The 57,671-nt window shown below is 44.2% G+C and carries 55 protein-coding genes and 1 pseudogene (2 of these 56 only partly in view); 27 read left to right on the top strand and 29 right to left on the bottom strand.

Annotated elements, in window-relative coordinates; genetic code table 11:
* Window positions 1-361: the 5' end (the start) of a M24 family metallopeptidase gene (locus ABXT60_RS06255; protein ID WP_443631880.1), read on the bottom strand. The gene continues 860 nt to the left of window position 1, outside the view; the window shows 361 of its 1,221 coding nt (coding positions 1-361); the start codon lies at window positions 359-361; its stop codon lies off the left edge, out of view.
* Window positions 362-642: 281 nt separating this feature from the next.
* On the opposite strand from ABXT60_RS06255, the gene speB reads away from it, so the two are divergent.
* Window positions 643-1,581, top strand: a complete 939-nt coding sequence (speB, locus tag ABXT60_RS06250; protein WP_443631879.1) for an agmatinase — start codon at window positions 643-645, stop codon at window positions 1,579-1,581.
* A 15-nt stretch (window positions 1,582-1,596) separates the two neighbouring features.
* On the opposite strand, the gene ABXT60_RS06245 is transcribed toward speB, so the two are convergent.
* Window positions 1,597-2,232 carry an immunity 22 family protein gene (locus ABXT60_RS06245; RefSeq protein WP_443631878.1) on the bottom strand — a complete coding sequence of 212 codons (636 nt, stop codon included), beginning with the start codon at window positions 2,230-2,232 and terminating at the stop codon, window positions 1,597-1,599.
* Window positions 2,233-2,328: 96 nt separating this feature from the next.
* On the opposite strand from ABXT60_RS06245, the gene ABXT60_RS06240 reads away from it, so the two are divergent.
* Entirely contained in the window at window positions 2,329-3,738 is a 1,410-nt protein-coding gene (locus ABXT60_RS06240; RefSeq protein WP_443631877.1) for a pyridoxal phosphate-dependent decarboxylase family protein, read from the top strand.
* Here the strand turns inward: ABXT60_RS06240 and ABXT60_RS06235 are convergent.
* On the bottom strand, window positions 3,735-4,067 hold the full coding sequence (locus ABXT60_RS06235; RefSeq protein WP_443631876.1) for a VF530 family DNA-binding protein: 333 nt from the start codon (window positions 4,065-4,067) through the stop codon (window positions 3,735-3,737). The genes ABXT60_RS06240 and ABXT60_RS06235 overlap by 4 nt on opposite strands.
* A gap of 71 nt (window positions 4,068-4,138) precedes the next feature.
* On the opposite strand from ABXT60_RS06235, the gene ABXT60_RS06230 reads away from it, so the two are divergent.
* The 5 genes from ABXT60_RS06230 to ABXT60_RS06210 all read left to right on the top strand — a co-directional run bounded on the left by ABXT60_RS06230 (window position 4,139) and on the right by ABXT60_RS06210 (window position 9,005).
* Window positions 4,139-4,882 (top strand): class II aldolase and adducin N-terminal domain-containing protein, encoded by a 744-nt coding sequence (locus tag ABXT60_RS06230; RefSeq protein WP_443631875.1) that lies wholly within the window; start codon window positions 4,139-4,141, stop codon window positions 4,880-4,882.
* 228 nt (window positions 4,883-5,110) lie between these two features.
* Window positions 5,111-5,893, top strand: coding sequence for an ABC transporter ATP-binding protein (locus ABXT60_RS06225; RefSeq protein WP_443631874.1), 783 nt, complete (start codon window positions 5,111-5,113; stop codon window positions 5,891-5,893).
* Window positions 5,890-6,594 carry an ABC transporter ATP-binding protein gene (locus tag ABXT60_RS06220; protein WP_046483279.1) on the top strand — a complete coding sequence of 235 codons (705 nt, stop codon included), beginning with the start codon at window positions 5,890-5,892 and terminating at the stop codon, window positions 6,592-6,594. Before ABXT60_RS06225 ends, ABXT60_RS06220 begins: the two co-directional genes overlap by 4 nt.
* A 3-nt stretch (window positions 6,595-6,597) precedes the next feature.
* A complete protein-coding gene (locus tag ABXT60_RS06215) occupies window positions 6,598-7,620 on the top strand; it encodes a branched-chain amino acid ABC transporter permease (protein ID WP_443632074.1) in 1,023 nt (340 codons plus the stop codon).
* Window positions 7,620-9,005, top strand: coding sequence for a branched-chain amino acid ABC transporter permease (locus ABXT60_RS06210; protein ID WP_443631873.1), 1,386 nt, complete (start codon window positions 7,620-7,622; stop codon window positions 9,003-9,005). Before ABXT60_RS06215 ends, ABXT60_RS06210 begins: the two co-directional genes overlap by 1 nt.
* A 61-nt stretch (window positions 9,006-9,066) precedes the next feature.
* Here ABXT60_RS06210 and ABXT60_RS06205 read toward each other — a convergent pair whose 3' ends face one another.
* The 3 genes from ABXT60_RS06205 to ABXT60_RS06195 form a co-directional block, all read right to left on the bottom strand.
* Window positions 9,067-9,792 (bottom strand): pseudouridine synthase, encoded by a 726-nt coding sequence (locus ABXT60_RS06205; RefSeq protein ID WP_443631872.1) that lies wholly within the window; start codon window positions 9,790-9,792, stop codon window positions 9,067-9,069.
* Window positions 9,793-9,872: 80 nt separating this feature from the next.
* Window positions 9,873-11,111, bottom strand: a complete 1,239-nt coding sequence (locus ABXT60_RS06200) for a hypothetical protein (RefSeq protein ID WP_443631871.1) — start codon at window positions 11,109-11,111, stop codon at window positions 9,873-9,875.
* A gap of 100 nt (window positions 11,112-11,211) precedes the next feature.
* Window positions 11,212-12,411 (bottom strand): ABC transporter substrate-binding protein, encoded by a 1,200-nt coding sequence (locus ABXT60_RS06195; RefSeq protein WP_443631870.1) that lies wholly within the window; start codon window positions 12,409-12,411, stop codon window positions 11,212-11,214.
* A gap of 336 nt (window positions 12,412-12,747) precedes the next feature.
* On the opposite strand from ABXT60_RS06195, the gene metA reads away from it, so the two are divergent.
* Window positions 12,748-13,677: a homoserine O-succinyltransferase MetA gene (metA, locus tag ABXT60_RS06190; protein WP_443631869.1), complete on the top strand. Its 930-nt coding sequence runs from the start codon at window positions 12,748-12,750 to the stop codon at window positions 13,675-13,677.
* Here the strand turns inward: metA and ABXT60_RS06185 are convergent.
* Both ABXT60_RS06185 and ABXT60_RS06180 read right to left on the bottom strand, forming a co-directional pair.
* Entirely contained in the window at window positions 13,669-14,760 is a 1,092-nt protein-coding gene (locus ABXT60_RS06185; RefSeq protein WP_443631868.1) for a PLP-dependent cysteine synthase family protein, read from the bottom strand. The genes metA and ABXT60_RS06185 overlap by 9 nt on opposite strands.
* 30 nt (window positions 14,761-14,790) lie before the next feature.
* Window positions 14,791-15,699, bottom strand: coding sequence for a DMT family transporter (locus ABXT60_RS06180; protein WP_443631867.1), 909 nt, complete (start codon window positions 15,697-15,699; stop codon window positions 14,791-14,793).
* A 124-nt stretch (window positions 15,700-15,823) separates the two neighbouring features.
* Here ABXT60_RS06180 and ABXT60_RS06175 point away from each other — a divergent pair, with 124 nt between their 5' ends.
* Window positions 15,824-16,021 (top strand): 2-hydroxymuconate tautomerase family protein, encoded by a 198-nt coding sequence (locus tag ABXT60_RS06175; protein ID WP_046483259.1) that lies wholly within the window; start codon window positions 15,824-15,826, stop codon window positions 16,019-16,021.
* A 4-nt stretch (window positions 16,022-16,025) separates the two neighbouring features.
* A complete protein-coding gene (locus ABXT60_RS06170) occupies window positions 16,026-17,099 on the top strand; it encodes a polysaccharide deacetylase family protein (protein ID WP_443631866.1) in 1,074 nt (357 codons plus the stop codon).
* A gap of 173 nt (window positions 17,100-17,272) precedes the next feature.
* On the opposite strand, the gene ABXT60_RS06165 is transcribed toward ABXT60_RS06170, so the two are convergent.
* The 3 genes from ABXT60_RS06165 to ABXT60_RS06155 form a co-directional block, all read right to left on the bottom strand.
* On the bottom strand, window positions 17,273-18,547 hold the full coding sequence (locus tag ABXT60_RS06165; protein WP_443631865.1) for an MFS transporter: 1,275 nt from the start codon (window positions 18,545-18,547) through the stop codon (window positions 17,273-17,275).
* A gap of 161 nt (window positions 18,548-18,708) precedes the next feature.
* Window positions 18,709-19,653, bottom strand: coding sequence for an HpcH/HpaI aldolase/citrate lyase family protein (locus ABXT60_RS06160; protein ID WP_046483256.1), 945 nt, complete (start codon window positions 19,651-19,653; stop codon window positions 18,709-18,711).
* Window positions 19,654-20,114: 461 nt separating this feature from the next.
* Window positions 20,115-20,990, bottom strand: a complete 876-nt coding sequence (locus tag ABXT60_RS06155; RefSeq protein ID WP_443631864.1) for an NAD(P)-dependent oxidoreductase — start codon at window positions 20,988-20,990, stop codon at window positions 20,115-20,117.
* A gap of 213 nt (window positions 20,991-21,203) precedes the next feature.
* Here ABXT60_RS06155 and ABXT60_RS06150 point away from each other — a divergent pair, with 213 nt between their 5' ends.
* On the top strand, window positions 21,204-23,225 hold the full coding sequence (locus ABXT60_RS06150) for a hydantoinase/oxoprolinase N-terminal domain-containing protein (RefSeq protein ID WP_443631863.1): 2,022 nt from the start codon (window positions 21,204-21,206) through the stop codon (window positions 23,223-23,225).
* Window positions 23,226-23,346: 121 nt separating this feature from the next.
* Here the strand turns inward: ABXT60_RS06150 and ABXT60_RS06145 are convergent, their stop codons facing one another.
* The 3 genes from ABXT60_RS06145 to ABXT60_RS06135 form a co-directional block, all read right to left on the bottom strand.
* The gene (locus ABXT60_RS06145; RefSeq protein WP_443631862.1) at window positions 23,347-23,637 is read right to left on the bottom strand and encodes an HlyU family transcriptional regulator; all 291 of its coding nucleotides are present in this window, start codon (window positions 23,635-23,637) and stop codon (window positions 23,347-23,349) included.
* Between the two features lie 160 nt (window positions 23,638-23,797).
* Window positions 23,798-25,288: a CoA-acylating methylmalonate-semialdehyde dehydrogenase gene (locus tag ABXT60_RS06140; RefSeq protein WP_443631861.1), complete on the bottom strand. Its 1,491-nt coding sequence runs from the start codon at window positions 25,286-25,288 to the stop codon at window positions 23,798-23,800.
* A 101-nt stretch (window positions 25,289-25,389) separates the two neighbouring features.
* Window positions 25,390-26,727 (bottom strand): aspartate aminotransferase family protein, encoded by a 1,338-nt coding sequence (locus ABXT60_RS06135; protein WP_443631860.1) that lies wholly within the window; start codon window positions 26,725-26,727, stop codon window positions 25,390-25,392.
* A 104-nt stretch (window positions 26,728-26,831) separates the two neighbouring features.
* Here ABXT60_RS06135 and ABXT60_RS06130 point away from each other — a divergent pair, with 104 nt between their 5' ends.
* Window positions 26,832-27,743: a LysR family transcriptional regulator gene (locus ABXT60_RS06130; RefSeq protein WP_443631859.1), complete on the top strand. Its 912-nt coding sequence runs from the start codon at window positions 26,832-26,834 to the stop codon at window positions 27,741-27,743.
* On the opposite strand, the gene ABXT60_RS06125 is transcribed toward ABXT60_RS06130, so the two are convergent.
* From ABXT60_RS06125 to ABXT60_RS06115, 3 genes are read right to left on the bottom strand one after another with little or no spacing between them, the layout of a single operon-like run.
* On the bottom strand, window positions 27,740-28,933 hold the full coding sequence (locus tag ABXT60_RS06125) for a M24 family metallopeptidase (RefSeq protein WP_443631858.1): 1,194 nt from the start codon (window positions 28,931-28,933) through the stop codon (window positions 27,740-27,742). The genes ABXT60_RS06130 and ABXT60_RS06125 overlap by 4 nt on opposite strands.
* Before the next feature lie 29 nt (window positions 28,934-28,962).
* The gene (locus tag ABXT60_RS06120) at window positions 28,963-30,162 is read right to left on the bottom strand and encodes a diaminopropionate ammonia-lyase (RefSeq protein WP_443631857.1); all 1,200 of its coding nucleotides are present in this window, start codon (window positions 30,160-30,162) and stop codon (window positions 28,963-28,965) included.
* Window positions 30,163-30,189: 27 nt separating this feature from the next.
* Window positions 30,190-31,098: a DMT family transporter gene (locus tag ABXT60_RS06115; RefSeq protein ID WP_443631856.1), complete on the bottom strand. Its 909-nt coding sequence runs from the start codon at window positions 31,096-31,098 to the stop codon at window positions 30,190-30,192.
* Window positions 31,099-31,451: 353 nt separating this feature from the next.
* On the opposite strand from ABXT60_RS06115, the gene ABXT60_RS06110 reads away from it, so the two are divergent.
* From ABXT60_RS06110 to ABXT60_RS06100, 3 genes are all read left to right on the top strand, one after another.
* Window positions 31,452-31,940 carry an Lrp/AsnC family transcriptional regulator gene (locus ABXT60_RS06110; protein WP_443631855.1) on the top strand — a complete coding sequence of 163 codons (489 nt, stop codon included), beginning with the start codon at window positions 31,452-31,454 and terminating at the stop codon, window positions 31,938-31,940.
* Window positions 31,941-32,185: 245 nt separating this feature from the next.
* Complete coding sequence (gene ushA, locus ABXT60_RS06105) at window positions 32,186-33,775, top strand: bifunctional UDP-sugar hydrolase/5'-nucleotidase UshA (RefSeq protein WP_443631854.1); 1,590 nt, start codon at window positions 32,186-32,188, stop codon at window positions 33,773-33,775.
* Window positions 33,776-33,872: 97 nt separating this feature from the next.
* Complete coding sequence (locus tag ABXT60_RS06100) at window positions 33,873-34,451, top strand: gamma-glutamylcyclotransferase (RefSeq protein ID WP_443631853.1); 579 nt, start codon at window positions 33,873-33,875, stop codon at window positions 34,449-34,451.
* A gap of 60 nt (window positions 34,452-34,511) precedes the next feature.
* On the opposite strand, the pseudogene ABXT60_RS06095 reads toward ABXT60_RS06100, so the two are convergent.
* Window positions 34,512-34,637 (bottom strand): annotated as a pseudogene (locus ABXT60_RS06095) (DUF2164 family protein); the annotation flags it as partial.
* A gap of 49 nt (window positions 34,638-34,686) precedes the next feature.
* Window positions 34,687-35,163: a MarR family winged helix-turn-helix transcriptional regulator gene (locus ABXT60_RS06090; RefSeq protein ID WP_443631852.1), complete on the bottom strand. Its 477-nt coding sequence runs from the start codon at window positions 35,161-35,163 to the stop codon at window positions 34,687-34,689.
* A gap of 64 nt (window positions 35,164-35,227) precedes the next feature.
* Between ABXT60_RS06090 and maiA the strand changes: the two genes are divergently transcribed.
* Window positions 35,228-35,854, top strand: a complete 627-nt coding sequence (gene maiA, locus ABXT60_RS06085; RefSeq protein ID WP_443631851.1) for a maleylacetoacetate isomerase — start codon at window positions 35,228-35,230, stop codon at window positions 35,852-35,854.
* Here the strand turns inward: maiA and ABXT60_RS06080 are convergent.
* Window positions 35,851-36,990 carry an MFS transporter gene (locus ABXT60_RS06080; RefSeq protein WP_443631850.1) on the bottom strand — a complete coding sequence of 380 codons (1,140 nt, stop codon included), beginning with the start codon at window positions 36,988-36,990 and terminating at the stop codon, window positions 35,851-35,853. The genes maiA and ABXT60_RS06080 overlap by 4 nt on opposite strands.
* A 222-nt stretch (window positions 36,991-37,212) precedes the next feature.
* On the opposite strand from ABXT60_RS06080, the gene ABXT60_RS06075 reads away from it, so the two are divergent.
* Window positions 37,213-38,985, top strand: coding sequence for an ABC transporter transmembrane domain-containing protein (locus ABXT60_RS06075; protein WP_443631849.1), 1,773 nt, complete (start codon window positions 37,213-37,215; stop codon window positions 38,983-38,985).
* Between the two features lie 8 nt (window positions 38,986-38,993).
* Window positions 38,994-40,058 carry a hypothetical protein gene (locus tag ABXT60_RS06070; RefSeq protein WP_443631848.1) on the top strand — a complete coding sequence of 355 codons (1,065 nt, stop codon included), beginning with the start codon at window positions 38,994-38,996 and terminating at the stop codon, window positions 40,056-40,058.
* Here ABXT60_RS06070 and ABXT60_RS06065 read toward each other — a convergent pair.
* From ABXT60_RS06065 to ABXT60_RS06050, 4 genes are all read right to left on the bottom strand, one after another.
* On the bottom strand, window positions 40,024-40,920 hold the full coding sequence (locus ABXT60_RS06065; protein WP_443631847.1) for a DUF808 domain-containing protein: 897 nt from the start codon (window positions 40,918-40,920) through the stop codon (window positions 40,024-40,026). The genes ABXT60_RS06070 and ABXT60_RS06065 overlap by 35 nt on opposite strands.
* 37 nt (window positions 40,921-40,957) lie before the next feature.
* Window positions 40,958-41,806, bottom strand: a complete 849-nt coding sequence (locus tag ABXT60_RS06060) for an alpha/beta fold hydrolase (RefSeq protein ID WP_443631846.1) — start codon at window positions 41,804-41,806, stop codon at window positions 40,958-40,960.
* An 87-nt stretch (window positions 41,807-41,893) separates the two neighbouring features.
* On the bottom strand, window positions 41,894-43,087 hold the full coding sequence (locus ABXT60_RS06055; protein ID WP_443631845.1) for an amino acid aminotransferase: 1,194 nt from the start codon (window positions 43,085-43,087) through the stop codon (window positions 41,894-41,896).
* Window positions 43,088-43,222: 135 nt separating this feature from the next.
* Complete coding sequence (locus tag ABXT60_RS06050) at window positions 43,223-44,170, bottom strand: GlxA family transcriptional regulator (protein ID WP_443631844.1); 948 nt, start codon at window positions 44,168-44,170, stop codon at window positions 43,223-43,225.
* Between the two features lie 164 nt (window positions 44,171-44,334).
* Here ABXT60_RS06050 and ABXT60_RS06045 point away from each other — a divergent pair, with 164 nt between their 5' ends.
* On the top strand, window positions 44,335-45,675 hold the full coding sequence (locus ABXT60_RS06045; RefSeq protein ID WP_443631843.1) for an NAD(P)/FAD-dependent oxidoreductase: 1,341 nt from the start codon (window positions 44,335-44,337) through the stop codon (window positions 45,673-45,675).
* Between the two features lie 122 nt (window positions 45,676-45,797).
* Window positions 45,798-46,691: a DMT family transporter gene (locus tag ABXT60_RS06040; RefSeq protein ID WP_443631842.1), complete on the top strand. Its 894-nt coding sequence runs from the start codon at window positions 45,798-45,800 to the stop codon at window positions 46,689-46,691.
* 180 nt (window positions 46,692-46,871) lie between these two features.
* On the opposite strand, the gene ABXT60_RS06035 is transcribed toward ABXT60_RS06040, so the two are convergent.
* The 3 genes from ABXT60_RS06035 to ABXT60_RS06025 form a co-directional block, all read right to left on the bottom strand.
* Window positions 46,872-47,354, bottom strand: a complete 483-nt coding sequence (locus tag ABXT60_RS06035) for a methylated-DNA--[protein]-cysteine S-methyltransferase (protein WP_443631841.1) — start codon at window positions 47,352-47,354, stop codon at window positions 46,872-46,874.
* 7 nt (window positions 47,355-47,361) lie between these two features.
* Window positions 47,362-48,030 carry a GntR family transcriptional regulator gene (locus tag ABXT60_RS06030; protein ID WP_443631840.1) on the bottom strand — a complete coding sequence of 223 codons (669 nt, stop codon included), beginning with the start codon at window positions 48,028-48,030 and terminating at the stop codon, window positions 47,362-47,364.
* Window positions 48,031-48,232: 202 nt separating this feature from the next.
* Window positions 48,233-49,552 carry a uracil-xanthine permease family protein gene (locus ABXT60_RS06025; RefSeq protein WP_443631839.1) on the bottom strand — a complete coding sequence of 440 codons (1,320 nt, stop codon included), beginning with the start codon at window positions 49,550-49,552 and terminating at the stop codon, window positions 48,233-48,235.
* A 207-nt stretch (window positions 49,553-49,759) separates the two neighbouring features.
* Here ABXT60_RS06025 and dapA point away from each other — a divergent pair, with 207 nt between their 5' ends.
* Window positions 49,760-50,626 carry a 4-hydroxy-tetrahydrodipicolinate synthase gene (gene dapA, locus ABXT60_RS06020; RefSeq protein WP_443631838.1) on the top strand — a complete coding sequence of 289 codons (867 nt, stop codon included), beginning with the start codon at window positions 49,760-49,762 and terminating at the stop codon, window positions 50,624-50,626.
* 57 nt (window positions 50,627-50,683) lie between these two features.
* On the opposite strand, the gene ABXT60_RS06015 is transcribed toward dapA, so the two are convergent.
* On the bottom strand, window positions 50,684-51,787 hold the full coding sequence (locus ABXT60_RS06015; RefSeq protein ID WP_443631837.1) for a phosphoribosylaminoimidazolesuccinocarboxamide synthase: 1,104 nt from the start codon (window positions 51,785-51,787) through the stop codon (window positions 50,684-50,686).
* A 64-nt stretch (window positions 51,788-51,851) separates the two neighbouring features.
* Window positions 51,852-52,757 (bottom strand): LysR family transcriptional regulator, encoded by a 906-nt coding sequence (locus ABXT60_RS06010; RefSeq protein ID WP_443631836.1) that lies wholly within the window; start codon window positions 52,755-52,757, stop codon window positions 51,852-51,854.
* Between the two features lie 107 nt (window positions 52,758-52,864).
* On the opposite strand from ABXT60_RS06010, the gene kynA reads away from it, so the two are divergent.
* The 6 genes from kynA to ABXT60_RS05980 all read left to right on the top strand — a co-directional run.
* A complete protein-coding gene (kynA, locus tag ABXT60_RS06005; RefSeq protein WP_443631835.1) occupies window positions 52,865-53,716 on the top strand; it encodes a tryptophan 2,3-dioxygenase in 852 nt (283 codons plus the stop codon).
* A gap of 83 nt (window positions 53,717-53,799) precedes the next feature.
* Window positions 53,800-55,035 (top strand): kynureninase, encoded by a 1,236-nt coding sequence (kynU, locus tag ABXT60_RS06000; RefSeq protein ID WP_443631834.1) that lies wholly within the window; start codon window positions 53,800-53,802, stop codon window positions 55,033-55,035.
* Between the two features lie 51 nt (window positions 55,036-55,086).
* A complete protein-coding gene (locus ABXT60_RS05995; RefSeq protein ID WP_443631833.1) occupies window positions 55,087-55,398 on the top strand; it encodes an adenylyl-sulfate kinase in 312 nt (103 codons plus the stop codon).
* The gene (cysQ, locus tag ABXT60_RS05990) at window positions 55,395-56,183 is read left to right on the top strand and encodes a 3'(2'),5'-bisphosphate nucleotidase CysQ (protein ID WP_443631832.1); all 789 of its coding nucleotides are present in this window, start codon (window positions 55,395-55,397) and stop codon (window positions 56,181-56,183) included. The genes ABXT60_RS05995 and cysQ overlap by 4 nt, the downstream gene beginning before the upstream one ends.
* A 135-nt stretch (window positions 56,184-56,318) precedes the next feature.
* Window positions 56,319-57,530: a mandelate racemase/muconate lactonizing enzyme family protein gene (locus ABXT60_RS05985; protein ID WP_443631831.1), complete on the top strand. Its 1,212-nt coding sequence runs from the start codon at window positions 56,319-56,321 to the stop codon at window positions 57,528-57,530.
* A gap of 64 nt (window positions 57,531-57,594) precedes the next feature.
* Window positions 57,595-57,671, top strand: the start of a protein-coding gene (locus ABXT60_RS05980; RefSeq protein WP_443631830.1) for a GMC family oxidoreductase. The gene runs 1,537 nt beyond the window's last position; the window shows 77 of its 1,614 coding nt (coding positions 1-77); it begins with the start codon at window positions 57,595-57,597; its stop codon lies off the right edge, out of view.

The following is a 57,671-nucleotide window of genomic DNA, read 5'->3' as shown; positions in this document are numbered from 1 at the left end:
CAGGCTTAATTAGATTTTTAAGAGCAACAAAAAAGTTGCCTTTTTGCCAATCCGTGTAAACTAGGTTGTCGCCCAACTGGTTGCGACGGAACGGCTGACCACCATCAATGTTAGCAGTAACAGTAGTGTAGGTAGCTTGTGTTACCACCAAGCCGTAGTCACGGCCAAAGCGGCAGTATACAAAATCTGAGAAGTAGTTAATGTTGTGATACGAGGTAAATACCACAGCATCCACGCTGGCTGCAGCCATGTGAGCACGTAATTTAGCTAACCGATTACTCAGTTCTTGCTTCGAAAAAGTGGCAACCACTTTTTGACCATTTGGAATTTCGATGGTACGAGGCATATTTTGTGGATTCATGGCATTCACCTATTGGTTACATTGTTAGAGTTTAATACATTGACCGCCTAGCAAAAAAACCAGGGTCAACAGAAAACGCTTGCATTTTAGGTTTTATATTAGCATTAGTAAAATAAATAAATTAAATAAGATCATCAATTATATTTATATTACTGCAGCTCATGCGTCAGTGCCCCGCATGATGAGCAAAGGTTGGCTATGGAATCGAATTCTTGCAATGTGCACCTAAATTGGCGATATTGTGCATTATTCTGAACAGAGTTAGACAGAGACTTCTTTATATGGCCAAGAACAAGCTTATCGGCGATCCCGTTATGATATCGATGTACGCCAACCAATTTAGCTTTTTGGCACGTCCCCTTACGCGAGACATGACTCAAGGATTTGATGCCGCTATTGTAGGCCTGCCTTTTGATTTAGCCACTACAGGCAGAGCAGGCACTCGTTCGGGCCCTAATGCAGTGCGCCAAGCAAGCAGCAATTTAGGCTGGGAAGGTAGGCGTTGGCCGTGGGCCTTTGACGCCTTCAAATACCTTAAAGTTGCAGACTACGGTGATTTGGATTTTATTCCAGGCAACCCAGAAGACCTTAACCGAGAAATAGAACAGCACGCTGAAAATATTATTACTTCAGGAACGCGAATGCTGAGTATTGGTGGTGATCACTATGTGACCTTGCCGTTAATTCGAGCCCACGCCAAACATTATGGCAAAATGGCCTTAGTTCATTTTGACGCCCACACGGACACTTACCCTAACGATACAGAAATCGACCATGGAAGCATGTTTTACCATGCTCCTAAGCAGAGCCTAATAGACCCAAAGCATTCAATACAGGTAGGCATCCGCACAGAATATAGACCAGAAGATCATGAATTTGAAGTGATTGATGCAGCGCAAGCTAATGACATGAGCGCCAATGATATTGTAGCCTCTATTATAAAAAGAGTGGGTGATCTTCCCGTGTATTTAACCTTTGACATAGACTGCTTAGACCCAGCATATGCACCAGGTACCGGCACCCCAGTGGTGGGAGGGTTAACCACTGATAAAGCCTTGAGGATTATTCGAGGTTTAAAAGACGTCAACATTGTTGGATTTGACTTAGTAGAAGTAAACCCAGCGTATGATCATGCAGATATTACGGCCTTAGCAGGTGCAACAATAGTGCTTGAGTACTTATATTTGTTGGCACACAAAAAACATCAAGCAAGCCTATAGAAAGACACTACTAGGCTATTTTAGCCAAGGGTTATGGCCTTTAGGCTGTATTTTTTCGACCACTTTATGTTCTGGTACTGGCTCAACCGCTTTAACTACCGGTGCAGGTTCAGCCACGGTAACTGGCGCTAGATCGTAAGCTGAATCACCCAGGGCAGCCTCACTATCTAATAACGTCTGCGCCTCCAAACGCAGTTTTTCTTCACGTTCTGCTTCTATCTGATCTTGTTCAGCCAAGCTAATAGAATCCATGTCATAAACAAAAGAGCCAACGTATTGCACATACTCATCTTCGTGAATTTTGGTAATTTTATTACGATATTCAAAATCAAATAACAAAATAATCCAGCTTACTTGCTGATGACCCATCTTGTTGATTTTATGAATGATACCTTCACCATAAGCACTGGAATAGGAACAATCTTCAATAATACTTTTAACTAATGCCGTACCGCTTGCAACACCATTAGTTTCCATGTTTTCATGGTCGTATTCTGTGATGGAAAAATTTCTAGCCCACGCTTCTATGCCATTATCATCTTCTTCAAAATAACTATCTGGAATAGTATCGTAGCTAATAGTTGAACACCAAACAGACACTTTGCCGTATTTTTCAAAGCTAGGTAGTGTAGCGCTTTCAGTTGAACTCATTGATTAAGCCTAAATATCTGTGCTTGTGTTGAAAGCGGAAAAGTAACACAAACACCCTAATCCTACAATCATCTTTGCCTTCACAAGGGACACACAGTGCAACAATATCTCGACATATTCCAACAACTCGCTTCACCTTATTTTCGTCAAGACCGCCCTGTAAGTGAGCCCATTAACGCAGAACAACTTAAGACAATAGTCGATTTTAGCCTAGGCTCAAAAGGCACTGACTTGGCGGCTTTAAAACAGGCTGCTAGCCACTACCTAAACTATCAACCCGACAGCGCTCAAGTCGATTTCTTTAAATTACTTTACTCTGGACGCAATAACCCTGCCCTGTTGGGCGATTGGGTGACCAGCCTTAGTAACGCCAATATGCACACTTATCAAATGAGCCCAGTGGCCACGTTGATGGAACAAGAGCTAATTACCCAATGGAACCGCTTGGTAGGTTTTACTACTGATACACAAACAGGTGACGGAGTTATGGTATCTGGCGGCAGCCAAGCCAATCTAATCGCCATGATGATGGCACGTCAAAAAGCGTGCCCTGAGCTTAAAACCAAGGGTTTTAGCAACCAAACTTTAGTCGCGTATGTCTCAGATCAAGCACATTATTCGGCTCAGAAGGCGGCTAGCGTATTGGGCATCGGTACAGACAACCTCATTGCTGTAGCTTCAGACAACCAAGGCAGGTTATGCCCTACTGCGCTTAAAGATGCCATAGAGCACAGCGTTAAGCAGGGCCATAAACCTTTTTACATAGGCCTTACTGCTGGTACAACGGTACTAGGCGCTTTTGACCCCGTACCAGAATGTGCAGCTATTGCCGACTTATATGATCTTTGGGTACACATCGATGGTGCCTGGGGCGCACCTATATTGTTCTCACAACAATATAAACATTTGCTAGAAGGTTGCGAGTTAGCTGATTCTTTTGCATGGGATGCCCATAAGCTGATGAATGTACCCATTACTGCAGCTGTTATTTTAACTCGCCACCAGGGCATGCTGGAGCAGACATGTGGCGGTGGGGGTGGCGATTATTTATTCCATAGTGATGAAAATTCAGCTCATAATCTTGGACAAAAATCAATCCAATGTGGCCGTAGGGCAGACGCTTTAAAGGTATGGTTAAGTTGGAAAGCAATTGGCCACAATGGTTTTTCGGACAAAGTAGATCAATTACAAGTGATCAAACAAGGCTGTGTAGAGGCAATTGAGTCATCTCCCACATTACACATGATTGGCCCTGCCCCTTACCTCAATGTTTTATTTCAATTCAGACCTTCCACTCACTTAAGCGAAGATCAGCTGCGAGTCTTGAACATTGCTATATGCAAGGCGATGCAAGTTCAAGGGGGCGCTTTTGTAGATTATGCTAAATATCAGGGTAAAACAGGCATTCGCCTTATTTTAGCCAACAGTGACACTCAAGCAAGCGACATCAATCGGTTGCTTAGCCACTGCATTAAAACAGGTGAATCTTTAGTTAACGCAAGTTAACTAGGGGTTTTCCAGATATTACTATTAGTCGCAGCCGGTTTAGGGGCTGACGAGTTGGATGATGACCTAATTTGGGCTTGGTACTCATCTTGAGACCTCAGGGGTTTGCCGCGCACAATGGCATAGACATAAAGAGACTCTACTTTGTCTCTTGCCCATTGGGTTTTACGTAAAAACTTAAGACTAGATTTAACACTGGGATTATCCCTAAAGCAGTTCACATTCACTTGGTCTGCTAATACTTCCCAACCGAAGGTATCCACAAGGTCGGTGACAATTTGTTCTAGCTTCACGCCGTGCAGCGGGTTACGAGGTTGCTCAGTGTTCATAGTTTACTTCACATGACAAAACATTGAGCCTATTATCACCAACATCAAGTCACTAAACAACTGGTATTAACATGACAACTCAGCCACTCACAGCAATGCAACAGTCAAGGATTGAACTTGCCGCCTGTTTTCGCTGGACAGCAAAGATGGGGATGCATGAGTCCATTGCTAATCATTTTAGTGTTGCAGTGCCAGGTAATGGACAACAGTTTTTATGTAACCCTCAAGGCCGGCACTTTAGTAGGATTAAAGCCAGTGAGTTACTGCTACTGGATGCCAACAACCCCAGCACCATGAATCAAGCTAATGCACCAGACCCAACTACTTGGGCCATTCATGGCGCGTTACACCGCAACGTTTCTGATGCTCATTGCATTATGCATTTACACCCTCGGTATGCCACAGCCTTGGCTTGTTTAAAGGACAAAACCCTCTACCCTATCGATCAAAACACCATGCGTTTTTATCAACGGGTAGCCATTGATACAGGGTATGATGGCATGGGCTTAGGCAACGAAGCCGAGCGCTTAACTCAATGTATGGGTGACAAACGTATTTTACTCATGGGTAACCATGGGGTGTTGGTCATTGCTAGTACCGTTGCCCAATGCTTTGACGACATGTATTATTTTGAGCGCGCTTGCCGCACCCTATTAGATTGTTATGCAACTGGCCAAACCCTAGACCCAGCAAACCACGAGGTTGCAGAAAAAACGGCGCAACAGTGGCAGAATTATGGATTTGATTTTGGTCAACAGCACTTGAATGAACTCATGGCGATGCTTGATAAAGAGGATGGCTCATACCGCTTGTAAGTTTGCCTAAACTTTACTTAGAGCGACCCTGAGTTTGTTATTTTTGTCATTGATACACTTTTTCAGCAGACTCATCTTTTCCTGTCTAACGTTAGCCCGTATAATTGTCGACAGATAAAGTCGGCCCTTGTGTCGATTTTGTTACTTTTATTTATAACTATAAAAACTTTCAGTCTTGGTTAAAACAGCTTAACCAATTTTGACGTCTTGTAGACAACAGGATCAACCATGATCAAAGTCGAATCAGTGAGCAAACGTTTTGGCGGTGTGCATGCCGTTAATAACGCCTCCATCGAAATTGCCAAAGGGTCCATCACTGGACTCATAGGCCCCAACGGGGCTGGTAAAACTACATTATTTAACATGATTGCTGGTAACTTAACGCCCACCGCAGGGCACATTTACCTAGACGGCGAAGACATCACTGGCGTGCCACCTTACGAATTATTTCATAAAGGCTTGCTACGTACGTTTCAAATTGCTCATGAGTTTGGCACTTTAACAGTGCTGGAAAACCTCATGATGGTGCCCGCACAGCAAGCAGGTGAAAACCTTATGGATGCTTGGTTTCGCCCGTCGTTAGTGCGAGAGCAAGAAGCCAAAGTGCGTGACAAAGCCATAGAAGTGATCGACTTTCTCAATTTAGGCCATGTGGCTCAAGAGTTGGCAGGTAATCTTTCTGGTGGCCAAAAAAAGCTTTTAGAACTGGGTCGTACCATGATGGTAGACGCTAAAGTAGTGCTGCTAGATGAAGTAGGCGCTGGCGTAAATCGCTCCCTATTACGAGAAATTGGAGAGGCCATCGTGCGCTTAAATCAAGAGAAAGGGTATACCTTTTGTATGATTGAGCACGATATGGATTTTATTGGGCGCTTATGTGACCCTGTGATCGTCATGGCCGAAGGTTCTGTGTTAGCTCAAGGCACTGCTAAAGAAGTGATTGCAAACGAGGCCGTGATTGAAGCCTACCTAGGAACGGGTTTGAAGAATAAACCGGAGGCAAGCACATGAGTTATCTAGTTGCAGATCAATTACGCGGCGGCTATGGCGGTGCAGACATCCTTAATGGGTGTTCTTTGTCTGTGGACAAAGGTGAAATTGCAGTTATTGTAGGCCCAAATGGTGCTGGCAAGTCTACCGCCATGAAAGCCTTGTTAGGCATGCTTAACTTAAGAGAAGGCACTGTCACTCTAGGCGGTAAAGACATTACCCAAATGTCACCACAAGATCGTGTTGGTGAAGGCATTGCCTTTGTACCCCAAACCCATAACGTGTTTGGGGGCATGACAGTAGAAGAAAACCTTGAAATGGGTGCTTTTCTTCGCACTGATGACTTCACAGGAACCATGGAGCAGGTATACGACCTATTTCCCATTCTTAAGCAAAAACGGCGCCAAAACGCCGGCGAACTTTCCGGTGGTCAACGCCAACAGGTAGCTGTAGGCAGAGCAATGATGACCCAGCCTAGCGTGTTAATGTTAGATGAGCCTACTGCAGGCGTGTCGCCCATCGTCATGGACGAATTGTTTGACCGTATTTTAGAGGTTAAACAACAAGGTATTGCCGTGTTGATGGTGGAACAAAATGCAGCCCAAGCCTTAAATATAGCTGATAAAGGCTATGTTCTGGTGACAGGCACTAATAAACACACAGGCAGTGGTGATGAACTACTGGCTGATCCTGTGGTGCGACGCACCTTTTTGGGGGGTTAAGTGATGCCAGAATTTGTTGATATTTTAAATGCCATCGTTTTATTTTCAAACTTTGTGCTTGTTCCAGCCATTTCTTACGGTGCCCAGTTAGCTCTTGGCGCATTAGGCATCACCCTAGTTTATGGCATTCTACGTTTTTCTAACTTTGCCCATGGTGACCTGATGGCCTTTGGCACTATGACGGTTATTTTAGTGACTTGGGGCTTCCAATCTATAGGGATTAGTTTTGGCCCACTGCCCACCGCTCTGCTCGCCCTGCCCTTTGGCATTATGGGTGCAATCGCATTAAGCTTAATGTTTGATAAAACGGTATATAAATTCTATCGGGCCAAAAAGAGTGCGCCGGTTATTTTTGTTATCGTGTCTACGGGTGTAATGTTTATGACGAACGCCATTGTGCGTTTTATTATTGGCCCAAGCGATCAACGATTTATGGATGGTACCAAGTTCATTTTTCGCCCCCGTGAATTTAAAGAATTCACCGGCCTAAGTGAAGGTCTAGCACTAAAATCTACCCAAGTTCTTACCTTAACTGTCACTATTATGTGCGTTGCTGCATTGTTCTACTTCTTACAGAAAACTCGCACAGGAAAAGCGATGCGTGCTTTTTCAGACAATAAAGACCTAGCGCTCTTATCTGGCATCAATCCTGATCGTGTGGTATTTATCACTTGGATTCTTGTTGCCGCCCTAGCCACCACCGCTGGCACTTTGTATGGCTTAGATAAAAGCTTTAAACCCTTTACCTATTTTATGCTGCTGTTGCCCATGTTTGCTGCTGCTATTGTAGGTGGAATTGGCAGCCCTATTGGAGCCGTAGTAGGTGGTTTTGTCATCGCTTTTTCAGAAGTCATCGTCACTTACGCTTATAAAAAGTTCTTCATTTACCTTTTACCAGAATCTTTAGAACCTACGGGGTTAATGCAGTTCTTATCTACTGATTATAAGTTTGCCGTGTCGTTCATCATTCTGGTGGTGGTATTACTAATACGACCCACAGGCATTTTTAAAGGGCAATCAATCTAATGAAAGCACTATTGAATCAACAAAATCGCGCCCCCTTAGCGTTTGCAGTAATGGGGTTATTGCTGGTTGGTGTGGGTATGGGGCAATCTTGGCCTTTTGCCTTAGCCATTTTAAATTTGTGCCTTATTTCCGCCGTAATGTCCTTGGGTGTAAACATTCAATGGGGTTATGCAGGCTTACTTAATTTAGGCGTAATGGGCTTTACTGCCTTGGGTGGCTTAGCCGCAGTTTTGGTGTCTGAAGCCCCTGTATTAGAGGCATGGTCTGTGGGCGGCCAAGGCATGGCCGTGAGTTTTATACTCGTGGTTATTACCATTATTTTGTCCATTTTAGTTTATCGTAATATGGCCGCAAGCTGGCAACGCCGGCTTACCTTAACTGGCTTGTATATTGGTGCTTATTTTGTCATCAATCACTTTTATGGACCTGCCGTTTACGCTATTGAAAGTGTTAACCCCGCAACCTCTGGGTTCCTTGGCGGCATGGGCATGCCCGTTATATTCTCATGGGTTTTAGGTGGCATTATGGCTGCTGGTGTGGCTTGGGTGGTGGGTAAAATTACCCTAGGTTTGCGCTCAGATTACCTTGCCATTGCCACCTTAGGCATCTCTGAAATTATTATTGCCATATTGAAAAACGAAGACTGGCTTGCCCGTGGTGTTAAAAACGTGGCCGGTTTAGATCGCCCAGTGCCTTTTGAACTTGAGCTACAGGCAACACCATGGTTTGTAGACATGGTGCAGTCTTTATTCAGTGGCCGTTTAGCTGAGTTATTAGACACTCAGCGCGCTGATGCTTTGCAACAGCTAGTCATTCAAAGCTCAAGCATCTTTGTTAAGCTCTGCTACACAGGCTTATTTAGTGTGGTCTTGGTAGTTGTGCTGTTATTAAGCATGAAAGCGTTGAACTCGCCTTGGGGTCGTATGATGCGGGCCATTCGGGATAACGAAGAAGCTGCTAATGCTATGGGTAAAAACGTAGTTCGCCAGCACCTGCAGGTTTTCGTGCTAGGTAGTGCTGTTGTGGGTATTGCAGGGGCTATGCTGGTTACTTTAGACGGTCAGTTCACCCCAACAGCCTACCAGCCATTGCGTTTTACCTTTTTGGTGTGGCTGATGGTCATTATTGGTGGCAGTGGCAATAATTTAGGGGCAGTGTTTGGTGGCTTCTTTATTTGGTTCATGTGGATAGAAGCAGAACCGTTATCCATCGCCTTTATGGACCTTATAACTGCGGGTATGGAGCAAACCAGCGACTTGCGTAAGCATTTGCTCAAGAGCGCACCTCACTTACGTTTATTCATTATGGGCTTGGTGTTACTGCTGACGATGCGCTTTATGCCACGAGGCATTATTCCTGAAGAAACACGCTTGCACTCTGTATAGGCTATAGGGTGGCAGCAAGTGGTTGGCAGTTAATTAAAACCTGCCAACCGCTCAACTCTATTTATGCGTGGTTAATTTGCGTTAACACCTGCTGAAAATCTGCTGCTAATGGTGCATCAACCACTAATGCACTGCCATCTCTTCTGGCAAGTACCATTTGGGTACAGGCCAACCACAAGCGCCCTGCTCCAAAATAGCCCTCACAGGCACGATTCAATACGCCCTTACCGTGGCGAGAGTCACCTATAATTGGATGCCCTATATGCTTTAAATGGCGTCTAATCTGATGTTTTCGCCCTGTTACGGGTTCACATTGCATTAAAGACAAGCGGGTAGTCGGATAACGGTCTACGGTGAGTGGTATTTCAAACTTCTGCAAACATTGTACATGGGTTAAGGCTGGCTTAGCTTCACCACCCCCAGCAATGCCTGCATAATCGTCAGTTTCATCTTTTAATGCATGATCAATGCTTAACTGATTGGGACCGTGCCCTCTTACTAAGGCCAAATAGGTTTTGTGTATTTCATGCTCTTGAAACTGTTGTCCATAGAAGCTGGCTGCCTCCCTGCACAGGGCAAACACCAACACTCCAGAGGTGGGTTTGTCTAATCGATGCAAGGGGTATACATGCTGCCCTAATTGATTACGCAGCTCTTGCACGGCAAAGCGGGTTTCGTGCTTATCAATAGGGCTTCGGTGCACTAACAAACCACTAGGTTTGTTAATCACTACTAAGTCATCATCTTGATGAATGATCGAAAGTGGCTGGAGCAAGTCAGTGGGCATAAATGGATATTTTCAGACATTAAAAAGCCCGACTAAATTGCTTTAATCGGGCTTTGCAGTTTACATGCTTCAGGTTCAAATTAGAACTTGTAGCCGATTTTAACTGCTGTTACTAGGGTTGTATTGCCGCTCATAGTTCCAGGGATTGGATCTAGTCCAACGTCACCGTTATTAACCTTTTGAACACCCAGTGTGACTGTTGCCTTCTCACCTGTGTAAGTTACACCAACACCTGTCTTACTGAATCCATCAGTAGGCCCTAGTGGACCTCCAAGCGTCCCTTCGGCTGCTTCTGTACCGTAGGTTACAGCAGCAGACCATTGATCATTAAACTTCCTACCTAAGCCTAAAGAATAGGTGGTGGTGTTGTTATCATACTTTTTCAACGCTTTTCCAGTACCAGGTGCACCATTTGTCGCAGCATCTAAATATTTAGTTGTAGCAAAATAGTGATCAGGTTTGAGTAAAAATTGTTTCCAGTTTACGTGGCGTATAGAGCCAAATAGCAGAGTGTTAGCCGCAATACCTGTTTGGAAGTCGAGATTGTAAGCTTCTGGCGTGTCAAATGACAAAGTTGAGGGCTGGTTAGCACCAATTACAGAAGATTCCATAACGGTAAGATCATGACTGACTTTTGAGTGATATGTTAGCGCAACCCGCATAGCAATTTCTGGCTTTTCAATAGCAGCACCCAAAACATAACCTATACTCGAGTCTTCTTTAGCTACAATCGAATACATACCTGCAAGAGGATTAGTCGATGTCGCACTTACAGATTGATTTTTAAGGCCGCCATAAACTGTAAAGTTATCAGCAGAATCATAACTCACCAAGACAGTGGTAGCGTTTGATTTAATCTCAGCTTTTACGCCGTTGTAGGAGAGAGCTACAACAGGATCCGCTGTGTAATCAGTGGCAGTACCATCAGTCCAACTAACGTTAGCTCCATAAGGCTCATCTTGAATAATGGCCAACGCCATATCATCAGAAATATCTGTACGGAAGGCTAAATTTGTAAAACTATAGTCAGGAGTTACATCAGTAATTACCCCACCACTGAATCCATATGTGTATTTGCCTGTAACTTTTGGACTAACCGATACAGATGTAATTTCTAGTAGGTTGCCCTCTTTAAGGATAATCGAAGTACCCTGGCCTGAGCGATCAATACCACCCGCTTGAGCTATTCCAGTACCTAAGATAGTACTAAGAATTGCAATATTTATGAGCGTGCGCTTCATATAAACCTCTATTATTATTTTAAAATTAAAACAGCTGTTTGATTCACCAATTAAATACTTTTGCAAAGAAAGAGTCAAGTTCAATACTGAGAAGTTTCTCACCCAAAATTAAAGCCAAAAAAAGCCCAGCTAGATAACTCTAAGCTGGGCTTTTTTAGTTAAGGATTTAAGCGAGTGCTTAGTGAACCTTAATGGTGGTGAATGAACCACCTTTTACTTCTTGCTCTTTGTACGATCCAGCAGGGTCACCGTTGGCATCAAATTCTACGTTGGTTGCGCCTTCGTAGTTAATTTGACCACCATCTGCCAAGATCTGTAGCCCTTTAGCCAATTCACCAGGAAGGATGATTTCACCAGGAGCGTTAGCCACCTTGTTGATGTGAGCAACAATGCCAGCACGATCAGAAGATCCTGCAGATTGCATCGCTAGCGCAATCAATGCGCCTGCATCGTAAGACTGAGCTGCATAAGGAGCAGAACCGTCTAGGCCAGCTGCAGCGGCTACGTCGTTAAACATTGCTGCACCTGCAGACTCAGAACCAGGTAACGTACCAAACGTACCTTCAATGCCACCGTCTACGTCTAGTAGAGAGTCACCAATCATGCCATCCGCTAGGATGAAACGGTCAAATGCGCCAGTATCCAAAGAAGACTGAATGATGCCACGTCCACCTTGGTCAAGATAACCAAGTACAACTAGCTCAGAGGCACCAGAGGCAGACAAGGCGCCTACTTCAGCAGAGTAATCTGCTTTGCCATCTTCGTGAGCAGCTTCAATGGTAATCGTACCACCAGCAGCCCGGTATGCCGTAGCAAATGCATCTGCTAGGCCCTTACCATAGTCGTTGTTAGTGTAAGTTACAGCAACAGTGTCAATACCACGACCCATTACGATGTCTGCCAATACTACACCTTGGCGAGCATCAGAAGGTGCCGTACGGAAGAATACACCGTTGTCGTCAATGCTACTAAGGCCCGGTGAAGTGGCCGATGGAGAGATCATAGCCACACCATTAGGTGCGCCTACGTTCTTAGCAATCGCACCAGTTACACCAGAACAGTCGGCACCCATGATGGCTACAACGTTGTCAGAGTTAACTAAACGCTCTGCTGCAGCTGTTGCGGCTGATGAATCTACGCAGGTAGAGTCTGCACGCACTGCAACAATTACCTTGCCATCTAGCAATAGACCAGAGTTGGAAGCTTCAGCAAAAGCCAATTCTGCACTGTCAGCCATTGTTGGCGTTAAAGATTCAATTGGTCCAGTAAAACCTAGGATTACACCTACTTTTTCTTCGTGACCTCCTGCATATGCAGTGCCTGCTATCAAAGTTGCAGCTGCGGCTGCAAGAAGTGTCTTTTTAAATGTGTTTTGCATTAAATTATTCCTCTAGGAATTTTATATTATAAGAGTGGTGTCGGCCAACCTCAGTATGTTTGGAGTGGGCCGTGTAGTCGAAATTTACTTTAGGTATAACGAAACTACTACCTATCGTATTACGGCCAAAACGCCGCAACGAAGCACTGAGTATATCCGCTAGTTATAGGGAAGTTCAAACGTTAATTGCGACATTACCTTGCGCAAAGTCACATTTTCACTCAATTTGATGTGTTTTCCATTGACCAATCGTTGTTATGAAGGCTTCAACAAGCCCAAGCTATTCTGCTACACTTGCCTTATTGCTACTTATTAACTTACTTTAAAGAGTGTCCCATGCCAATCCGTATTCCAGACGCTTTGCCTGCCACCAGTGTGCTGCAACAAGAAAACGTGTTTGTAATGACAGAAACTCGCGCGCTAAACCAAGACATTCGCCCGCAAAAGATCATTATTCTTAATTTAATGCCTAAAAAAATTGAGACTGAAACTCAAATAATGCGTTTATTGTCTAATTCCTCTTTGCAAGTAGACATAGAGTTATTGCGAGTAGATAACCGTACAAGCAAAAATACGCCTTCTAAACACCTCAATAGTTTCTACCGTAATTTTGACCAGATCAAAGATCGTAATTATGACGGCCTTATTATTACGGGTGCCCCACTGGGCCTAGTTGCGTTTGAAGATGTTACCTATTGGCCTGAAGTTGACAAGATCATTCAATGGTCTCGCACCCATGTAACCTCTACCTTGTTTTTGTGTTGGGCCGCCCAAGCCGGGTTAAAATCTTTGTACGGCTTACCCAAACAAACCCGTACACAAAAGTTATCTGGCGTCTATCAACAAACAGTGAACCCAGGCCATGATGCACTCACACGAGGGTTTGATGACCAGTTTTTAGCGCCACAATCGCGCACAGCAGACTTTCCAGTAGATTACATTACTAAAAACACAGACCTGATCATCTTGGCACAATCTGATGCCTCGGGCGCTTATTTAATGACCAGTAAAGATCGCCGTCAGGTATACGTAACCGGCCACCCAGAGTATAGCGCCGCCACTTTGGCAGATGAGTACCACAGGGATCAGGCTGCAGGTCTAAACCCTATGCTGCCCATTAACTATTTTCCAAATGATGATGCTAGTGCCATGCCTAAAGCGTCTTGGCGTAGCCATGGGTATTTATTTTTTAGTAACTGGTTAAATTATTGCGTTTATCAAGCCACACCATACGACTTAAAGGATATGGAACCCACGCTAGATTAAACCTGCAGTTATCCCTTTGGGGCCAACTGACAAACGCCCACTTCCCACCATGCTGGTAATCTGTTGCTGATAAGGGGCTGGATCACCCAGATGCTCAGACACCCAAGCAGAGTTGTGGTAGGTTTCCAAATAGCGGTCTCCACCATCACACAAAAGCGTTACGATAGAACCACTAACCCCTTGGGCGCGCATTTTCTGGGCCACAGACATAACGCCCCATAAATTAGTCCCTGTTGAAGGCCCTGCTCTACGGCCCGTCTGCTGCTCTAGCCAAAGCATCGCAGCAACGCTTGCTAAGTCAGGTACTTGTATCATTTCATCAACCACATCTGGCATAAAAGAGGCCTCTACCTGTGGCCGGCCAATACCCTCTATGCGGCTGCTAATACCAGTAACAATACCTGAATCCTTAGCCATGTAACTTGGATAAAAAGCTGAGTTTTCAGGATCTACGACCAGCAACTTAGTAGCATAACCCTGATAGCGAATGTAACGCCCAAGGGTAGCCGAAGTGCCACCTGTTCCAGCACTCATCACCATGGAATGAGGGATAGGATGAGGCTCATTAGACATCTGTTTAAAAATACTTTCGGCAATATTGTTATTGCCACGCCAGTCTGTTGCCCTTTCAGCATACATAAACTGATCCATAAAATAGCCATTAAATTCTTTAGCTAGGGAAACTGCTGCTGCATGCATTTGAGTAGCACTATCAACAAAATGACAACGGCCTCCAAAGCGTTCAATTTGTGCTATTTTTTGTGCTGAGGTAGATTTAGGCATCACCGCAATAAAAGGCACTCCAATAAGCTTCGCAAAGTAGGCTTCAGAAATAGCTGTGCTGCCAGATGACGCTTCTACTACAGTAGTGCTTTCACCAATTTTGCCGTTACACAGGGCATAAAGAAACAATGACCGAGCCAGCCGATGTTTTAAACTACCGGTTGGGTGAGTACTTTCGTCTTTAAGGTATACATCGATGCCCTCGCAGTTTGGTAGGGCCAATTTAATAAGGTGGGTGTCTGCCGAGCGCTGATAGTCTGCATTGATAGAACCAAGCGCTGTGTTAATCCAATGTCTCATTAGCTATTCCTTAGGTAAAGTTTACATGTCTTAAAGTATATCTATACGACCATCTTGAACGGAACGCGCTCTTTTACTGAGTTGTAATTCTCGCCAAGATACATAGGCACCACTGGTACATATGATGGCAATACCTCCCCAAACATAAATATCTGGGAAAAAATCAAAGACAAAGTAACTGATGCCTGTAGCTGCCACAATTTCAAAGTAGTTAAAGGGGCTTAGCTGCGAAGCCGTGGCATATTCACATGCCATAATAATGAAAAAGTGCCCCATCGCCGCAAATAACCCCATACTAGCCATCATTAGCAAACCTGTTAAATCTGGTGTTTTCCATACACTGCTAACCAAAGGCGTAAGCACTAGCACGCCCCCAACCGCAGTATAAAATAAGGTTAACAATGGCGGTGCAGAGGAACTCAACTTGCGAGTAAACATAATATAGAAGGCATAACCTACACCAGCCACTAGGGCCCATAATATAGTAGGTGAAAAAGAGTCTGCTGTAGGTCGTAAAACCACTACTACACCCATGAATCCGCACACTACCGCAATGCCCCTAAGTGCGTCAAAGGATTCTCCTAGCCATAGGGGTGCAACCACAGCAACAATTAACGGGGAAACAAATAGTAACGTTAAAGCAGTGGGAATTGGGTTGTCTTTAATGGCGAAAAAGAAGCACACCGTAGTGATGGTTAGCATCAAGCTGCGCAACAGCTGGTAAACTGGCTGCGGTGGCATGCGCCACCAGACAATGCCTTTCCAAGCCAGCAATGGTAATAGCCACAAACCATGAAACACAAACCGCGCCCAAGTGATTTCTATGACTGCATAATCTACCGACAATAGTTTGGCAAACAGGTCTAGTATTGGCACTAGCACCATTGCCAGCATCATTAGGCCCATGCCAATAAGTGGGTTTTTTTTGTGGTTTTGCACTGTCATCCTTGTTTGAGCCTGTGGCCGTCACTTTAGCCCAAGTCTTTTGCCTTGCATAGGACTTTAATGAGGTTATAAAATGAAGCTTCTGAGTTAACTTTTATGCATTTATGTGGAACCCCCTATGCCATTAATTACCGTAGAACTATTTGAAGGCCGCTCGGTCGATCAAAAGCGTCAAATTGTTGAAGGACTCACAAAAACTATGTGCGACATTACTGGTGGTAATCCAAGCGCAGTTCAGGTGATGATTCGTGATGTGCCCAAGTCTAATTGGGGATTTGGTGGTGAATTATGTAGCGACTTATTTCCGGATAAATAAAACTATGAACTGCAAATCAATACGCTGTTTACCCCTATTGTTTTTGGGGCTTATTTGGCCCCTAACCAGCCCTGCAGCCGACAGCTTCAATATTCTGCTGTATCATCACATTAGTTCCACCATGCCTCGCTCTACCTCATTAACAGCAAAAGAGTTTGAAGGTCATTTAGCCTATTTAAAGCATAATAACTACACAGTTGTAGACCTAGGATCAGCTATAGCGTCGGTACAGCAAGGCACAGCCTTGCCTGAAAAGGCAATTGTTATTACATTTGACGATGCGTGGCGTGACATTTATCTGCACGGTTTCCCTTTGTTAAAAAAATATGATTACCCTTTTACGGTATTTGTAAATACAGACCCTGTTGATCAAAATAACCGCCACGCGATGACATGGGATATGCTGCGAGACCTGAAAAAGCACGGTGTCACCTTAGCTAACCATACTAAAGACCACGACTACCTAGTCCGCAAACCGACATACGATGAACAGTGGCTAGCTGCAACATTAGCCAACATTAATACTGCTCAGCAACGCTTAATTGAGGAAACTGGGCCAGTACCTAAATGGTTAGCCTACCCTTTTGGAGAATACAACGACCAACTCAAACGTGCGCTTAAAGACAGAGGCTACATTGCATTTGGGCAACAGTCTGGCGGAGTGGCTAAATTTTCTGACTGGCAAGCATTGCCTCGTTTTTCAGCAGCAGGCAAATATAGTAGTTTAAAAACCCTTAAAACTAAGCTTGCATCACAGCCCTTGCCAGCTCATTACGCTGCTTTTGCCAACCCAGTCATTCGGACAGATCAAGCAGGCCAAAGCCAGCCGATCTTAAACGTAGAGCTGAGCAAAGCACAACGGCTTGGTGTCAGGCAGCAGTTGTCTTGTTTTATTTTAGGCAACCGGCAAATGCCAGCCTGGCAAGGTAAAATTAATTTTACCATTCAGGCGAATGAGGCCTTAGGCAAAGGGCGTAATCGATACAATTGCACCGCTCCCATTTGGGGGCAAAAGAACTACTATTGGTTATCCCACCAATGGCTAGTTTATGGCGGTGAAGCCCCACCAAAAGAGTAGCCATACGCAGTGGTAAGTTTAGCCCTTTTGAGCCGAAAAAACTGTGGGACTTTGTTGGACATACTTAAGCCGTTAACCAGACATAGGTATTGGGCCAGGTGGTTTTTTCTAAAAATTTTATACCTACGATGCCACATTAAACCGTAATACTCATAGGCATAAACACATGAGCATTACAGTTTAATGTCATCCTGTTCGGACGATAAACTAGGCCGCTCGTCAATCTGCTCATGTGCTGCCAAATAAAGTTCTTTAGAACTGTATTGGTTGGATGGTACCGCTACAAAAGGCTGCACGGGCCTCACAAAAATAGCTTGATAAACCCTTCTATACACTGCCAAACCAGCCAACAACGAACTGGTTATTACGCTCACTATAAACAAGGCCTGCACACCTATTAGGTCTATTAATGGGCCAACGACAATGGGGCCACTAATGGCTCCTAAACCATAAACAATAAGAATAGCACCAGCAATTTTCACCCTTAATTCAGGCCCAACAATGTCGTTAATAAGTGCCACAGCAATAGAATATAAGGTAAACAAAAAAGCCCCATAGCAAGCCACTGCATACCAAATTAAATCTGGTGCATAGTTGGTCGCCAAGATAACAAAAATGGCTGATATGGAAATACAAATAGGCACAAACATCATCAACCAACCACGGCCTATTCTGTCTGATAAGCGCCCCAAGGGCCACTGCAGCAACAAACCACTAATTAACAAGGTGGCAGTAAACTGAGGAATCAAGCGTGTGTCACCGAGCACTTCAAGGGCATACACAGGTGCAAACGCATGCACACTTGCGTTACTAGCACCTGCAACAAAAACCCCTAACATAGCCAATGGTCCTACTTGTGCCAGGAGGTCAAAAGAAAGTTTACTATCTGCAGCAATAGTGGGAGCAGATTGCTTAGTTAACAGCACGGGGATTAGCGCTAGCGAAAATATAATAGACGCTAAACTGAATAATTCGAACTGGCCTACATCACCCACATTTAGTAAAAATTGACCACAGCCTGCAGCCATGTAGTTAACCATCATATAGCTAGAAAGCACGCCTCCCCTTTGATGACTTGGTGTGGCATCATTAAGCCAGCTTTCTGTAACTATGATTAACCCAGCCATACAAAAGCCAGATACCAAACGCAACAGCATCCAGTAGTTAACCTCTAAAAATAACGGGTGTAATAATGCCGTGGTAGACATGAGCGACGCGAACACTGCAAAAGCACGAATGTGGCCCACTCTGGCAACAATACGTCCAGCAAATAATCCTCCCAGCAGAAGGCCCAAAAAATAACTGGCCATGATAAATCCAAGCCAGCTGGTGCTGACTCCTTCTAGGGTGGCACGCAAACCTAATAGAGAATTAAATAGACCATTAGCCAACAGTAAAAGACCGTAGCTTAATAATAAAGAAAAGATAGACCGAAAAACAGAAATCACACCTTTGTCCTACATCACCAACTTGAAGAGGTGACGTCAGCATATCCTAGAGTGCAGGCTTTAAGCCATACGCTTTAAAGAAATTATGGCCCCTGGTGCATAAGGGGCCATAAGTTGGCTTTGCTTAGGCCTAGTTAACCTTATTTAAAGTTACTTTGAACTTACTTACCTTTTGAAGCAATAATGTTGGCCACGTTTACCACGTTTTCTGCCATGCGGGCAGAGGCGGCATCAATCATCTTACCATCAAGCTGAGCTGCACCCTGGCCTTTAGCTTGGGCTTCTGCAAGAGCTGATAAAATACCTTTAGCACGAATCAATTCAGACTCTGGTGGTGAGAAAACGTCGTTAGCCAACGCAATTTGAGACGGGTGGATAGCCCACTTACCTTCTAAACCAAGTGCTGCAGCGCGTTTTGCTGCCAAAATATACGAATCCGGATCGCTAAAATCACCAAACGGGCCATCAATCGCACGTAAACCATAGGCGCGGCACGCCACCGTCATTCGTGAAAGCGCATAATGCCATTGATCACCTGGGTAATCTGGGTTTAACCCACCAATCACCACGGTGCGAGCACGGTTGCTTGCTGCATAGTCTGCCACGCCAAAGTGCATAGCTTCCAAACGTGGGCTGGCTTGCGCAATGGCTTCTACATTGGCCATGCCTAAAGCGGTTTCGATTAAAGCTTCAAGTCCAATTTTATGGGTAAACCCTTTGGCCTGTTCAATTTGGTTACACATGGCTTCAACCATGTACAAATCTGCTGGTACACCTACCTTAGGGACTAGTATAGTGTCTAAGTGTTGGCCTGCTTGCTCAACAATTTCCACTACATCACGGTACATGTAATGAGTATCTAAGCCATTAATACGAATGCAAATAGTCTTGCCTTTAGCTTTCCAGTCAATATCATTGAGTGCTTCAATAATATTTTTACGAGCTGCAATTTTATCTAACGGGGCCACCGCGTCTTCTAAGTCTAAAAATACGTAATCTGCAGCACTGTCTGCAGCTTTTTCAATCATGCTTGGGTTAGAACCTGGCACTGCTAGTTCACTACGTTGTAAACGAGTTTTTACGGGCTGGTGGTTTGTATGACTCATAGAATTACCTTACTTTTAAATTGACAAAGCGTCTTGGCTTAATTTAAGCAAGGCTCACTATAACGAGGTTAAGGAAACAAGGTCAATCGCCTAATAACAGGGCCTAGCGAAGATGTCTGAAGGTATTCTTATGCAATGTTTCCATATATTAGGAAACAGAGGTAATTTTTTTACTATTTATTATTTAAATACAATTGGTTATAGAATTTTCTTTATTAGAAACCTTATTTTAACATAGAATGCTTTCAAACTATGTTAACTAATCTAGTGTCACGCAACGCGCCTTCAATGTCGCGCTTGGAACACTGCGCCAGCAGGGACGATGAGTCATCAACAGACCTGATTGAGAAACTTATTTCCTATACTGCGTACACTTTTCTTAGGCAGCCCATTTGCTAAACCGTCTAATCTCTACCAGGCGCATTTAGTTAGCCAAAAAAGGGCTTAAACCAGTCGGTTTATCACCTATCTTTTCTAGGTAAACGGCGCAGTAAGCTAGATGTGTCCCAACGGTTTCCACCACGGGCTTGAACTTGCTCATAAAAATCGTCAACCATTTGAGCCACAGGTATCTGTGAACCATTGCTCTGCGCTTCTGTTATGCAAATGCCTAGATCCTTTCGCATCCAGTCTACAGCAAAGCCAAATTCAAATTCATCGTCCACCATAGTTTCTCCACGGTTATGCATTTGCCATGAGCCGGCAGCGCCACCACCTATTGCCCCTAGGGCTTGTTTTGCATCTAAGCCCGCATTAATAGCAAAGGCAACCCCCTCTGCAAGCCCCTGCACTAAGCCAGCGATACAAATTTGATTAACCATCTTAGTGAGTTGACCATTACCAACAGGGCCTAAATGGGTCGTGGTTTTTGCATAAGCCTGCATAATTGGCTGGGCTCTTTGGTAATCCTCATCATTGCCGCCGCACATAATAGCCAAAGCACCATTTTCTGCGCCAGCCTGACCGCCAGAAACAGGCGCATCAACAAACCCAACACCTCGCTGAGCAGCAATCACTGCAATTTCACGAGCGACCTGGGCAGACGCTGTTGTATGGTCTATTAATACCGAACCAGCAGCCATGCCAGACAATACACCTTGGTCACCATAAACTACACTGCATAAATCATCGTCATTACCAACACAGGTAAATACAAAATCAGCTTCCAAAGCTGCTGCTGACGGAGAGATCGCTAAGTGTCCCCCATACTGGCCTTGCCAAGATTCAGACTTTGTCATGGTACGGTTATACACACACACTTGATGACCCTGTGCTGCCAGATGTCCTGCCATGGGATACCCCATCACTCCCAAACCGATAAATGCAACTTTGCTCATAGCGAGCTCCTTTTGATAAATATTTCAACCGCCATTAAAGGGCATACTGGCTTCTAAAACAAGCCTCACGAACAACTTCATTTAGGTACCTGCTATGACGCTTTTAAACCCGCAGGTGCCGCTCCATTTCGGGCACTTAAAATGAGCTTGCGTTAGTCTTTTACTCAGGGCAAAATGCCGCCAAGAATAACCTTTTGTGAGAGTTTAATTATCATGTCCTTACGCCTAGGCATCGACACTGGAGGCACTTACACAGATGCTGTCATCATCAATGAACAAAACCAAGTGCTAGCGGCAGTAAAAAGCCTAACAACACGCCACAACTTGGCCATTGGTATTGGGGAATCTATCGGCAAAGTGCCTGCCGAGTTATTAGCCAACATTGAAATGGTGTCTTTATCAACCACACTCACCACTAATGCTGTAGTTGAAGGCAATGGGGCGCCTGTCTGCGCCCTATTAGCGGGCCTAAGCGAAGCTCAAGTTAAAAAGAGTGGGTTGGGGGAGATTTTAGATGACAGCCTAATTATTCGTCTGGACGGTGGCCATGATGCCTCAGGCAGGCAAGTAAAGCCGTTAGATATTGAAACGGCTACGGCCGCCATTTTAGCCAACAAAGATAAAGTGTCTGCTTTTTCTGTGTCGGCACAGTTTGGGGTCCGTAACCCAAGCCACGAAATTCAACTGCAAACCTTAGTTACTAAACTTACAAGCATGCCGGTCACCTGTGGCCACGAGCTTGCTACCAGCCTAGGCGCACCTCGACGTGCATTAACCGCGTCACTCAACGCCCGTATGATTCCGTTTATTCAAGATTTAATTCAAGCTGTAGAAACCATTTTACAAGAACTTAATATCCAAGCCCCATTAATGATTGTTAAGGGTGATGGCTCTATTGTTAACGCAGAAACTGCTCTTGTTCACCCAGTAACCACTATATTGTCGGGTCCTGCCGCTAGCGTCATAGGTGCCTGTGCCCTTTCTGGCAGTCGCAACGCCATTATTGCTGATATGGGGGGCACTACAACAGACATTGCTATTGTCACTAATGGACAGCCTGAACTGGCTAGTGAGGGCGCCCGTGTAGGCGATTGGCAACCTATGGTAGAGACCGTCAAGGTATACTCTATCGGCTTAGGTGGCGACAGTGAAGTGCGGTTTCATGCGGGCAGTGTGGCTTTAGGCCCAAGGCGCGTAGTGCCATTGAGTTTGTTAGCTCATCAATATCCCACAGTTTTAAAGCGCCTGCAGGCCCACTTGGATGACACCCCTACTCCAAGGCATAACCGTTTTGTTACGCGCTTAGAGCGCAACCAAGCGCTCATCAACCAGTTTACTCCTATCGAACAGCAAGCATGGGAAATGCTGGAACATGAGCCGGCTGAGATGGAAACCTTGGTGTTTAATAACCAAGACTTAGCTAAAGCTATGGCACGCCTAGAACGCAAAGGCATGGTGATTTATTCTGGTTTTACCCCCTCAGACGCTGCCCACGTGCTGGGCAACAGCAGCCACTGGAGTGTTGAGGGCGCAAAACTTGCAGCGCAAATCTGGGCACGCCAAATGCGTTACCTTTATGGTTTGGGTTCTTGGGAAAAAGGCAATGCACAAGAACCTGCAGAAAGGGTGTTTACTTTGATGAATGACGCCATCTGCCAAACCTTACTAGAAGCAGGTCTGCACCAAGAAAACCTGCTGAATGAAGCGCGCTCTAAAAATTTGGCAGCATTAATGGGAAAACTCATCCTTAAAAATGGCAGCAAGGATGATGAAAATGCCCTATTTGGTATTAACTTCGGCAAAAGCCACCCACTCGTTGCAGTGGGCGCACCAGCAGCAACCTATTATCCAAAAGCAGCAAAGAGTCTTAGCTTAGACCTAATATTGCCCCAGTACGGCCATGTAGCAAACGCCGTTGGTGCGGTTATGGGCAGCGTAGTACAGCGTTCAGAAATTATTATTACTCAACCCACTCAAGGTATTTTTCGCGTCTTCAACGGTGCAACTCCATTTGATTCTGCAGATTTATCAGATGCATTTAGTCAAGCTGAAGCTATTGTTAAACTACAAGCCCACACCTTGGCTAAATCTGCGGGGGCTGGCGACGTAGATATTATTATTCGGCATGATAATAAACATGTGATTTCAGAACTGGATGGCGAATTATTTGTAGAAGCCAAAATTAGTGCTATTGCCACGGGCAAGCCTGTACTAGAGCTAAACGTGAGAGCCTAGGTCGTAATCAATCTCACGCTAAAAAGCACTGGCAACCATATGGGTTGGCAGTGCTTAGCGGTATTGAGCGAGGCTCAACACTCATCTTTGACAGGCGTCTAGTCTGAGGTGTTAGGCAATGTCACTTAAACAGGTTATCACCAAGCTGATCGATACATTGCTTAGCTTTGAATAAACTTAACTCATGGCCGCCTTCAATACTGTGAGACTGATCGGCGCGAATAAAGTGGTGCTCTTTACCATCTTTACGAATCCACCCCTGTACCCGAAAACTCCCCCCTTCTTTTAGAGGCTGGGTTTCAATACTAAACCCACTGTGCTCATGATGCTGACTCGTTTTGGCGCCTTTGCTGTCAGCGCCCTCTTCAGCAGGTCGGAATAAAAATTCTTTAATACTCGAAAATAAACCCATGACTTAAATCGCCTTTGTGTAATAGTGCCTAGCATGTGATTTTAAAGTAAAGCCGCACAAAACTTAAGGCATAAAGGTAAATAAAGCTATCTTGAGTGAAATTGGCCACAAAAAAGCCCAGCAAATGCCAGGCTTTTTAAGTACTTCCTAATCCTTTAGATTAAGAAGGAAAGGCAAATTGCTTGCCATCACGCACACCACTGGAAGGCCAGCGCTGAGTTACTGTTTTACGTCGTGTGTAAAAACGAATAGCATCAGGGCCATGAGCACCTAAATCACCAAATAAAGAACGCTTCCAACCACCAAAACTATGATAAGCAACTGGCACAGGAAGAGGAACATTGATACCCACCATGCCCACTTTAATATTATCGGAGAAGTAACGTGCTGCTTCACCATCTCGGGTGAATATGCAAGTACCATTGCCAAATTCATGGTCATCAATTAGCTGCATAGCTTCTTGCATAGTATCAACACGTACTACACATAATACAGGGCCAAAGATTTCTTCTTGATAAACCACCATGTCTTTGGTGACTTTATCGAATAAACAACCGCCTACAAAAAAGCCATTTTCATGGCCGTCAACGACTAGTGCGCTGCCATCAACAACTAACTCTGCTCCTTGCTCAACACCTTGCGCTACTAGACTGCGTACACGCTCTTGAGCTGCTGCAGTAATTAGTGGGCCCATTTCGTTGCTAATATCGGTGCCATTGCCTACTTTTAGTGCTTCTACTTGAGGTTTTAGTTTGGCTACCAGTTCGTCAGCAGCTGCATCACCTACACACACAGCCACAGAGATAGCCATGCAGCGTTCGCCACATGAGCCATAAGCAGCACCCATAAGAGCGTTTACCGCATTATCCATATCTGCATCAGGCATGATGATAGCGTGATTTTTAGCACCACCAAGGGCCTGTACACGTTTGCCATTGGCAGTGCCCGTAGCATAAATATACTCGGCAATTGGCGTAGAGCCTACGAAGCTTACGGCCTGAACACGAGAATCTTCAAGAATGGTATCTACAGCAAGCTTGTCACCATTAACGATATTAAATACGCCATCTGGCAAACCGGCTTCTTTAAGTAACTGGCCAATAAGAAGAGGGGCACTTGGGTCGCGCTCAGAAGGCTTAAGGATGAACGTATTACCACACGCTATGGCCATGGGGAACATCCACATAGGCACCATAGCGGGGAAGTTAAATGGCGTAATTCCAGCAACTACACCCAAGGGTTGAAATTCAGACCAGCTATCAATTGCCGGCCCAACATTTTTACTGTGCTCACCTTTTAATAATGTTGGTGCGCCACAAGCATATTCAACTACTTCAATGCCACGGATGAGCTCACCAGCAGCATCATCAAGAACTTTGCCATGTTCGTTGGTCAGTGCTGCACAAATTTTGTCAGAATTTTCTTCAAGCAACTGCTTAAAACGAAACATAACCCGCGCACGCTTTTGTGGTGGCGTATTTCTCCACCCTGGAAAAGCTGCCTGCGCTGCACTAATAGCTTCTTCTACAGTCGTTTTACTGGCTAACGCCACTTGACGCACAACCTCACCAGTGGCTGGGTTATAGACGTCTTGTACGCGCTGAGTGTCGGCAACCATTTCGCCGTTAATAAAGTGTCCTACAACTTGCATTGTGCTTCCTCACTGTCCTCATCAAGGACTTGATTGGTTATCTGTCACAATAGTACTCTTGCAAGAGCACAAGCACTATTGGCTAAATATCTAACTAAAGGTTAATCCAAACTTTGGATGGCATCACCTAGCGCATTAACTAAGCGAGTAATGTCTTCTTTTTCGCTCACAAAATTGGGCCCTAACTGTATAGTATCACCACCATAGCGCACATAAAAACCAAGGTCCCACGCTTTCATTGCAATTTCGTAAGGACGTCTGGCAGGCTCACCTGGGTAGGCTTCAATAGTTAACGCCCCAGCTAAACCATAGTTGCGAATGTCGCTAATATAGTTCAAGCCTTTTAAGCTATGGATAGCGTCTTCAAAGTGTGGTGAAAGGTCTGCAGCACGCTGGGCTAACTGGTCATTCTCGAAAACGTCCATGGCAGCTAAGCCTGCTGCGCACGCCACGGGGTGTCCAGAATAAGTATAACCATGGGGGAATTCCACCATATACTCAGGCCCACCAGCATCCATAAAGGTGTGATAGATCTCACTTTTTGCAACCACGGCACCCATTGGAATAGAGCCATTAGTAATGCCTTTGGCAAGGTTCATAATATCAGGAATCACACCAAATGCATCAGCTCCAAAAGCTGCCCCTGCTCGCCCAAAGCCAGTAATTACTTCATCAAATATCAACAAAATATTGTGGTCATCACAGATTTTACGCAAGCGCTGCAAATAACCCTCTGGTGGCACAACTACCCCCGCTGAACCAGCGAAAGGTTCTACAATAACAGCCGCAATATTTGATGCGTCATGCAAAGCAATTTGTTCTAATAACTCATCTGCAAGCTCTATACCATGCTCTGGCATGCCTTTACTGAAGGCATTATGGGGTAATAATGTATGAGGTAAATGATCAGCATCTATACCAGGGCCATACATTTTACGGTTTGCGGCTATGCCACCCACACTAATGCCACCAAAATTTACCCCATGGTAACCCTTGCTGCGACCAATTAATTTGGTTTTGCTTGGCTGACCACATTGACGCCAGTAAGCACGAGCCATTTTTAATGAGGTGTCAGCAGATTCTGAACCAGAATTAGTAAAAAATACATAATCCAAACCTTCTGGAGTCATCTTGGCCAACCGGTCTGCTAGTTCAAACGCCTTTGGATGACCATGCTGAAATGCTGGCGCATAGTCCATAGTTTTCATTTGTTTATACACAGCTTCTGCAATTTCTGGCCTATTATGGCCAAAACCACAACACCACAAACCTGAAAGGCCGTCATAAATGCGGCGTCCATCAGCAGTAATATAGTGGCTTTGTTCAGCTGACACGATCATGCGTGGATTGTCTTTAAACTGACGGTTAGCCGTATACGGCATCCAGTAGGCTTCAAGCTTTTCACGACTTAAACCACCAGTCAATGATTCAAAACTCATATCGAAACTCCATTAGTAATAATAAATATAGTTTAGACTTGCACTTAGGACAGTTAAATATTAAGTTAATTACATTAACTTAACTAAATGATTAACTAACCACTATGTCTACACACCTCGGTTTAAATCGCTTGTCAGATATTGATTTGCGCCTGTTGCGAATCTATAAAGCCATTGTTGAGGCTGGCGGTTTCGCGGCGGCTGAAGTTGAGCTCAATATCAGTAGGGCTGCTATTAGTATGGCAATGGGAGATTTAGAAACTCGTTTAGGCTTGCGCCTATGCCAGCGTGGGCGAGCTGGTTTCTCTGTGACAGATTCAGGGCAACAGGTTTATGAAGCCATTTTACAGTTATTTACTTCTATTGAAGGTTTTCGTATTCGAGTCAATGCATTACACGATCAGCTCAAAGGCGATATGAACATCGGCATCGCTGACAATCTAGTGACTCTGCCGCACATGAAAATCACCAATGCTCTTCGTCAATTAAAGCTGCAGGCTACCGATATAGGTATAAACATCAGCATGATGCCGCCCAATGAAGTTGAAAAAGCCGTGTTAGATGGTCGTTTACACGTAGGCGCTATACCCCGCCTAAGGAAAATTGCTGAACTAGAGTATATTCCCCTTTATGAAGAGGAGTCTCATTTATATTGTAGCCACCACCATCCATTATTTGACATTGCAGAGCAACAAGGTGTGATTTCTTTAGTCCCAAATTATGACGCAGTGGCTCCTGCCTATGCTCAAACAGCAGCCATTAAACTGCAATATCAAGCACTCAAAACGACCTCTACTGCGACAGATAGAGAAGGTGTAGCCTTTCTTATTATGACAGGGTGTTTTATCGGCTACTTACCTACCCACTATGCCACCCAGTGGATACAGCAAGGCAAAATGAAACCTTTGTGTGCTAGCCATTTTCGATACACTACAGATTATGCAGTCATTCATAAAAAAAATGCGCCGCCAAACTATCTTGTAGACGCATGGGTCAAAGAACTAATAAAGATTTAACCCAATAGTGGCAGTTGCGGTGCAGCCCGGAAAGATAACCATTGAGCACCCTCTTCGGTGATCACAATATTTTCTTCGTGAACCATTTGCTTCACTTTTCCATCACCATTTAAATAAGACATACCTGGTTCTAAGGTCATGATCATGCCCACTTCTAAAAGGGTTTCATCAGTTGCAGTATTAGATGGCCATTCCGTGAGGTCAGAACCAAGGCCATGGCCTAAGCGTCCTACATCATTTCCTAGGGCACCACCGGCTTGCATAATGGGCCACATAGCACGATATAAATCGCTGGTGGTATTACCTGGTTTTGCTGCAGAAAAACCAGCATCTGTGGCTGCATAGACATTAGCGTAGGCGGCTTTTGTTTCTTGTGAACAGTCACCAAAACACCAATTACGGTCAAAGTCACAAAAATAACCTTGCCACACGGTACCCGTATCAATGATCAACAAATCACCCTCTTCAACCACCCTATCCGTTGGTCCCATAATAATATCATCGTAGCCATCTGCACCAGAAGAGGACACAATAAAAGGAGAATGGTCTGCCCCTTGGCGTAGCAGTTCCATTCTAAATTCTGCCACCACATCACGTTCAGTCATGCCTATCTTGGCGAAGCTAGGCAATTGGCTAAAGGCTTTAGAAGTGACATTACATATGTGAGCAACTCGATTAATTTCAGCAGTAGATTTAATGCTACGCAAGTGCAATATTTTATGACTCACATCAACCAATTCAAAATGACTTGATGCATACAAGGACTGAACTTGCTGCTGCGGCATGCGCAAATGTGTTTCTCGCCCAAGGGTCATACCTAAACGGCCAAAACGCTTAGGTAACTCAGCTAATGTTTGGCTGAGCAGGCTTACTCCATCATCTTCTGGGAATGGTGAGGGCCAAGCACGTACGTCATCTACCCAAGTATTGCTCATGCCCACTACACCAATGGTGGGTATCACAGCAATAGGTTTGCCAACTGCAGGTAAGATTAAAAACCAAGGCCGTGTAGGGCTTTGCCAAAACTGGGTAAAATACCCAGAAAAGTAGCGTACATTAGTTTCAGTTGTCAGCAATACACCATCTAAATTAAGTTCTCGCATCATCGCTTGTGCACGCGCCATGCGATGCTCAAATTCAACTAAAGAGAACTGTCGCTGTGGTGCCTTTGTTAATGGGTATTGAGTCATTGTATGTACCTTGGTTTGTTTAAACGTTTTTAAGCGCCAAAAACTAATTGCTGATAAAGCTCAGGATCTGTAGCCCCCTCTGTACCTAACACTAACACTGTGCTTTGTTCGGTAAGACCTAAAGCTGCTCGCCATTGCGGGTGTTGCCCACCAATAATACACGCAGCTAAGCCTGCAACAGCAGATTCACCAGCTTCAATACTTGGGTTGTTTTGTTCCAAGGCTTGCATACATGGAGCCACGGCATCTTCACTCAAGGTGATAAAGTCGTCCGCGCCTTGATCTAATATATCCCAAGCGATATGAGAGACTTCTCCACACGCCAAACCTGCCATTAATGTATCTAAATCGCCTTCCACTACCTTTAACTCTCCCGCCTTGGCACTTTCTTGCAAACAGTTTGCAGCCTCCGGTTCAACCACAACAAACCGAGGGCGTTGTTCTGCCCATAAGTCCCAAAAGTAGCCACAAACAGCTGCTGCTAAGCCACCAACCCCAGCTTGGATAAAAACGTGGGTTGGTATGACGCCATTTAATTGTTCTACTGCTTCAGACAACATTACTGTATAGCCCAAAGCTACATTGGCTGGCACCTCTGTATAGCCTTGATAGCTAGTATCAGAAATAATCCAACGGCCATACTGCTCTGCATCTATCGCGGCTTGTCGCACAGACTCATCATAATTACCCTTGATACGAATCACCCGGGCAGCATAGGCCTCCATAGCTGCTTGACGGCCGGCAGAAACATCACGATGGATATAAATAATACACTGGCAACCAAACATTTGTGCTCCCCAAGCTACAGATCGACCATGATTGCCGTCAGTTGCACAACTAACGACTACATCTTTTAGTTGTTCTTTGTATTGCCCAGACAGTAGCTGCACCATTGTTGGTTTTTCACCATTTAATTGGCCTAAATGCTGTTGTAGGAACTGGGTCACGGCATAGGCACCACCTAAGGCTTTAAAACTCTTTAGACCAAACCGAGTACTTTCATCTTTATAATAAATTTGGCGTATATTAGCTTGCTCAGCCATACTAGTAAGTAGATGTAAGTCTGTAACTTGGTAATTAGGCCAAGTTGAAATCATTTCTAATGCCTGCTCCCCTTTAGCCACACTCAACATAGCTTGGCGCTGGGGGCCATAAACTAAGTTAGCATCAGCTTTAGGATTTTGAAAAAAATCTAACCGGCCCGATAAAACGGCAGTTGATGATGTCATGTAAAAAACTCCAAGAAATATTTAATTTTATAATGACTTGCGGCTTGGCCACATAGCCTGAGCCACGCCAGCAGCAATTAAAGCAATACCTACTAAACCCTGTGGGCCCATAGCTTCGCCAAATAAAAACCACGCCTGTATTGCCACTGCTGGTGGCACCAGATAAAACAGGCTACCCACTTTTGCTGCAGCACCTTGACGCATCATAATCATCAGTAATAACACCGCACCAATAGACAAGGCTAAAACCTGCCAAGACAAGCTAACGATAAACTGCCATTGCCAATCGACAACACGTGTTTCAAAAGTCAGGGCAATAGTCAAACTAAATAGCATGGCGGCGGCGTATTGCCACCAGATGGAAGTTAGGTGATCTACCCCATGACAATATTTCTTTTGATAGAGTGTACCAAAAGAAATGGCCACCAGTGCCGCACCTGCCAGTATTGGAGACCAGCCAGAAAAGCCGTCAAAAAGGGTACTTGCGTCTAAAGCAAACTGCTCTCCAAGCACAAGGTAGAGCCCAGCCAAACCCATAACCAAACCTAACCACTGGCGTTTGGATACCCGTTCCCCTAGCATAAGCCCCGCAAATAAGGCCATGGTTAGGGGCTGTAAGCCAATTACCATGGCACTTAATCCCGCTGGCATACCTAAGGAGATGGCTTTAAAAATGCCACCCAAATAGACTCCGTGCAGCAACAACCCGACCACCATACAATGCGCAGTTAATCGCCATGTTGAGGGCCACCGGCTATTAAATAACTTAGTGATTACCCACAGTACCGCCAGGGCGAAGGCAAAACGATAACTAAGTAAAGTAAAAGGCTCAGCATAGGATTTACCTAGTTTGGCCACTAAAAACCCAGTACTCCATACCCATACAAAAATCCATGGTATTAGACGAACAAAAGTACGATTTAAAGTTAAGGGCATACCGATCATTAGGCTGATATCTGAGCAACTATAGTGTCACACGCTTAGGTTTTTTAACAAGTAATATTCTGACTAGATGGGTGTCAATTTTAGTCAATATTATCCACAGTTCTTTCTAACTATAATGTTATTTTTCATACATAAAACGAATCTTTGAGGATGAGTTTACTTGTGTATGACCAAAATTATCAGAAAGCATAAGCAATAATAATATCAGTATCAGTCGGCTTATATTGATCAATATATTGCCCACATGTGATTAAATTTATCTAAACCATGCTTTAATATGAGGTAATTAGAGCAACACACTGCTTTACGCTTGAGTTTACAAACATTGAGTTGAAGGGAATCAAATGAAAAGCTTGGACCATAGTGATCGAAAAATACTCCATTTGTTACAAGAAAATTCACGAGAAAAACTGGAATCTATTGCGTCTGAAACAGGATTGTCAGTAGCAACGGTTCAAAGACGAATAAAGCACTTTCGCTCCACCGGTATCATTGAGCGAGAAACCGCCTTAATTTCTCAAGCGGCCGCAGGCTACAGTATGACATTTCTAATTTTTGTTGAAATGGAGCAGGAGAAATCCTACCAATTGGATTCATTTCGTAACAAAGTAATGACAGAACCGCAGGTTCAACAGTGTTACTACATAACAGGTGAGGCAGATTTCGCTATGGTTGTGTTAGGTAAAGATGTAGAAGATTTTGAAAGACTGACCCATCGTTTATTTTTTGAGGATAACAACGTTAAACGTTTTCGAACTTCAGTAGTCATGAGTCGAACCAAGACAGGCATCAGTGTACCTTTAGGTGGTGAAATAAAAGAAAAAACTCACTAATAAAAGCGCATACAAGTTGATAAGTACGGCATTTGCTTAGTGAGACGACCATTAACAGGGTAATTCTTTTACGTTGCGGCACCCACATAAACTGCAAGTAGGGTTAACCACTATACTCGGCTTTAGTTTAATAAAATCCATTATCACGCATTGTGTTTTTTTTCATTCCTTGTAAAATTAATTAAGTTCATGGCGTTTTGTTGATGTTTAACAGAGATTATTCTAATAAAAAAAATGAGAACCTTATGATCAATTCTATCAAACGTTGCGTGTTGTTAAGCTGTATTGCAGGTTTAGCTTTTGCTAGTCAAAATGCTTTAGCTTCCGCCACTGACCAGACCTATAATTTAACTATACTGCATACCAATGATCACCACGGTCGCTTTTGGCCCAACCGCAACGGCGAATATGGTATGGCTGCTCGTGCTGCTTTAATTCAAGGCATTCGTGACGAAGTCGCTGATAACGGCGGCCACACTTTACTTTTATCTGGTGGCGATATAAATACTGGCGTACCAGAATCTGATCTGCAAGATGCAGAACCAGATTTTAAGGGCATGAACTACATGTCCTACGATGCCATGGCTCTTGGTAACCACGAGTTCGATAATCCAATTTCTGTGTTACGCCAACAACATGATTGGGCGCGTTTCCCGTTTTTGTCAGCTAACATATTAAACAAAGACACTGGCATGCCTCTGTTTAAGAGTCACGAAATGTTTAACTTAGACGGCCTTAAAGTCGCTGTGGTTGGCTTCACTACGCAAGATACTGTGCGTATTGGTAATCCTGAATTCTTAGGTGGCCTAGAAATTCAATCACCAGTTGAAGTGGCGAAAAAAATCGTGCCTGAATTAGCTGCGAACAGCGACTTAGTCATCGCAGTTACCCACATGGGCCACTACCGCTTTGGTCAAAGCGGTGGTAACGCTCCTGGTGATGTAACCTTAGCCAATGCCGTAGATGGCCTAGATGTAATTGTGGGTGGCCACAGTCAAACCGCAACCTTTAGCCCCGATGTACAAAACGATACATTAATCATACAAGCCAAGGAATGGGGAAAGTACGTAGGCCGTTTAGATTTACAAGTACGTAATGGTGAAATTTCTGTAATTAACTATCAGTTGATCCCAGTTAACTTAAAGAAGAAAGTAGTCATCGATGGTGAAAAGGTAAGGGTCTTTGTTGATAAAGAAATCGTAGCTGATGAAACCCTTAAAGCGATGCTTGAGCCATATCAGAACAAAGGCCAAGAGCAGCTAATGCAGGTTATTGGCAATGCTGATGAGGTATTTGTTGGAGCTCGTGAGCAAGTTCGTACTAGTGAAACCAACCTAGGCAACCTCATTGCCTTAGCGCAAATGGCTCGAGTACAGGCCGATTTAGGCATCATGAATTCTGGTGGTATCCGCGACGATATGCCAGCGGGCGACATCACTTATAAGGACGTACTTAAAGTGCAGCCTTTTGCAAACGCTGTGGCTTACGTCGATTTAACTGGTGCTGAATTAATGCCTTACCTTGAAGTAGCCGCTAATAAAGAATCTGGCAGCGGCGCCTTTGCTCAGTTTGCAGGTGTAGAAATCACTATGAATGGCAAAAGCATTATTAGTGCAACTGTTGCAGGTAAGATTGTTGAACCAAATAAAACCTACCGCTTAGCAATTAACGCTTACATGGCTTCGGGTGGCGATGGCTATCCTCGCTTGTCAGACCACGCTAACTTTGTAAACTCAGGGTTTGTAGACGCAGAAGTTCTCAAGGACTATATCTCTAGCCGTAGCCCATTAAAAGCTGCTGAGTTTGCAGCAAAAGGCGACGTTGCTAGGAATTAAATTCATAGTAATAATAAGGCTTGGCAACGCGCATTTGATATGACAGCACAAAGCCTGCTTCAATAAAGAAGCAAGCTTTGTATATACAGGAAGAGTTATGGCACCCTACCCAAAGAACCAAATCCTACACGCCCTAGATCGCTACCTAGTAAAGAACCCTTTGCCTGAGGAATTATGGGTTTTTGCTTATGGGTCTTTATTGTGGAACCCAGAAATGCAGGTGGTGGAGAGTAGGCAAGGAAAAGTTGACGGTTTACAAAGAGGTTTCAATTCATTGTCTACAGTTCATCGAGGCACTCAAGAGTGTCCTGGATTAGTGTTATCGTTGCGAGAGGGTGGCTATTGCGAAGGCGTAGCATTTCGTATTTCTAAAACATCTAAACAAGAAGATTTTAAAAACTTGTGGTTACGAGAAATGGTAACCATGTTTTACCAGCCACATAAGTGCCAAGTAGCTACTGATAATGGAACAGTGACTGCCATTACCTTTGTTGCAGATAAGCAGCATAAACAATACGTGGATTTTGACACCGCCCAGTGTGCCAGCATGATAGGCCAAGCCCATGGCGGCCGAGGTAGTAATATCGATTATTTTAACAATACGTTATCTTACCTAAAAAAATTAAACATTCATGACCCATTATTTAATGACATTAGCCACCACTGGGCAAACTAGTATTTTTTTGGTGGTGTTTTTCTAACTGACAAATTAATTCTCAACCATATTCAGTTGCTCCTATAATAGAGCTTGGGCGTCGTAGATACCACGATTGGAATAAAGTGGCCCCATGGTTTTGCTTATAAAATCCATTAAAAATTCGGCCTCAAAGCTGCCTAGTTTTCGGTCTAATTCTGTGTCGCAATAATTCTGTAATCAGTCTATTAAATCAGCTTTTTCTTCAGCGTTAAACTTAATACTCATTAGACGGGTCAAGCTTGTCAATAATAGTGGCTAACTGGCTAATCTCTTGTGCTGATAATTTTTTCAGAAAGTCCTCTTCCCAAGCTTGGACTTTCGGCACCATGACCTGAAAGAGCTCTTTTCCCTGTACAGATTGGGTTAGTAACACAGCCCTTTTGTCGGCTTTATCTGGTGTGGTTTGTAAGTAATTCAATTTCACCAAACCGTTTACAGCACGAGACACCTTTACTTTATCCATATGGGTCATGGTACAAATCTGTTTTGCAGTAAGCCTTTGGTGTTGGCCCAATAGCGCTATAACCCGCCATTGTGAGCGACTAATACCAAAGGCATCAGTGTATATAGTTGCAAGCGAAACCCCCACCTTGTGAGCCAAGCGGTTTAATCGGTATGGCAAAAACCGGTCAAGATTGAGACTAACGTTAGAGGAGTCTATAGGCATAAGTGATCGATCATCTAGTTGCATAAGTAACAGTGTCTGATAGCATAGAGGATATCAGCCTTTATCTCCATGAGTATGGCCTAATGAAATGAGCAAAGAAATTATTTTATACGACTACCCCCTATCTTCTGCGGCTTATCGGGTGAGAATTGCACTTAATTTAAAAGGTATTCGCTACAAAAAAGTGTTAATTAACTTGCTTCATCAAGAGCAACAGAGTGATTTATATTTAGCCAAAAACCCACAGGGGCTCATACCTAGCTTAAGCGTTGATGGCCAAGTGATCACCCAATCTATTGCCATCATAGAATGGTTGGATGAAACCTACACACAGCAACCTCTATTGCCTCAAGGGGCCCTGGAAAAAGCACAACTTCGAGCGCAGGCCTATACCATCGCTTGTGATATTCACCCACTCAACAACCTTCGGGTACTGCGCTACCTTGTTGATGACATGGCTCACAATGAAACCGAAAAAATGGCGTGGTATTACCACTGGATCAAACTTGCCTTCACTTCGATTGAGGCTTACATTGATGCTAATGCACAAAATAATCAGGCTAATTTACTAGATACCTTTTTGGTGCCACAAGTATTTAATGCCAACCGCTTTAAACTAGATATGACCCCCTACCCTAGCATTAATCAACGAGTAATCTGGTGCAACCAGCAAAGTGCGTTTCAGCAAGCTCACCCGGATACCCAACGCACTTAGCTTGGTTTTGCACTAAAAGGGTTTTGCCATTCTTTGCCACTAGTGGGTTTAGAGGGCACCCAGCGAGCTAACATTAGTGAGATAGCAGCCATGAGCGCACCTAATATAAATACCCATGAAGGTGAGACTAACCACAAGAGCCCCATTAGTGCAGGTAACACTACAGCGGCTATATGATTAATGGTAAAGGAAACTCCTGCTGTAGATGCCATATCAGCAGGGTCTGCTATTTTTTGAAAATAGGTTTTTTGTGCAATAGCCATAGCAAACAACACATGGTCTAGTAGATATAAAAGCACCGCTAAGGGCGCCCATTCCACGACACTATAAGCCAAGAACACAAGTATTAAACCAATATATTCAACAGTCAGGGCCCGTTTTTCACCCCACCGGGCCACTAAGCCCCCTATTTTTGGTGCTAGCCACATGCTTAAAAGGCCATTCACTAGGAACATTAATGCTACTTCATCAGCACCAAAACCAAAACGTTCCACCATCATTAATGCGGCAAACACTACGAATATTTGTCGGCGGCCACCACCCATAAAAACCAAAGCGTAATAAAGGCTATAACGTTTGCGTAAAATTAATTTCTTTGTTTGTGGAACCTTAGATTTATATTGAGGAAACACAACTAAAGCAATAAGCGCTAGCGCAATTGTTGCGCCCCCACCAAAAACATAGACCCATGCTACAGGCAGATGGAACACTTGCAACGCAGCCCATACCCAACCATAAGCAAGTAAAGATGATGCTGCACCAATTGACATTAAGCGCCCTAACTCAACGGGTGCCTCTTCCTTACTAAACCACTGCAAAGCTAATGACTGCTTCATTGTTTCGTAATAATGAAATCCAACAGACATCAACATGGTCGTCACTAATAACCCACTAAAACTTGGCAACCATCCTGTCAAGACAGTACCGACACCAAGCATTATTAAGGACCATATCGCTAAGCGTTGTTCGGCAATGATAACGAGTAAAAATACCGCACCAAAAGCTAAAAAACCAGGCACTTCACGCCAAGATTGCAACACACCAATATGGGCACCATTCAACCCTCCTTGCTCTATAGCAAAATTATTGAACAACGCCATCCACACACCAAAACTAAATGGCATGGCAAAAGTCATAAGCTTAAGCAGCCCAATTGGGCTGCGAGCCTTGCTTAAACTTAACAGTGAGAGGTGCATTATAAGTAACTAACTTGACAGAATTAAACCGCAGTATAGCTTATCGATGATAAAATTAACCATGGGTTTGGCTAACCATTTCCCCAGCATTTACCTAGCACAATTGTAAACAGACAGTCTGCCCACACATAGGTACGCAGGCGTAAACTTTTTGAGCATAAAATGACTTCTGACAACACCACTCAAACACCACACAAACAGCAAGATTTGCGATTATTGATGAGGCTATTGCCCTTTATTACACCCTACAAAAAAATGGTGTTTGGTGCAGCTTTAGCTTTAATTTTGACGGCTGGAGTTTCTCTTGCTCTGGGGCAAGGTATTCGTCTCTTAATCGATCAAGGGTTTGACTCAGCTGACCCCAGCCGATTAAACCAAGCCATGCTAGTGTTGGCAATAATTACCTTTTTGATGGCAGCTGGCACTTTTACTCGCTTTTATCTAGTGTCATGGCTAGGCGAGCGAGTAAGCAACGACGTGCGTTTAGCGGTATTTAATCACTTGTTAACCCTAGATCCCTATTATTTTGAGGTTAATCGTAGCGGAGAAATTAATGCTCGACTCACTACTGACACCACGTTATTACAGTCAATTATTGGCTCTTCTATTTCTATGGCCCTTCGCAGCAGCTTAACCTTTGTTGGTGGTTTAGTAATGATGCTTATTACCAACCCTAAGTTAGCATTAATCGTTCTTGCCAGCGTTCCATTAATCATCTTCCCTATGATTCTTTATGGACGCAGAGTACGAAAGCTTTCTCGTTTAAGCCAAGATAGAGTAGCTGACATAGGCACTTATGCTGGCGAAATTGTACAAAATATTAAAGTAGTACAAAGCTTTACCCGTGAAGCAGAAGAAACTACAGCGTTTGGTATAGAAGTAGAGAAAGCATTTAACATTGCCAAAAAACGTATTTTACAACGTTCAATTCTTATCGTGGTGGCGATGACGTTGGTCTTTACAGGCCTTTCCAGCATGATTTGGGTGGGTGCTCAGGATGTTGCGAGCGGCCACATCAGTTCTGGTGAGCTTGCAGCATTTGTTTTTTACGCCCTCATGGTTGCTATGGCAGTCGCCACCATATCCGAAGTATATGGAGAGTTACAGCGGGCTGCAGGTGCCACAGAGCGGCTGTTAGAATTACTCTCTGAAGAAGCAGAAATCAGTTCGCCAGAAGTACCTGTAGCATTAGCTAATGGCCCTTTGGCACTCACTTTTGAAGGTGTAAGCTTTAGCTACCCATCTCGCTTAGACCAAACAGCTTTAGAGAATATTACATTTAGCGTTGCTGCCGGTGAAACAGTAGCTATTGTTGGGCCCTCTGGTGCTGGAAAAAGCACATTGTTTGAGTTGTTACAGCGTTTTTATGACCCTAAGGATGGCCATATTAAAGTCGCTGGTCACAATATTAAACAACTCAACCCACAAGATCTCCGAGGGCATTTAGGTTTAGTTCCACAGCAACCCACCTTGTTCAGTGCAGATGTTGCACATAATATTCGCTATGGTGATCCTAGCGCTACGCAAAAACAAATAGAACAGGTTGCTCAAAAAGCCTATGCAGACGAGTTCATTGATCGTTTACCAGAAGGTTATGGTAGCTATTTGGGCGAACAAGGTGTGCGGCTGTCTGGTGGTCAAAGACAGCGTATAGCCATTGCCCGTGCCATGCTGAAGAACCCATCAATATTATTATTAGATGAAGCAACCAGCGCCTTAGACGCAAACAGCGAACACAAGGTTCAAGCAGCACTGCAAGAGTTAATGAGAGGCCGCACTACCCTCATTATTGCTCATAGGTTAGCGACCGTGATGCACGCTGATCGCATTATGGTGTTCAACGAAGGTAAACTAGAAGCACAAGGTAAACATGAAGATTTAATTGTTACGTCTCCACTTTACAAGCGCTTAAGCGAATTACAGTTTAACCACTGAGGTACTCCATGGTCACCAGTACACGTCCAAATCTTGCCACTATAGATATTCTTTTAAGGGATGGCTACTGGGATCGCACAGAAATCATCAGTATGCTCGATGGTACACAAAGGGTACGTAAACAATCTAAAGGGCACCAATCAGCTGGCCCGTGGGGTATGGATAACCTTCGCGCCGAGGCTCAGTACTTACAAGATTTAGAGCCTCACCTGATTGATTTATTCCCTCGGCTCATTGCATCTTGGGAGCAGCCTGCGCCAGGTTATGACATGGCTTATCACAAAGAATGTGTCGATGTAGGTCAAATTGCGCGAGCTAAGGTATTTAACCAGCAGCAGGCAGATCAGTTTCAGACGCATCTAGGCAAACGTGTGTTTGGGCAGTTACATACGCCATCCGACGCAGCCTGCGTCTTGTCTTCTAATGTTTTAGACACCTTAAAACAGGCTGCAGAGACTATCGCCTCATCCGCTGAACTGGTCTGCTTAACACAAGACAGCCTCAACATTAACAACCACGAATGTTGCCCTCTTTCTAAAAATATTAGTCGCCTTGCATGTGAAACCCGATTATTACAGGCCATTGATGACCAACCCCAAGTGAGGCTTCACGGTGATTTGTTTTTAGAAAACATATTACTACCTAAGTTTTCTTCACTAAAACAATGGCCCACACAAATGGTGCTGATAGACCCAGTATCTGTCGCCGGCATTAGCTCAGGTCATCCCCTATTTGATTTGGCTAAATATGAATCTTATGCCACAGGAGAGTTGCCAGCAATGCGCCGGGGGCATGTTAGGGTAACAGGAGTCGATAGCCAGAACCCTAGCGATCTTAGTTTTGCTATTGATTGGCAAAATATAGAGATGAAAGCATACACGCAGATCAATTGGCACAGTTGTTTAAGGCAATCTTACGTGAGCCATTACGGTGCAGTAGATGAAGCTATGTACGCTTTATTACAGGCGTACTTTGCCGCTGCAATGGTGCTTTGTACTGAAGGAATTGAACGGCAAGCAAGGGCCTTAAAGGCATCAGTTAGCTTAGAGCGCGCAATTTTTTTATCACAGTAATAAGCCCTAATACCAAGAGCCCTGTTATCAACCCTACAGTAAAATTAGCAAGTATGGCCCATAGGCTCGTGAGGGGCTCAACCCATTGATAAAGCCAGGACCAACCATGGACTAAAATACCACCACCTACTAAAAACATTGCAACCGTACCCACCACAGATAAAGTGCGCATCAGTGGCGCGGCAGAATTAACTAAACCACGGCCAAGCAATCCACTCAGGTAGCCTTTACGCCCCGCTGCCTGAGCTTCAACTAGGTAGAGCCCTAAATCATCCATCTTAACAATAGCAGCAACAAGGCCAAATACAGCTATAGTAAAAAATACAGCCAGCCCAGCAACAATAATGACTTGATTAGTAAAACTAGTCTCAGCAACAGAACCCAATATAATCACTACGATTTCAGCCGAAAGCACAAAGTCTGTTCGGATAGCACCTTTAATTTTATCCTTCTCTAAAGCCAATAGATCTGCTTTTGACAAGTTCAACTGATTCACTCGTTCTTCCGGAGAAGACTCTTTAGGTTTATGGGCAATCCATTGGTGTAGTTTTTCGGCACCCTCAAAACACAAGTAAGTGCCACCAAACATCAATACCGGTGTAATTAGCCAGGGCGCATATAAGCTCATGAGTAAAGCTGCAGGTACAAGAATCACTTTATTTATCAAAGAGCCTTTAGCCACCGCCCAAACTACGGGGAGTTCACGTTCTGCCCTAACGCCAGAAACCTGTTCCGCATTAACCGCTAGATCATCCCCCAGCACCCCTGCTGTATTTTTAGCAGCCACTTTAGATAACACCGCAATGTCATCTAGTAAGGCGGCTATGTCATCAAGCAACGCTAGCAAACTCACTCCTGCCATATTAACTCCTTTGGTTAATGAGATTTAAATAGGTCACTTAAAGCATACACCGTATAACCTGGTTAGCGACTTTTAGTGGCTGTTCTAGTGGCAAAAGGTGGCCAGAACCAATAAAGTTAATCGCTCGAATGTGTTCTGGCAGACCTACAAATGGGTATAACGCTTGCCAGCGCTTCCAAGCAAGCGTGTCCACCGTATCCGAAGATTCACCACGCAATACAGATATTGGTACTCGACTACGCTTTAAGGAAGGCCACATATTAGGCACACTTCCATACATTGCAGCTTCCCAATACTTGCTATAAAACAACTTTACACCATGCCCGTCGGGCACCACGGCGGCATTAATATAGTGCCACAACACCTCGTCGCTAATGCCCAAAAAAACTCGTTTAGGGCGGTGGAAATCAAAAGCTTGCTGACAATTATCCCAACGGTCTGGGCGGCCCAGGGCCTTACTCACTATAGCCGCTTTATTAATTAATGCCTGAGGGCCGAAACGAATAATCCGAGCAATGGTTTGCCTTAAAAATACTGGTTCTATAAGAATGAGTTGGCGATATAAATGGGGTTTTAACTGTGCTGCTAAAACACCAACGTTAGCACCCATAGAATGACCTAAGTACGTGACTGGAGCTAGTTTATGCCGCTCTATAAATTCGTTTTGATCCCGAGCCATTCTCTGCCATACAGCACGATTGTCAGCACTCGTTTGAAACTCAGATAAGTCTTGCCATAGCGGCCGCAGATGAGGCGCTAAAATACGACAATCTTGGCCTAATTGAGTTAATAGGGCCTTGTAAGTACCAGGGGGAAACCCATTGGCATGGGCAAACAGCACCGTCTTGCCCTGCTGTTTACCAAACTCTTCGTAAGCTTTAGTCATCGCAGGCGCATCCTATCGTTGCCCGGTGTACAGAATCTATATTCGGCATCTTAGATCCTGTCCAAACAAACAACTGGGTTGCAAAATTTAAAGCACAGCAGCAATAGACTTAGCCACATAAGCAATATTATGCTGATTAAGGCCAGCTAAATTAATTCGGCTTGAACTCACTAAATAAACACTATGTTTGTTCACCAGTTGATCGACTTGTTCTGCACTAATTCCCAGAAACGAAAACATGCCTTTTTGACGTTCAATAAAACTAAAGTCTTGCTCTATACCTTCAGCTTTAATAGCATCTACTAACTGGCTGCGCAGGTGTTTAATACGTTTACGCATGGTTTTTAACTCATCACGCCACATCTGCTTAAGCTTTGGGTCTGCCAAAATAGTTTCTGCGGCCAAAGCCCCGTGTGAAGGTGGCATAGAGTAGTTAGCACGAATAACACCGTTCATTTGGCTTTGAGTTAAAATGGCATGCTCTGGGGTAGAAGATATAATCATAGCGGCGCCTGTCCGCTCCCGGTACAAGCCAAAGTTCTTAGAGCATGAGCTAGCAATCACCATTTCTGGCACCATGTTAGCCATTAAACGCAAACCGGCTGCGTCTTCGTCCATACCTTCACCTAGACCTTGATAAGCAATGTCTACAAAAGGCAATAAGCCTTTGGCTTTTACCACTTCTGCTGTGGTTTGCCATTGTTCTAAGGTTAAATCAGCGCCAGAGGGGTTGTGGCAACAACCGTGCAGTAGCACTACGTCGCCAGCTTGGGTGTCAGCGGTTAGAGTGGCCAACATGCCATCAAAATCTACCACTTTTGAAGCTCGATCATAGTAAGGGAATTGTTTGATTTTTAGGCCCGCACTCTGCATGATTGGAATGTGGTTAGCCCAGGTTGGGTTACCTACCCAAACGGTAGCACCCGGTTTAGCTACATTAATAAACTCCGCCAACACTCTTAAAGCACCACTACCACCGGGAGTTTGCGCCACAGCAACCCGTTTTTCTGCTAATACATTGTGGTTGGCGCCTAAAGTTACTTGGGCTAATAAATCACAAAACTGCTTAGATCCTGCTATACCCACATACGCCTTAGTGTTTTCTTCAGATAGAATTCGCTCTTGCGCTCGAGAAACTGCTTCCATAATAGCTGTGTGCCCCTTCTCATCTTTGTACACCCCAACCCCTAAATCTACTTTATTAGGATTAGTATCTTGGCGATACAGTACTGACAAGTTAAGGATGGGATCAGCAGGCACAGCGCGCAGCGACTCAAACATGAGAAATAGAACTCCTATGGGGTAAACTAAACAATTGAATACAAAAAATTACGTGTCTTAACGGCAATAATTATACGGCTTTCATAGCCTTAAAACTAGCCAGAAAACGCTCTATAACTTGGCATTTGATAACTATCATCGATTACTATTAAGTGCCCTTTCCTGCCTTGGAGAACAGGAATACTTTTTTTGATAACACCGCGCAAGGTAGGACGTAGAGCTAAAACCACAGGCTGTGGCAATTTGTAATACCGACAAACTTGACTGACGTAGAAGTTGTTGAGTTTTTTCGAGTCGTAAATGCAAATAATACTGCCCTGGGCTTTGCTGCAAGTGCTGTTTAAACAAACGCTCCATTTGCCGTGCAGACATATTAGAAGCATCTGCTAGCTCCTGACACGTAAGGGGAACTTCCAAATTTTGACGCATAATGTCAATGGCTTTAATCAACCTTGGGTTGTTAATATTTAACCTAGACTGCAAACGCATGCGCTGGTCTTGATGAGGAGGGCGAATATGGGGGTGCATATACTGTTCTGCTACTAAAAGTGCTAGCTCATAACCATGTTTGTCAGCAATAATTTGCAACATCATATCTAGCCCAGCAGAACCGCCTGAACAGGTAAATAAACTGCCATCAAATTCATACAGTTCTCCACTCATCCAAACGTCAGGAAATTGTTCACGAAAACTATCCACATATTCCCAATGAATAGTGCAGGTTTTGTGGCGTAACAGTTTTGCTTTAGCAAGCAACAAAGAACCGGTAGATGTAGAGCCCAAAAGGTCGACTTGACGCGAAGCTTGACGCAACCAAGAAAAGAACTTGTCATTGCCGTAAGAAGCTACATTAATACCTGCCACAACCAATAATACATCAAGGGTTTTTACTTGATCTAAATTAATGGTCGGGTTAGTCACCATTTGATTACTGGCACTGACAGGTAAGCTATCCCAGCTTAAAAATTCCCACTGATACAGCCCGTCCTTGGCTTGCGCATTGGCCATACGCAATGGCTCCACTGCTGCTGCCAATGACAGCATGGAAAACCCGGGGACTAAAAAAAAGCCAAATCTTTGCATTGTAGATCCACTTAGAATGAAGGCAGCTACGCCGTTTTTTATTAGATTAGCCCTTATTGTCGGTTTTGTCTCACTAAAAGTCGTCTTAAGTGGTTTTTATTTAAACATGAAAGCGCATTATGTCTAGAACTTGAACAATAAACGTAACCCAACCGGAGTCCTTTATGGCCTTTCCTTCTTCTTCTCCCTACGTCATTGTAGGCGCAGGCATTCATGGTTTAAGTACTGCTTATCACCTCGCTTTAGAACTTAAAGCTAATGGCAAAGGCGACGGGCGCGATATTATTATCCTTGACAAGAACGGCATTGCTGCTGGCGCTACTGGTATTGCTTGTGGTGTAGTTCGTAACAACTACTTCCAACCTGCTATGCGGGAATTAATGGCTCATTCTGTAGAAGTTTGGGAATCAGATATGGAAACCTACTCATACCATCCCGTGGGTTACATGCAGATCAGCCCTGAATCAATGCACGCAGACGTAGCCACGATTTACGACCAGCAAAAAGCCATTGATTATCCTTCTACTTTTATTGAAGGTGAAGCTGACTGTACCAAATATATGAAAGGCATCTTCCACGATTGGCAAGCACAGGGCATCACCTCGGTATTGCACGAAGCCAAGGGTGGGTACGCTAATAATACCAAAGCAATGTATGGCTTGGCAAAAAAAGTAGAGAACGAAAACATTCGCATTATGAGTGGTGTTACGGTAACAGGATTCACACGTAACGAAGGCTGTGTGACCCACGTAGAAACAGACCAAGGCAACATTGCTTGTGATTATGTTGTTATTGGTGCTGGCCCATGGGCTAAGGGTTTCTGGGAAATGTTGGAATTGCCAAAGACAGTGAGCATTAAAGGTGCAGATGACATTATTCACACCGATATCCCAATGTGGATCTACTGGTCGCTGCAGGAAGGAACCTTGGGTGTTGATCCTAAGCTTCAGGTAGACAACGATGGCAACATGCCACCGGTTATCCACGTTGACTCTAACGCTCCACTATACTCATGTGAGGATGGCAGCTTAGTGACTGATGAAATGTGGGGAATCTATTACAAGCCAGACTTTCACTTTGGCGGAGTTCAAGGTGGTGCTGCGCCCTTCCCTGTAATGACCAACCCAGATGAAGTAGCCGTTGATCCATACGGTGCAGACTCACCAGAGTTTATCGTAGGCCCAGAATTTGCACACATGTGGGTCTCTGCTCTGGCTCATTGTCAAAAGCGCTTTGAAGGCACAATGGTTAAATTCAAAGATGAGCCAAGTGGTGGTATTGGTTGTTTCACACCAGATTCGTTTCCAATCTTTGATGTATTCCACAGTAATGCTTACTTCATTGCTGATTCAAACCACGGCTACAAGATGTTGGGCGTAGGTAAATTGGTAGCGAATGAAATTGCCACCGGCCAAAGTAATCGTTTGCTTGAGCCGTTCCGCCTAGGCAGATACGAAGAGGGTAAGTTACACCCTGTGTCTAGCAGCCCATTCCCTTGGTCTTAAGCCTTACTTTTAAGCTTAACTGAACTAAAAAAGCCCTGTTGAACAGGGCTTTTTTGTGGCTGTTATTTAACGCATAATGACGCCTGCACTATTGCAACGGACTAGGAAGCAAATAAACCGGCATGAAACACATTGATTGGTTAGGAAAACCTTCCTTAGTTGCTATTTTAGTGACTGCCATATGGGGCTTTAACATGGTCGGCATGAAAGCTGTCCTTACTGATATGGACCCATTACTATTTACCTCAGCACGGTTTTTATTACTCGCTATCGTGCTATTACCCTTCGTTAAAATATCCAAGACTCAGTTACGGCCACTATTACCTATTGCTTTAGTGATGGGTCTTGGGCACTTCTACCTCTTAGCGGTGGGTCTTTCTATTGTTCCAGGCGTGGTTGCCAGTGTTTGCTTTTTATTAGCTGCGCCATTCTCTGCCTTATTAAGTTACTTATTTCTTAACGAGCGCATTACTCAAATACAAACTCTAGCCATTATTATAGCCACCTTAGGCGCCATGCTCCCCACCTTATTATCAGGGCAAAGTGATCTTCAATGGGGCATGCTCATTATAGTATTAAGCACGTTTATGTGGGCCATTGGCAATATTCAAATCCGTAAATTAAAACAGTTATCAGTGCTTTCCATTCAATTTTGGATTGCTATTATTACTGCACCCTTGTGTTTTTCAGCTTATCTATTGCAGGCAGATGACACTCCCATTTTGCCACAGTTCACCACAATCACTATTATGACCTTATTTTATGTCGTATTGTGTTCTTCCATTTTGTCCTACAGTCTTTGGTATGGGTTAATTCATCGCCATGGAATGAGCCGCGTGGCTGGTTTTATATTACTACAACCCATTTACACCTTTATTTTTGGCTACCTTCTTCTCGGTGAAATTCTTACATTTTGGCAACTAGTAGGAAGTTCTGTAACTCTGTTTGGCGTTTACGTATATTTCAAACAGCCCAAACCTGATAAACCTAATTTAAAAGACATTAGCGCAGTATAATTCAGTGACATCAAAAATTTAAGCCAAGGTTTCTTGCCATCGTTTCAAATAACCCCACCTCTTCCATAAATGACCATAAGCCCACCGGCGCCTCTGAGCCCCCGAAAGTATTACCGTTGGAAAATCACATAAAATGCTGCTAAGTCAAACCGGGGGCTAGCTTATGAACTTGGAAAAGCTCTATCGTATTGCACCTTCTAAGCGCAGCAGAAAAGCCTTGGTATCTATACCACCACCAAAACCCGTAAGACTGCCATCAGCGCCTACCACGCGATGGCATGGAATAATCAATGGAATTGGGTTCCGTGCATTGGCAGCGCCTACAGCACGCATTGATTTGGGACGGCCAATGGCGTGTGCTATATCTTTGTAACTACGCATTTGTCCAAAGGGTATTTTTTGAAGCGCACCCAATACCTGCATTTGAAAATGTGTGCCACTGGGTGCTAAAACCACATCAAACTTTTTTAATTGCCCCGCAAAATAGGCATCTATTTGATGTCGAGCTTGCTTAAGTGCGGCTGCATGATAGTCCCAATAGGGCTTAGGCTTGAAATACATTTTGCCACTTGGCAAGCTCAAGTAATGTAATACCTCACCCTCACCAACTAACATCAACTGCCCTACGGGAGAGTCCATGTAGGTGTACTCAAGTGACATCATTCGCCTCCTAATATGTTTTTATGTCTAAACCACTAGCAGGGCTGATGGCCAAATCAGCCTCAATATGGTTTAAATGCGCTAACATCAAGTCTAATGCTAACTGTTGATCTTGGCTTTTTATTGCATCTACTAAATGCCGATGTTCGCTGGGAGGGCAGTTAGAAAAACTGTGCTGGCCATACATCCCCGTAATTAAGCTCGACTCTGTAACAAGCGTTTTCATAAAGCCCGTGAGCAGATGATTATTTTGGAAACTAGCAATGAGTAAATGAAACTCAACAGATAATCTAATCAACTCATAACGGTCATTTGCAATAAAGGCTTGCTCTTCAAGCTTCATATGGGTGTTGAGTTTAACAATGTCGGCTTCATTTCGTTGTTCTATTACACCTTTAATAATAATAGATTCAATGGCCCGTCGAGCTTCAAACAAGATAACTGCTTGCTGCAAAGTTGGCCTACGAATACTGGCCCCTTTATTAGCCTGTAGCTCTACAATACCTTTGTTGGCTAGGGTTAGTAGCGCTCTCCTTACATACATTCTGCTAACACCAAAGCGCTCGCACAGAGACTTTTCACTCAACCGTGTGCCAGGTTTAATACGTTGTTCCATGACATCATTAACAATGGCATCCACAATATTTTCTTCAATAGCGACAGTTTCCTTTGCGCCCATATTAATACCTAATTCCCTGAATTTAAGTCAAAAAAGGGCAACCTTAGTTACCCTTTTATACTTAAGTAAGCTTAGGTGAGCCTTCTTTAGGCCCACCCTTAATAGTGCTTAAATTGATCACTTTAGGACCACCAATGACTCGGACTATGCTTAACGTTAATAACACCCCTAAATAATTTGAGGCGCTATCTTGGTATGTGGCTTAGGCTTCGTCTGGCAGAACCTTGTTCAATACAATTGCAAGAAATGCCGTTGGGGCAACCGCTGATGTAGCGAGAGTTTTCCAAATACCTGGCAAATGTTGCACAGCACCTGGCACCAAGTTAAGACCTAGACCAACCGTCAGTGATATTGCAATAATAATCATGTTCCGCCGATTCATTGATACCTCAGACAAAACATTCATCCCTGCCGCTGCAACCATGCCAAACATTACAATCACGCCACCACCCAGCACAGGGAAAGGCATTGAAGCAATCGTCGCACCAACCTTAGGTAACAGACCACAAAGTAGCATTATTACACCAGCAATAGTCACAACGTGACGGCTCATGACACCGGTCATACTGACGATGCCCACATTCTGGCTGAACGATGTATTTGGCAACCCACCAAACACACCAGCAACAGCTGTACCCAATCCATCTGCATAAGTCGCTCCAGAGATTTCAGCATCTGTAGCTTCGCGGCCAGCACCGGCTTTAGTGGTTGCTGAGACATCGCCCACAGTTTCTACTGCTGATACAATCGACACCAAAATCACCCCGATAACAGCACCTAAGTTAAATTCAAAGCCGAAGGGCAAAACTTGTAGGCCAGTAATCCAGCTCGCCTTTGCTACACCGCCAAATGACACCATTCCGAGCATGTAAGCCAAAACATAACCAGCGACAAGACCAATTAAAATAGACGCATTTGATAAAATGCCATTGGTTCTAAACTTAATCACCAAGGACACAACAATAACAGTTAACGCAACAGACCAATGTTTTAAGGATCCGAAACTATCTGCGGCCATTTGAAAGTCAGCGGCGCCACCGGCAGCATATTTAATGCCGACAGGAATAAGGTACAGACCAATTGCCAAAATAACCAAACCTGTAACTAAAGGAGGGAACCAACTACGAATTTTGACAATAATTGAGCCCAAAGCGAAGTGAACCAAGCCTGCAATAATGCAAGAGGTCAAGGCAACACTAAGGCCCTGAGTTGCAGCAATACCGGCAAGTACGCCAACAAAGGCAAAACTTGTTCCTTGCATAATTGGCAACCTAGCTCCAATGGGGCCAAGGCCAACCGTTTGAAAAAGGGTTGCAATACCTGCAAATAACATTGCCATCTGAATTAGATACACTTGTTCAGCACCGCCAAAAGCCAAACCAGCTGCTCCAGCAACGATAATTGAAGGTGTTACATTGGAAGCGAACATTGCAAGAACATGTTGCATCCCCAATGGCAGCGCTTCATTCATAGGTGGGGTCTCGTTTGCATCGCTGTAAACGGAGGGATTTGATTTTGTCATTTTATTCTCTCTGTTGTTGAGACGATTAAATCTCTAATTATTGTTTTAATAAGTTAAACAAGCTGCCCTTAGATAGCAGATTGTTAACAATATAATGTCACCTTTTATAGTTAATGTATAGCGGTTACAAAATAAGCCTTACTGTAGGCTTGTTGATACCCCCAACATAGGTTTAAAATTAGGCATTCAGTCTTAGGAGACACCTCAATGTTTAGTGGTTCATACGTCGCATTAGTTACCCCTTTTATCAATGGCAAATTAGATGAGGCCGCTCTGCGCCGCATTGTAAACTGGCAGTTAGACAAAGGCACTCATGGTTTAGTGCCTGTTGGAACGACAGGTGAATCACCCACTTTGTCAGAAACAGAACACAAAAGAGTGGTAGAAATTGTGGTTGAGGAAAATAATGGCCGCGTACCTATTATTGCAGGAGCTGGGTCTAACAACCCTGTAGAAGCTTTAGCTTATGCGCGCCACGCTAAAGAGTTAGGTGCAAATGCCGTATTATGTGTCGCTGGTTATTACAACCGCCCTAACCAAGATGGTCTTTATGCTCACTTTGAGTACATCACCAACGGCGTAGATATTCCCATGGTGATTTATAATATTCCACCACGGGCCATTGTTGATATAGAGCCACAGACTATGGCAAAACTTGCAGCCCTGCCCAATGTAGTGGGTGTAAAAGACGCTACTGGTGATATTTCGCGTATTAGCCTAGAGCGCATGGCACTAGGCAATAATTTTTCTTACCTGTCTGGTGACGATTTAGCAGCTGTTGCATATAATTCAGTGGGTGGTAACGGGTGCATTTCTGTCACGGCCAACGTTGCACCCAGCCGCTGTTCAGCGATGCAAACAGCCTGTCTTCAGGGTGACTATCAGGAGGCAAAGCGCATCCACGATGAACTCATACCGTTACATGCGGCCATATTTAACGAACCTAGCCCAGCAGGCGTGAAGTATGCTGCGTCATTATTGGGGTTGTGTAGCGAAGAAACCCGCTTGCCAATAATGCCCCTCAGCGCGAAGAGTAAGGGCACACTGGATAGCTTGCAGCATTTGATGGGTTAATGTGTAATTTGCTGCGTTATTCTAATGATCGTAGTAACGCAAATTAATGGCTGAAACCTAGCGAATCAAACCGTACTCTTGGTCTAACACAGCAATAATTTCTTCTTTAGGTCGCTGGCTAACATCTAGCTTGCGGCCTGTAATTTTTTCTGCGATACCTATATAGGTGTCCGATATATCTTGCATCGCTTGCAAAGGCAGGGCATTGTTGGCTGCCAAAGCTGAACGTTCAAGCATGCGCTGTTTGTTAAGCAGAATGTCGGCATCATCAAAATGGTTAAGCAAGAACTGTCTGAATCCTTCTTTAGATTTTTCCACAACTTCACCTGCCCTTAAAGCTGCACCATCCCAGATTCTAGATGAATCTGGTGTGCCCACTTCATCCATATAAATCAACTTTTCCTCACCGTTGGCGTCTGTTACATAGCCAAACTCAAATTTGGTATCGACAAACACTTGGTCTTGGGCTGCTAAGTCTTGGCTAATGACCGAGAACCCATCGCGCAATAAGGTTTCATAACGGTTAATATCGGCAGGAGTAGCAAAATTAAAGGCTCCATAATTAGCTTCCAGATTTGCTCGACTGACGTTAACATCATCAGCCGCTGGCACGTTAGGTATGCCCTTAAGAATACCTTTTGTAGAAGGAGTGATAAGCAGTTCTGGCAAACACTGGTTCTGTTGCAAGCCTTCTGGCAAAGTAATACCACAAAATTGTCTTTCGCCACCAGCATAAGCCCGCCACATAGACCCAGTAATGTATTGGCGTGCTATAGCTTCTATCATTACTGGTTTAGCTTTTTGTACAATCCATACTAACGGGTGCGGAGTATCAACAATATGACTGTCTGCCAAGCCAGCATCACGGAAGCGAGCAAACCAATGGTTAGCGACCGCATTGAGTGCGGCTCCTTTGCCTGGGACACCTTGCAATCCCCCTTCACCGTGCCATATACAGTCAAAGGCAGAAATTCGATCACTAATAACCATTACTGCCAAAGGTGAATCAGCAGCAACATTGTAACCTTTGGCAGCAATCAAACGCTTACTTTGCTTGTTGTTCAACCAATAAACACTGCGCACTTTACCACTGTGAACAGGTAAATCTGTAGTAATGGGCAAGTCATCATTGGTGGCAAGTACGTTATGAAAAGCAGACATATAGAGTGTGTTCTCAGATAAAGCGAACCCGCATTTTACCTAAATTATTCACTAGGTGCAGCCATTAGTCACCAAAGTCGGTTATATTTTGTATCATCTGCATGACCTCTAGAATAGCTTCTCTATTTGCCACTTGGTGCAACCCAGCAAGGTACCACTGAGTGGTTAGTTCACCATCACCTATCGGACGAGTCACTAACCCATATTTTGGCCCTTGCGACAAAGCAGTCCAAGCAGGAAGAATAGTAATACCTTGGCTGTCACTTACAATGTTTAATACTGCTTCAGTAACTCCAGCACTGATTACATTGCTGGGCAGCACATGGTGACGCCGAAACACCAGATCATACTCTCGCCCTTGCTCTGGGTTTGTGTGATAAGCCACATAAGGAAAATCGGCAAACATCTGCGGTAGTAATCGAGCGTGATACGCCAACGGATGATTACTGGCCATTAATGCCACCAGTGGGTCTTCACCCAAATGAATGCAATTAAAATCACTTGCTGGTGAAACCCCAGAAACCACCGCAATATCAATGGCTTGCTGGCGTAATGCTGACTCAGGATTCAACCCTACATCAGCCGCAATTTCTAGACCGATGTGTGGGCAATTAATAGTTAGCTGTTGATACAACTCAGGCAACCAGTGGTGGGGGGCATACGCCTCCAAACCCAAGCGCACAGTGGTTGTTACTCCGCCACTCATCTGTGCTACATCTTGCTCTGCCCTCTCTAACTCCGATAGAACCCTGCGTGCAGCAAACTGTACTCTTAGGCCTGCCGGCGTAGCGACTAGCTTTTTATTTTGCCTAGTGTATAAAGCAGTATTTAACAACCGTTCAGCTTCGCGTATGCGATGGCTCAATGCCGACTGGCTTACCTGCAAGGCCACTGCAGCACCTGACACACTGCCGGCTATCTCTAAAGCCCGAATCATTTGCAACTGCCTAACACTTAATTTAATCGCCATTACCCTATCCAATGTATGCATTTAATTCATACTTAATACTCAAATTATGACATTTACTTCAAAAAATATACACCCTACACTATAAAAAACGCCCACACGGAACAACCATGACCTACAAGTGCCCATACGCCTCTGGTGCCATCGACGTCAGCGATGAAAACATTCACTGGCAGCAAGACATTAGTTACGGCCAATACCTTGGTTTAGAAAGTCTTTTAGAGCAACAGAACCCTCTTAGTGACGCCCATGACGAAATGTTATTTATCGTTATCCACCAAGCTTCAGAGCTATGGATGAAGCTCTGTCTGCATGAAGCCCACGGCGCAGCCCAGTTGATTGCTCAAGACACCTTACGGCCTGCTTTTAAGATGCTCACACGCGTTGCTCGCATACAACAGCAGATGGTTAATGCATGGGAAGTTTTAGTCACCATGACCCCAGCAGATTACGCTAGCTTTAGAGACAGCCTGGGGCAAAGTTCAGGCTTCCAGTCGTTTCAGTACCGCGAGCTAGAGTTTTTATTGGGCAATAAAAACGTCGCCTTAATTGAAGCTCATAAAAATCACCCTAAAAACTACCAACATTTGAGTGCCATTCTCAATTCACCTAGTTTGTACGATGTTTGTCTTCAGCTACTTAAAAAACGGGGTTTTGATATTCCAGTAGGCCAAATTGAAAGAGACTGGACACAACCGTACACGCCAAATAAGCAGGTTGAAGCTGCGTGGCAAAAGGTCTATGAAGACACGGAAACTTATTGGGATTTATACGAATTAGCCGAGAAATTAGTAGACTTAGAATACCACTTTCAACAGTGGCGTTTTAACCATGTAAAAACTGTAGAACGTATTATTGGCCACAAACACGGCACTGGTGGGACATCTGGAGTAGGCTATCTTAAAAAAGCCCTGTCTTTAGAATTTTTCCCAGAGCTTTGGTCTGTTCGTACAAGCCTTTAAATCAAATACAATTACGTTGGTTAGTACCTATTAACGTGCCAACTGAAAACTGATAAATGTCGACCACTAAAAAGAGCTACAGTATGACCTCATTAAACCGAGAAACCTTTGAAATATTAGATCTAAATGATTCACTAGCATTTATGAGGAGTGAGTTTAGCCTGCAGGATGGCCTTATTTATCTAGATGGTAATTCCCTTGGTGTATTGCCTAAAGCAACTGCAAGCCATGTTAGTGAGGTGATACAGCAGCAATGGGGTGTGGATCTAATTCGCAGCTGGAACTGTCATCAATGGATGCAAAAGCCCACAGAACTGGGCGATAAAATTGGCCGTTTAGTAGGTGCGGAAATGGGACAAGTGTTAGTATGCGATACTACTTCGGTGAATATTTTTAAGTTAGCCGCCGCCGCCGTTAAAATGCGCCCTGGTCGCAGTAAGCTTATTACTGAAACTGGCAATTTTGCTACAGACCTCTATTTGTTGCAGGGTTTAGCTAAGTTATTGGGTGACCAAGTTCAGGTTGTTGCCCTACCCAGAGACCAAGTACTAAATGCCATTGATGACGACACTGCGTTAGTATTATTAACCCATGTACATTTTAAGACAGGTGCTATGTGGAATATGGCCAGTGTTACTGAGCTAGCGCAAAAAAGTGGCGCTTTAATGATGTGGGACCTATCTCACTCAGTAGGTGCCATGCCTATCTGCTTAGATCATGTTAGTGCCGACCTCGCAGTAGGCTGCACCTACAAATACCTCAATGGCGGACCGGGTTCGCCAGCTTTTGTTTACGTGGCTAAACGCCATTTAGCAGAATTTCAACAGCCTCTGACTGGCTGGATAGGCCACGCCAAGCCGTTTGATTTTGAAGATGACTATGAAGGTGCAGCAGGCATTCAACAAGCTATGTGTGGCACCCCAGCTGTTTTAGCCAATGCAGCACTTGAGGTGTCTTTAGACCTGATGTTGGAGGTTGATATGCAGGCAGTGCGAAGCAAGTCTATGCACATGGGCAAACTGTTTATTGAGTTAATCCAACAACGCTGCCCATGGTTTATAATAGGATCTCCAACAAACGATGAACACCGTGGCAGCCAAGTGTCGTTAACTCACCTTCAAGGCTACGCTATTATTCAAGCCTTAATAGCACGTAATATTGTGGGTGACTTCAGAGCCCCAGATAATCTTCGCTTTGGCTTCACACCACTGTACTTGAGGTATGTAGACCTTTGGGACACAGTGGATGCCTTGGTGGATATCATGTCGAATGAGAGCTGGAACCAGCCCCAGTTTTTGCAACAACAAGCTGTTACCTAACCTTTTTATTCAATTAGATTGAATCGCTAAAACATGTCTTTAAATGTATTTATGATAACTAAAAAAGAGTATATCAACATTGGCGGCAGAGCCAGACGCGAAGCTGAAACAGCACGTTTTGAGGATGGAGAGTTTGTAGAAATGTTTGTTAACACCCCATTAGATGTCGCTGAGCAGCGTGACCCAAAAGGTTTATATAACGAGGCTAGGCGTGGTGGAATCCCACACTTTACTGATATCAATAGCCCTTATGAGGCACCCAAAAATCCTGATTTTGAAGTGGACACCAGCGTCTTAACTTCCGAACACATTGCAGAGCAACTTGTTGCAAACGTGATCTCAGAATTGGAGTTGCAACAATGAGTCATGCTGAAACAATAATGTCCAACCCAGAACTATTGGCAGGCTTAGTGAAACTTACTAAAGAAGCCGGTGATGTGATATTAAAAATCTACCATAGCAACCACTTTGATGTGCAAAAAAAAGGTGACGAGTCGCCAGTGACGGCAGCAGACCTGGCTGCCCATCATTATCTTATAGCAGGCCTAGAACGGCTTACACCCATGATTCCTGTAGTGTCTGAAGAAGACATTACATCATTAGATATTGGCAGAAATAATAGCTCTTACTGGCTTATAGACCCATTGGACGGTACCAAAGAGTTTATTAATAAGAACGGTGAATTTACTGTTAACTTAGCTCTAATTGAAGCCAATAAAACTATTTTTGGATTAGTGGGTGTGCCTATAACTAATACTGTTTATTGGGGTGGCCAATACCTAGGCGCCTTTAGACAAGAGCAAAACACGTCATACCCTATTACTCCCATTGAGTGTGTTAAAGCCAACAGTCCCATTAGGGTACTCGCTAGTAAAAGCCACCTTAATGAGGCCACAAAAATTCTCATTAGCGAATTAGGTCCAACCACACTTCTGCAAGCTGGAAGCTCACTTAAATTTATTCGCATTGCTGAAGGCTTAGCAGACTACTACCCTCGCCTAGCACCCACATGCGAATGGGATACTGCAGCTGCTCAGGCGGTGCTAGAAGGGGCTAATGGGAGCGTAAAACAAACCTCTGGTGAGCCTATGGTGTATGGTAAGAGAGACATTTTAAACCCTCACTTTATAGCTATGGGCCTTAGTTAAACCAGCTTTTAATAATTTTTTTTACTTACCATTAGGCCCCTTGAATAATACCAACATTAAAATAGCTAGCCTAACATTCCCCAAAAGAGCTATATTGCCGCCAACCGTTTAAATTAAACAAATCAGAGCCATGTTATGAAAATAGCCACCATGCAAAGCCACATTGTGGCCGTACCCCCACCTTACATTGGTGGCATGTATTGGATTTTTGTCACCCTACAAACAACTTGTGGCATTAAGGGTGTGGGGGAGGTTTATGCGTCTACTTTTCACCCAGAGGTGATGGTAAAAGTGCTAGATGACGTATTTGATCGCTACCTCAAAGGTCACGACCCACATCATATTGAACGGTTTTACCGAGAATGCTATTCCAGTGGGTTTACTCAGCGGCCGGACCTCACCATGATGGGGGCGTTTAGTGGTCTAGAAATGGCTTGCTGGGACATCATTGGCAAAGCGGCTGATAAACCTGTTTATGAGCTAATAGGTGGCAAAGTTCATGATAAGTTGCGTTCTTATACTTACCTCTACCCGACTAATAGTAAAGGTGAGTATGATTACGAGTGCCCCGATTTAGCAGTTGAATGTGCGCTAAAAAATATGCAGCAAGGTTTTACTGCATTAAAGTTTGACCCTGCTGGGCCTTATAGTGCCTACTCTGGCCACCAGATTTCACTGGCTACTCTAGAACGAAGCGAAAATTTCTGCCGAAAAATTCGTGATGCTGTGGGTAATAATTGTGATCTGTTATTTGGCACCCATGGCCAAATGACTCCAGCATCTGCCATTCGCTTAGCCCAACGCATTGAGCCTTTTGACCCTTTATGGTTTGAAGAACCTGTACCCCCAGGGCAACCAGAAGCAATGGCAAGAGTGGCTGCCAAAACCAGTATTCCAATTGCTACGGGCGAGCGATTAACCACTAAATATGAGTTTCATGACGTTTTGAAGCATAAGGCTGCGTCTATTTTGCAAATGAACTTAGGCCGTGTAGGTGGAATTTTAGAGGCTAAAAAAATTGCAGCTTTAGCCGAAGTGTATTTCTGCCAAATTGCTCCTCATCTATATAATGGACCTGTGGGTGCAGCCGCTAGCATTCAATTAGCAACAGCTACTCCTAACTTCTTAATTCAAGAGAGCATTAATACTTGGGATGGTTTCCATGCGGAAGTGGTTGAGGATAAAATTGATTGGCGAGACGGTTACATTATTCCCAATGCTAAACCGGGGTTAGGTATCTCGCTAAACATGGATGTGGTGAAGGCCCATTCCCCTTATACCGGAAAACGCTTGCACTTGATTATGGATAGCAAGGTGTATAATGAGCACTCTAATACGCCTGGCTAAGACCTGAGCACAGCCTCTGAATGTTAAGGTATAAAGCGCAAGTGGTGGTGGGGAGTAGCCTGTTATGGAAGTAGATTACATCATTGTAGGAGCAGGTTCTGCTGGGTGCGTGCTGGCCAACAAACTCACTCGGTGTGGCCA

Origin of the sequence: Candidatus Njordibacter sp. Uisw_056 (genome assembly GCF_047730085.1) — a bacterium.
Lineage (GTDB): Bacteria > Pseudomonadota > Gammaproteobacteria > Pseudomonadales > Balneatricaceae > Njordibacter.
The sequence above is the reverse complement of the archived record's forward strand: the minus strand, read 5'-3'. Positions and strand labels throughout refer to the sequence as shown.

Excerpts from the sequence above, each read along its gene's own strand:
- speB (WP_443631879.1), top strand. The coding sequence starts at position 643 with ATGGCCAAGAACAAGCTTATCGGCGATCCCGTTATGATATCGATGTAC.
- ABXT60_RS06245 (WP_443631878.1), bottom strand. The coding sequence starts at position 2,232 with ATGAGTTCAACTGAAAGCGCTACACTACCTAGCTTTGAAAAATACGGC.
- ABXT60_RS06235 (WP_443631876.1), bottom strand. The coding sequence starts at position 4,067 with ATGAACACTGAGCAACCTCGTAACCCGCTGCACGGCGTGAAGCTAGAA.
- ABXT60_RS06230 (WP_443631875.1), top strand. The coding sequence starts at position 4,139 with ATGACAACTCAGCCACTCACAGCAATGCAACAGTCAAGGATTGAACTT.
- ABXT60_RS06225 (WP_443631874.1), top strand. The coding sequence starts at position 5,111 with ATGATCAAAGTCGAATCAGTGAGCAAACGTTTTGGCGGTGTGCATGCC.
- ABXT60_RS06220 (WP_046483279.1), top strand. The coding sequence starts at position 5,890 with ATGAGTTATCTAGTTGCAGATCAATTACGCGGCGGCTATGGCGGTGCA.
- ABXT60_RS06215 (WP_443632074.1), top strand. The coding sequence starts at position 6,598 with ATGCCAGAATTTGTTGATATTTTAAATGCCATCGTTTTATTTTCAAAC.
- ABXT60_RS06210 (WP_443631873.1), top strand. The coding sequence starts at position 7,620 with ATGAAAGCACTATTGAATCAACAAAATCGCGCCCCCTTAGCGTTTGCA.
- ABXT60_RS06205 (WP_443631872.1), bottom strand. The coding sequence starts at position 9,792 with ATGCCCACTGACTTGCTCCAGCCACTTTCGATCATTCATCAAGATGAT.
- ABXT60_RS06195 (WP_443631870.1), bottom strand. The coding sequence starts at position 12,411 with ATGCAAAACACATTTAAAAAGACACTTCTTGCAGCCGCAGCTGCAACT.
- metA (WP_443631869.1), top strand. The coding sequence starts at position 12,748 with ATGCCAATCCGTATTCCAGACGCTTTGCCTGCCACCAGTGTGCTGCAA.
- ABXT60_RS06185 (WP_443631868.1), bottom strand. The coding sequence starts at position 14,760 with ATGAGACATTGGATTAACACAGCGCTTGGTTCTATCAATGCAGACTAT.
- ABXT60_RS06175 (WP_046483259.1), top strand. The coding sequence starts at position 15,824 with ATGCCATTAATTACCGTAGAACTATTTGAAGGCCGCTCGGTCGATCAA.
- ABXT60_RS06170 (WP_443631866.1), top strand. The coding sequence starts at position 16,026 with ATGAACTGCAAATCAATACGCTGTTTACCCCTATTGTTTTTGGGGCTT.
- ABXT60_RS06160 (WP_046483256.1), bottom strand. The coding sequence starts at position 19,653 with ATGAGTCATACAAACCACCAGCCCGTAAAAACTCGTTTACAACGTAGT.
- ABXT60_RS06155 (WP_443631864.1), bottom strand. The coding sequence starts at position 20,990 with ATGAGCAAAGTTGCATTTATCGGTTTGGGAGTGATGGGGTATCCCATG.
- ABXT60_RS06150 (WP_443631863.1), top strand. The coding sequence starts at position 21,204 with ATGTCCTTACGCCTAGGCATCGACACTGGAGGCACTTACACAGATGCT.
- ABXT60_RS06145 (WP_443631862.1), bottom strand. The coding sequence starts at position 23,637 with ATGGGTTTATTTTCGAGTATTAAAGAATTTTTATTCCGACCTGCTGAA.
- ABXT60_RS06140 (WP_443631861.1), bottom strand. The coding sequence starts at position 25,288 with ATGCAAGTTGTAGGACACTTTATTAACGGCGAAATGGTTGCCGACACT.
- ABXT60_RS06135 (WP_443631860.1), bottom strand. The coding sequence starts at position 26,727 with ATGAGTTTTGAATCATTGACTGGTGGTTTAAGTCGTGAAAAGCTTGAA.
- ABXT60_RS06130 (WP_443631859.1), top strand. The coding sequence starts at position 26,832 with ATGTCTACACACCTCGGTTTAAATCGCTTGTCAGATATTGATTTGCGC.
- ABXT60_RS06125 (WP_443631858.1), bottom strand. The coding sequence starts at position 28,933 with ATGACTCAATACCCATTAACAAAGGCACCACAGCGACAGTTCTCTTTA.
- ABXT60_RS06120 (WP_443631857.1), bottom strand. The coding sequence starts at position 30,162 with ATGACATCATCAACTGCCGTTTTATCGGGCCGGTTAGATTTTTTTCAA.
- ABXT60_RS06115 (WP_443631856.1), bottom strand. The coding sequence starts at position 31,098 with ATGCCCTTAACTTTAAATCGTACTTTTGTTCGTCTAATACCATGGATT.
- ABXT60_RS06110 (WP_443631855.1), top strand. The coding sequence starts at position 31,452 with ATGAAAAGCTTGGACCATAGTGATCGAAAAATACTCCATTTGTTACAA.
- ushA (WP_443631854.1), top strand. The coding sequence starts at position 32,186 with ATGATCAATTCTATCAAACGTTGCGTGTTGTTAAGCTGTATTGCAGGT.
- ABXT60_RS06100 (WP_443631853.1), top strand. The coding sequence starts at position 33,873 with ATGGCACCCTACCCAAAGAACCAAATCCTACACGCCCTAGATCGCTAC.
- ABXT60_RS06090 (WP_443631852.1), bottom strand. The coding sequence starts at position 35,163 with ATGCAACTAGATGATCGATCACTTATGCCTATAGACTCCTCTAACGTT.
- maiA (WP_443631851.1), top strand. The coding sequence starts at position 35,228 with ATGAGCAAAGAAATTATTTTATACGACTACCCCCTATCTTCTGCGGCT.
- ABXT60_RS06080 (WP_443631850.1), bottom strand. The coding sequence starts at position 36,990 with ATGACTTTTGCCATGCCATTTAGTTTTGGTGTGTGGATGGCGTTGTTC.
- ABXT60_RS06075 (WP_443631849.1), top strand. The coding sequence starts at position 37,213 with ATGACTTCTGACAACACCACTCAAACACCACACAAACAGCAAGATTTG.
- ABXT60_RS06070 (WP_443631848.1), top strand. The coding sequence starts at position 38,994 with ATGGTCACCAGTACACGTCCAAATCTTGCCACTATAGATATTCTTTTA.
- ABXT60_RS06065 (WP_443631847.1), bottom strand. The coding sequence starts at position 40,920 with ATGGCAGGAGTGAGTTTGCTAGCGTTGCTTGATGACATAGCCGCCTTA.
- ABXT60_RS06060 (WP_443631846.1), bottom strand. The coding sequence starts at position 41,806 with ATGACTAAAGCTTACGAAGAGTTTGGTAAACAGCAGGGCAAGACGGTG.
- ABXT60_RS06055 (WP_443631845.1), bottom strand. The coding sequence starts at position 43,087 with ATGTTTGAGTCGCTGCGCGCTGTGCCTGCTGATCCCATCCTTAACTTG.
- ABXT60_RS06050 (WP_443631844.1), bottom strand. The coding sequence starts at position 44,170 with ATGCAAAGATTTGGCTTTTTTTTAGTCCCCGGGTTTTCCATGCTGTCA.
- ABXT60_RS06045 (WP_443631843.1), top strand. The coding sequence starts at position 44,335 with ATGGCCTTTCCTTCTTCTTCTCCCTACGTCATTGTAGGCGCAGGCATT.
- ABXT60_RS06040 (WP_443631842.1), top strand. The coding sequence starts at position 45,798 with ATGAAACACATTGATTGGTTAGGAAAACCTTCCTTAGTTGCTATTTTA.
- ABXT60_RS06035 (WP_443631841.1), bottom strand. The coding sequence starts at position 47,354 with ATGATGTCACTTGAGTACACCTACATGGACTCTCCCGTAGGGCAGTTG.
- ABXT60_RS06030 (WP_443631840.1), bottom strand. The coding sequence starts at position 48,030 with ATGGGCGCAAAGGAAACTGTCGCTATTGAAGAAAATATTGTGGATGCC.
- ABXT60_RS06025 (WP_443631839.1), bottom strand. The coding sequence starts at position 49,552 with ATGACAAAATCAAATCCCTCCGTTTACAGCGATGCAAACGAGACCCCA.
- dapA (WP_443631838.1), top strand. The coding sequence starts at position 49,760 with ATGTTTAGTGGTTCATACGTCGCATTAGTTACCCCTTTTATCAATGGC.
- ABXT60_RS06015 (WP_443631837.1), bottom strand. The coding sequence starts at position 51,787 with ATGTCTGCTTTTCATAACGTACTTGCCACCAATGATGACTTGCCCATT.
- ABXT60_RS06010 (WP_443631836.1), bottom strand. The coding sequence starts at position 52,757 with ATGGCGATTAAATTAAGTGTTAGGCAGTTGCAAATGATTCGGGCTTTA.
- kynA (WP_443631835.1), top strand. The coding sequence starts at position 52,865 with ATGACCTACAAGTGCCCATACGCCTCTGGTGCCATCGACGTCAGCGAT.
- kynU (WP_443631834.1), top strand. The coding sequence starts at position 53,800 with ATGACCTCATTAAACCGAGAAACCTTTGAAATATTAGATCTAAATGAT.
- ABXT60_RS05995 (WP_443631833.1), top strand. The coding sequence starts at position 55,087 with ATGATAACTAAAAAAGAGTATATCAACATTGGCGGCAGAGCCAGACGC.
- cysQ (WP_443631832.1), top strand. The coding sequence starts at position 55,395 with ATGAGTCATGCTGAAACAATAATGTCCAACCCAGAACTATTGGCAGGC.
- ABXT60_RS05985 (WP_443631831.1), top strand. The coding sequence starts at position 56,319 with ATGAAAATAGCCACCATGCAAAGCCACATTGTGGCCGTACCCCCACCT.